We start from the raw sequence: 55,759 nt of genomic DNA, 5'->3' as shown, positions 1-55,759 counted from the left end.
CAAGCCGAAGGTCAGATCAATCGCCTCAAGTTACTGAAGCGAGCAATGTACGGTCGCGCCGGCCCGGAACTGATGAGGGCGAGAATGATGCCGCTGAATCACAGAAATTGAGGAAGAACCCTGTTAAATGGAAAATGACAGCACGGGCGATAACGGGTGCGGCACCTGTTCCCGTTCCACCCCCCATGCCCGCCGTCACGAAACACATATGGGTTCCGTCGAGGTGATACATGATCTCGTCAATGGACTCCTCGGCGGCCGCCTGTCCAATATCGGCCAGTGATCCGGCACCAAGTCCCTCCGTGACGGTCGGGCCAAGCTGGATAAGGCGTGGCGCTTTTGACATGGACAAAGCCTGGGCATCGGTGTTCGCAACGATAAACTCCGCGCCCTCGAGATCGTGCATGATCATGTTGTTGACAGCATTGCCGCCGCCACCGCCGACGCCGATGACGGCAATCCTTGGCTTCAGGAGCGTTATGCCGGGGGGTGAAACGACAGTCGTTGGTTGCATGGTGGGAGCATCCTGGTGGAGACTTTGTTCAAAGGGGATCACGCGGTGGGGTTAATCAGCTAATGACGTACGATTGCCTCTCCTCGGCCAGCGTCGAAACACTGCGCTGGCATTGACGCCGCCGAAGCCGAAGCCATTGGATATCGCATATTCAACATCGAGGGGTCGGGCATCGTTTGCGACAATGTCGATGCCATTGGCCTCAAGGTCCGGTGAACTGAGATTCAAGGTCGGGGGCGCGATCTGGTGCTGGAGCGCCAGGATCGTAAAAATAGCTTCAAGACCGCCGGCGGCTCCCAGCAGGTGTCCCGTCGCCGACTTTGTCCCGCTGACGGCGATCGACTTCTTTTGGCCGAACAGGCTCTTGATTGCTCTGAGTTCCCCGAGGTCCCCAACCGGCGTCGATGTCGCATGCGCGTTGAGATGGCCGATGTCGTGGGGCGCGATACCCGCCTGGGCGATGGCGATTTGCATTGCCCGGCGGGCGCCGCTTCCGTCTTCCGGTCCGGAGGTAATATGATGGGCGTCGGCCGTCGTTCCATATCCAACGAGTTCTGCTATCGGCATTGCACCGCGAGCAAGGGCGTGGCTTAACGCTTCAATGACGAGAATGCCCGCGCCTTCACCCATCACGAAGCCGTCGCGCGCGGTGTCGAAAGGACGTGACGCTTTGGCCGGCGTCTCGTTAAAGCCTGTCGATAGTGATCTTGCGGCTGCGAAACCACCAAGGCTGACAATGTTCATACAGGCCTCAGCGCCACCACAAACCGCGATGTCGGCTTCATTGGACCTGATCAGTCGTGCTGCATCGCCAATCGCCTGAACGCCGGCAGCGCATGCCGTCACCGGCGCTCCAAGCGCGCCTCTGAAGCCATGTCGGATAGAGACTTGCCCGGCGGCAAGATTGACAAGAAAGGATGGAATGGTGAAGGGCGAGAGGCGGCGGACGCCGCGTTGATCGACGGTACGCACCGCCTCCGTTATCGCGGGAAAGCCACCGATACCTGATGCGATGATTGTCGCCGTTCTCAGTTTTTCTTCTTCGGAAGCTGCCTTCCAGTTCGCCTGTGCCAGAGCCTCTTCCGCCGCTGCCAGCGCAAAGATGATGAAGCGGTCGACCTTACGTTGATCCTTCGGGGGCAGGGTCCTGTCAGGATCAAATCCTCCTTCAGGATCGTCAGCCAGGGAAGGGACCACGCCTCCGATTTTTGAAGGCAAATCCCCGACGATGTCGTCACCCAGTCGCCGGATCCCGCTTTTGCCAGCAAGGAGCCGGGACCAGGAGATATCGACATTCGCACCAAGGGGGCTGACGGCTCCCATTCCCGTGACAACGACACGACGCATTTGCATTCCACCTGTCTATGATCAAAAATTTGGCATGCCTTCGGCGTCCGACCGAATGACCGGTCGTGAACTTGGGACATGCGGTTCGCGCTATTCTCTTCTGATACGCGTGCGGCGCTAAGCTTTGCCAGCTATCGGCGACGAATATCCAAAAACTGTCTGTTAGTCGCTGCGATCGCGGCCAGCAATGCGCCGGACCTCGCTCGCTACCGCGTCGAGTACGCTCGTCGACAGCAGTTCATCCTCAATGATACGCGCCAGCGTCACCGCACCGACCATCATGGACAATATTGCCATGGCCTTTCCGCTTCGAGCTCTATCTTCACCCTCTCCGATGAGTTCTTCGAGCACCTCGAAATGCGCCCGGATGCCATCTTCAAACGGGCGCCGAACTTCGGCGGTTTGACGCGCCGCGTCGGAGCCGAGAGCAACAAGCGGGCATCCCTCTGCCTTCTCGCCGCTATGGTCTTTGGAGAGGTAGAAGCTGATGATCGATTCCAGGGGATCTGACGTGTCTGCTGCGGCATCAGACCACCTTCTCGTGGCGCTCTCGAGAGCACGCCGTGATGCGAGCGCCGCAAGATCGTCTTTCGATGCGAACTGCTTGTAGAATCCACCCTGGGTGAGGCCTGCACCCTTCATCAGGTCTTTAAGGCCGATCCCGTCGAAACCATGCTCTCGAAACAACCGGCTGGCGACGTTGATCACCCTCTCCCGGTTTTCCTCTGCCTGTACGCGGCTCACTCTCATGTGGACCTCCAATTAGATTTCATTTGACATCTATATATCTTTTAGAGTTAGAGTGCAATCTAATATTTTTGAACAGGCCGTCAAGAAGGGGCGATGAAATGAAACGGAAACTTGTTGTCACTGCAGCAGCAGTGCTGGCGCTGGCCGCAGGCGGCGCCGCCGCACTGCTGCTTCCGGCGCAGGCGCCTGAGGCAAAGGCTGCCGATCCCCGGACCTTGGCGCCACTGGTTAACCTGGCGACGGCCCGGCTCCCTGGCAATTCGAGCAGCAGCTTTACAGGAACCATTGGTGCCCGGGTCCAGAGCAATCTTGGCTTTCGCGTTCCCGGCAAGATCGTTGAACGTTTTGTCGATGTCGGGGAACAGGTAAGCGCTGGACAGCCATTGATGAGGCTTGACGAGACTGATCTTCGCCTCGCTTTGACCGCCAAGCGAAACGCTGTCATCGCAGCACAGGCGACGTTTGTCCAAGCGAATGCCGATGAGAAACGCTTTGCCGTTCTGGTGAAGACCTCTGCCGCCTCGACGCAGCAATATGAACGATCGAAGGCCCTGCTGGATACGGCGACGGCACAGTTGGCCGCTGCTCAGGCTGATGCAAATGTTGCCGAAAACGAAGCCAGATATGCGGTTCTCATTGCCGACGCGGATGGAACCATTATCGAGACGCTTGCTGAGCCGGGCCAGGTGGTAACCGCCGGGCAGCCGGTTGTCCGGCTCGCGAAGTCAGGTCCGCGCGAAGCGATTGTCTCGCTTCCCGAAACCATGCGTCCTGACATTGGAGCTCAGGCCTCCGCATCTGTTTATGGCAGAAACAATGCGGAAGGGGCCAAGCTGCGCCAGATCTCCGATTCTGCCGATCAGCAGACCCGCACCTATGAAACGCGCTGGGTGCTTGAAGGGGGGGCTGCAAATGCGCCTCTGGGGGCGACCGTCACCATCGAAATCGAGAACAGGGATGCGCAGAACCATGCCGAACTGCCGATAGGCGCGCTGTTGGACGACGGGACGCGGACAGGCGTCTGGGTGATCGATCAGCAATCTTCCGTCGTGAAGTTTCGTGATGTGAACGTTGAGCGCGTGAGCGAAGAGAATGTGGTCGTCACTAACGTCAAGCCGGGAGAGGAAGTCGTTGCGCTTGGCGCACATCTTCTGAAGGACGGAGCGCAAGTTCGCACCAACGTTGGGACAAAAGAGGCGGCAAACTGATGAACCTCAATCTGTCCGCCCTTGCGGTTCGCGAACGCGCCGTCACGCTGTTCTTTATCGTCCTTCTGTCGCTTGCCGGCGTCTACGCCTTCGTCAAACTGGGGCGCGCTGAAGACCCCTCCTTTACCATCAAGACATTGACGGTCACCACGGTCTGGCCGGGCGCAACCGCACGCGAGATGCAGAATCTCGTTGCCGAGCCGCTGGAGAAGCGCATTCAGGAATTGGCCTGGTACGACCGGGTTGAGACAACCACGCGCCCCGGTTTTGCCTATCTTACCGTCACGCTCAAGGACAATACGCCGCCAAGCGCCGTCGCCGAAGAATTTTATCAGGCGCGCAAGAAGCTTGGCGATGAAGCCAGAAACCTGCCGCAGGGTGTTCTGGGACCGTTCGTGAACGACGAATATTCCGACGTCAGCTTCGGCCTTTATGCTCTCAAGGCGCAGGGCATGCCGATGCGCGATCTCGTCCGGGAGGCCGAAAAGATCAGGCAGGACATGCTTCATGTTCCCGGCGTCAAGAAAATCAATATTCTCGGCGAACAACCGGAGCAGATATTCGTAGAGTTCTCCTATCAGAAACTCGCCACGCTCGGAATCTCTCCTCAGGATATCGCCGCAGCCCTTGAACGACGCAACACAGTGACATCCGCCGGGTCGATAGATACGCAGGGTCCGCAGGTGTTCATCCGATTCGACGGTGCCTATGACAGCATCCAGTCAATCGCTGACACTCCGATCGTTGCTTCCGGCCGGGTTCTCAAACTGTCGGACATTGCAAATGTTCGTCGCGGGTATCAAGAGCCGGCAGGCTACGTCATCAGGCATGACGGCGAGCCTGCCATCATGCTCGGCGTGGTGATGCAGCAGGGCTGGAATGGTCTGGACCTTGGCAAGGCTCTCGAAGCGCGCTCCAGCCAGATTGCACAAGCACTACCCCTTGGCATCACTCTGACGAAGGTCAGCGATCAGGCGGTTAATATCGATGCTGCCGTGGGTGAATTCATGGTGAAGTTCGCCATGGCCCTCGGCGTCGTGCTCTTTGTCAGTCTCATTGCGCTCGGCTGGCGGGTGGGCATCGTTGTGGCTCTGGCCGTTCCGCTGACGCTGGCTGTCGTCTTCATCATCATGCTCGAGACGGGGCGTTTCTTCGACCGCATCACACTCGGTGCGTTGATCCTGGCACTTGGCCTGCTTGTCGATGACGCAATCATCGCCATCGAGGTGATGGTCGTGAAAATGGAAGAGGGGATGGACCGCATCAAGGCGGCTGCTTATGCCTGGAGCCACACTGCGGCACCGATGCTGTCGGGCACGCTTGTGACCATTATCGGCCTGATGCCGGTGGGTTTCGCCGCCTCTGCGGCGGGTGAATATGCGCGCAATATCTTCTGGATCGTCGGTTTCGCACTGATTGTTTCCTGGTTCGTGGCGGTGATCTTTACGCCCTATCTCGGCGTAAAGCTGTTGCCCGATATCAAGCCAGTGGAAGGCGGCCACCATGCAATTTACGATACGCCGAACTACAGACGGCTGCGCGGTGCGATCGAATTCACCGTCAAGCACAAGTTCCTGACCTGTGCCATTGTCGGCGTCATCATGGCGCTCTCGGTCGTCGGGATGGGTGCGGTGAAGCAGCAGTTCTTCCCCACATCGGACCGCCCTGAGGTTCTTGTCGAAGTCCGCATGCCTGAAGGCACAAGCATCGAAACGACGACAGCCACGGTCAAGAAGCTCGAGGCCTGGTTGAAGCAGCAGCCAGAAGCCAAGATCGCGACCAGCTATATCGGCCAAGGTGCGCCCCGCTTCTTCTTCGCTATGTCACCTGAACTGCCTGATCCAGCTTTTGCAAAGATTGTTGTTTTGACAGCGGATGCACATAACCGCGAGGCGCTTAAACTTCGTCTGCGGGAAGCCGTTGCGCAAGGACTGACGCCTGAGGCATTCGTCCGTGTGACGCAACTCGTCTTTGGCCCCTACACGCCATTCCCAGTCGAGTTTCGGATCAAAGGACCGGACGCGGAAGAGCTGTACAAAATCTCCGAGCAAGCACTTGCTCTCATGAGCTCGGTACCTGACGTCAGAAATGCCAACCGCGATTGGGGTAACCGCACACCCGTCGTCCGTTTCGTTCCTGATCAGGATCGCCTGAACCTCATCGGCATGTCGTCCGCCGAGGCTGCCCAGCAGATACAGCTCCTGCTGAGTGGTGTCCCCGTGACGCAAGTTCGTGAGAACATCCGAAACGTTCCTGTCGTGGCGAGAAGTGGTGGTGAAATCCGGCTCGATCCTGCAAGGCTCGCCGACTTCTCCCTCGTAACAAGAGACGGTCGTGCGATCCCGCTCGATCAGATCGGCCACACGGAGGTGCGCTTCGAAGAGCCGATCCTCAAGCGTCGTGACAGAACGCCCGTGGTGACGGTCCGATCCGACATTAACGAAGCGACCCAACCGCCAGAGGTTTCGCAACAGGTGATGACCGCTCTTCAGCCGCTCATTGCATCTATGCCCGCTGGCTACACAATCGAGATGGGTGGCAATATCGAGGAATCACTCAAGGCGAATACGGCTCTGGTGAAGGTGTTCCCACTGATGATCGCAGCGACCCTGATCGTTATCATCCTTCAGGTCCGCAGTCTGTCAACGATGACGATGGTGATGCTGACAGCACCGCTGGGTCTTGCAGGCGTCGTGCCGACCCTGATCCTGTTCAACCAGCCTTTCGGGTTTAACGCGATCCTGGGTCTTATCGGCCTGGCGGGCATCCTCATGCGCAACACGTTGATCCTCACCGAGCAGATCAAGGAGAACAAGGCTGCGGGTCTGGACGACTATCATGCCGTGATTGAGGCTACGGTGCAGCGAACGAGACCCGTCATCCTGACAGCGCTTGCCGCGGTCCTCGCCTTCATTCCCCTGACGCATTCGGTGTTCTGGGGTTCGATGGCCTACACGCTTATCGGCGGTACGGCAGTGGGCACGCTTATCATCCTGCTCTTCCTGCCGGCACTCTACGCTGCATGGTTCCGCATCAAGCCGCCCAAGGCAGAAATATATTCGACGGAGCACGGAAACACGGAAAGAACTCAGCATTCGCTTGCTGCGGAATAGCCAACCCGTTCCTCCGCAGCAGATGATGCTGCGGAGGGATCATGCTGCTTGGCGAGATGTGGCGTGTGTTTTTGCGTGCCCGCAGGGCCCTTTCGGAAGCCATGTCTTCGTCCCGCTTCAATCCTGCCAATGAGGAGCCTTGACATGAACCCTGTCGTATCCATTTTCAAACATCCTCCGGACGGGGGTAGAGGATATCACCGGGATATGCGCGTCAGGTGGGCTCTCGAGGAAGTCGGCCAGCCTTACACTCTACGGCACCTGACTTTTTCCGAGATGCGCCGCCCCGAATATCTGGAAATGCAGCCGTTCGGCCAGATGCCGATCTACCAGGAGGGTGATCTCATTCTTTTCGAATCCGGTGCGATCGTGCTTCACATAGCACAGCGTTTCGCCGGCCTCCTTCCCGATGAAGTGAATGCGCGCTCGCGTTCCATCATGTGGATGTTCGCAGCGGTCAATACGATCGAACCCTGTATCGCCTCTGGCAGCGTTGGACATCTCAGTCAGCGGCTCCAGCAACTGGGCGATACGCTTGGAAGGAAAGAGTGGCTTGAGGGGGCTCAGTTCAGCGCCGGTGATCTCATGATGGTGAGCGTACTGCGGCCGCTCAAGCACTCTAATATTCTGCTGGATAGCCCAGGCTTGCAGGATTACGTCGAAAGAGGCGAGCAACGAACCGCGTTCCAGCGCGCGCTGGGCAATTCGACAGCGGACAGGCGGACGGCGTGACTTGATGGCATAAGCATCCGTCACACCTGTCACTCCTCAGGCAAGAACCGCCGCATTAATTCGACCGATGTTTCCTGCGTCGAGACGACTCACCCCAAGTGTCGTGTGGGCTGACTATCTGCCTCCTCAGTTTCTGCAAATACGTTTTATTTCGCTTGCAATCTAACGTAATTATAGATTACAAGCGAAATCTAAATTGATTTCTGAACCATCCACAATTGGAGAGCTTTAATGTCGTCAGGCAAGATTGTAGTAGTAACCGGTGCATCCTCCGGGATAGGGCAGGCGACCGTAAGGCTGCTATCGCAGAATGGGTTCAAGGTGTTTGCAGGATCGCGCAATCCGGACAAAAGTGGACCGGTTTCTGGTGTCGAGTACGGACGTCTCGATGTGGACAATGGCGAGTCGGTGAAGCAATTCGTCGATTGGGTTCTGTCCCGTTCAGGCCGGATTGATGTCTTGGTGAACAATGCTGGCGTCTCTCTTGTCGGGCCGGTCGAAAGCACATCGGACGATGAGGCTAAAGCCCTTTTCGAAACCAATCTCTTTGGCCCACTGCGTATGATACGAGCAGCATTGCCCGCGATGCGGCAGCAGAATTCAGGCCTGATCGTTAACGTCAGTTCGGTCCTTGGCTTCCTGCCCGCGCCCTATATGGGTCTTTATGCCAGCAGCAAGCATGCTCTGGAGGGGCTATCTGAAACGCTTGACCACGAAGTTCGGCAATTCAACATTCGCTCCATCTTGATCGAGCCAACGTTCACGAGGACAAGTCTTGATGTCAATGCGAAGCAGACGAAGACGCGCATTGACGACTACGCTCACCAATTAGCCAAATCCAATGAGGCCGTTCTTTCCGCCATTAGGACAGCAAGCAGTCCTCAGACTGTTGCAACCGAAATCATGGCAGCGATCATGGGACCGCACAAAATGCGAAGGCCGGTCGGAAAACAGGCTACGCTTCTGAGCCGCCTGAAACGGTTTGTTCCAGCCAAGGCATTGGATAGCGGCATCAGGAAGACGTTTGGGCTCTCCAAGCTGTAAGCATTCGCGGAGCTTGCGCGCCACAAGCAGAAAGTAGGGCGTCGGCATTCGGAAACTTCACGTCATTTATTATCATGACTGACGGAGGCCGAACTCGCGCCGACCGCGACGCTCACTGCAGCGGTCAATCGCACTGCCGACAACCTGTTTGCGCGCGCTCGGACCGGCGGCAGAAATGCATCCGGGCCGGTATGTTACAGTGGTCATCGCTTTAGTAAAGCCGGTAAAGCATTCATGGTGGTTTCGGCTTCCATCAGGAAATTGTCGAGAGTTATCATTCGCTCTGGTCCCGATGCCGAGGGCGAGCGGAAATAGGGGGCGCCCGTTAGCAGAATATTTTCAGGATAAGTGGTTACCCACTGATCGCTGCGTCTCGAATGAAGAACCGCAGCTTGTGGTACTGAGCAATAGACGGACTTGCAATACCTCATATATCGCGATAATTGTGAGTTATAGAGGGGGATTCTATAACTCATGAAATGGAACTGGCAAAACACGGATTGGCCAAACTTCAGGTACAACACCGCAAGCCTGGTCCCGTTGGAGCAAAGATTCTTGCAGTCCGCCGGCGAGGTTATCGGTGCTGTCCGGCATTTCAACGAGGACGACAGCAACCAACTTCGCATCGAGTTGCTGAGCGACGAAGCGGTCAAGACCTCAGAGATTGAGGGTGAATATCTCGACCGCGTGAGCGTCCAGTCGTCACTCCGCCGACAGTTCGGGCTAAGCACTGATGACAGACAGATCCGCCCCCAAGAGCGGGGGATCGCCGACATGATGGCGGATGTCTATCGAAGTTGGCATACGCCGCTGCGTCATGAAGGACTGTTCCACTGGCATTCAATGCTGATGGCCGGAAATCGATATATTGAAACGGTTGGTGCTTACCGTACGCATGAAGACGCCATGCAGATCGTGTCAGGTCGATTGGACAAGCCCACAATCCACTTTGAGGCCCCCCCTTCTCGCCAGGTTACCACTGAGATGGAGACCTTCATCGCATGGTTCAATCAATCCGGGCCGGATGGTCAAACGTCGCTTCAAGCTTTGACGCGCGCAGCAGTAGGCCATCTTTATTTTGAAAGCATACATCCATTTGAGGATGGCAATGGCCGGCTCGGGCGCGCGCTCGCTGAGAAATCCCTGGCACAAAACATAGGGCAGCCAAGCCTCATTTCTCTCGCCTTCACAATCGAGCAGCGCCGTAAGGCCTATTATTCTGAGCTTGAACGCCACCAGCGCACGCTTGATATCACCGACTGGATCATTTTCTTTTCGGAAACTATCCTGGATGCTCAACGGGCGACGCTGGAGCGCATCGATTTCTTCATTCAGAAAGCAAAGTTCTATGATCGTTTTCGTGGCCAGTTCAACGACCGGCAGGAAAAGGTAGTTGCGCGCATCTTCAAGGAAGGCACGGCAGGCTTCAAGGGGGGACTAAGCGCCGAAAACTACATTTCGATCACAGATACATCCCGCGCGACAGCAACACGCGACCTTCAGCAGCTCGTAGAGATCGGTGCACTGACGCGCACAGGCGAACGTCGGCATACACGGTACTCTCTGTCATTGCACAAATAAACTGCTGCTTGGCAAATGCACTAGGTGAACGGCTGTTCGATTCCGCTCAAGAGCAGTGGGATCTGATTTGCAGCACGAGGACAATGGTATTCGACCTTTGAGTTTTTGCCGGCCAAATAGCGATGAACAACAGCTAAAGGAAGTGATTGAAGAATCTCCAACCTGCCTGCCCAAAGTTCCGAGATGGTTCATTTGATTTCGTGAACATAACGGTGGTTCGCTGTCGTTGATCGATGCGTGGATGCCAAGACCGGGACCGCCGACTGATCATATGCAACTTCGTCGATCAAGAGGATCGGCGCGGGGAGTCGGAGCTCAAGCCATTTGGCATCGTCATCATCTGCAAGATCGGCGGAGATCTGTTCTCGAACAGCGGAGATCCTGATGCCATATCGGTCGAGAAGGTAGAGATAAAAGAGCGGCGGGATCTCATCTTTATCGTGGGTGAAGTCAGGCAAACTTGTTTCGGCGAGCACCAAAGTCTCGTGCATGACCGGCTTGCCATCCACGTCTCGGACACGATGGAATCGGATCACGGCATCATAGTCGTTAATTTGCAGCTTAGCTGCATCCTGCGTGCCTGCCGGCCCACGCTCTAACGACGTGACCCTGGTGACAGAATGCTGCAGCGATCCGTCCAAGCCATGAAGTCGAAAATACTGAAAAAAGAACCTAAGGCTATGGGCAGGTGTCCGGCCAGTGACCACAGTTCCGGTTTTTCGTCGCCGGCTGAGCAGCCCCTCATTCGTCAGATCGGTCAGCGCCCGGCGGATGGTGCCGACAGCCACGCCAAATTGCTGTGACAAGGCGATCTCGCTCGGCAAGACCATGCCGGCTTCCCACTGACCCAGCATGATCGCTTCGGTGAACTGGCGCTTGACGACCTCGTACAGTGGCACAGAGAGCTCGGACATTTTCGAGCCTGCTATAAAATTGGGCACTTCAGCCAATGATTTGCCTCTTCTTTGGAGTTGACACGTCACAGAGAGCTGCGCTCTATTACTATATAGTTTATATTAATTCGCAAGCCAAAGAGCTGCGCTGGAGGGTGTTGATGTCCGATCAGCAGGCGGGTCCGCCGCATACTGGTTTAGAGCTGGGCATGACAGCGGTCGAGCAGGATGTCGAGATCGCCGTGGCCGATCTTGCACGCATGATCGAGGTCGATACGTCCTTCCCTCCCGGAGAGAATTACGATGCGTTTGCGGACCTGATGCAGGATCTGCTCGCGCCATTGAACTTCGATTTTGCACGCGTGAGGGTGCCGGAGGAGCTTTGGAAGGTCGAGGTTGGTCCGGCTTTCGGTGCGCGCACCAATCTTGTCGCCTCGCGCGAAAGCGGAAAGCCGGTTCTTGGTCTCTATTACCATGTCGATACCGTTCCGGTCACACCTGGCTGGCAGCGCGATCCGCTGAAACTCACTATCGAAGACAGTAAGCTCTACGGGCTCGGCGCCGCCGACATGAAGGGGACTATTGCCGCGACGCTTTTGGCGCTCCGGTCTGCGGAAAAGGCCGGTGTTGATCTGGCCTTCGATCCAATGCTGCTTCTGTGTACTGACGAGGAGGGCGGGCTTTATCCAGGCATTCGCTATCTCGCCGAACAGGGCATGCTGAAGGGCCACATCCTCAATTTCAACGGCTCGGCCGCGCCGCGTGTTTGGGCTGGCTGTTTCGGCATTTTCAACCTGCAACTGACGATCCGCGGCCATTCCGTGCATGCCGGCGAGGGGAATCGCACCGGGGCGGGCATCAATGCGATAGAGGGCGCGCTGCCGGTCATGACCGCGCTGATGGGACTAAAGAATGTGGTTGCTGCCCGAGCCTCGGCACTTGCTCCGCCACCTCATTCAACAGGACCGCTGCGCCCGCAGCTGACTATCGCTGCCATCGAGGGCGGTACGGCCGGCGGCCAGGTCCCGGCCGAGGTCAAGGTTCTTATTAGCCGCCGTTATGCGCCGGAAGAAAACTATGATGAGGCACGCGCCGAGATTGAAGACGCCATCAACAAGGTTGCCGCCGAAATGCCGGACCTTGGCTTGGGCATTGATCTTGTCGGCCATTTGATCCCAACCTCTGACGCCGATGGGCCGCACTGGCCGCGCTGGCAAAGGGCGTTATCAGAGGGCTTCGGATACAAGCCTGAAGATTTTCAAAAGTGGGGCGCGGCAAGTTGCTCCGACTTCGGTTATGTCCAAAGGACCGGCTTTACGCGTGAGGTGCTGCTTGGCGGCCTTGGCCGCCCGGAAAGCTGTATCCACAGCCCGGACGAACACACAACGAAGCAGGACATCGTCGCGCTCGCCAAAAGCATCCTGGCTTACCTTGCAGCGGATTTTGCACCCGACCTCAATCCAGAAACGCGTCCATAACCTGAAGGGGACCACGCATGCTCGAAATGAAAAGACGTTTTTTTCTTGCTGGCACGGCTGCAATCTTTGCGGCTCCCGTCGTCGGTCCTGCTTTCGCTGCCGTGCCCCCGGCCAGGGGCGGCACGCTGAGGGTGTCGATCGACCAGGCGGCCAGTGTCATTCATCCCTTGCTGACGCGTGTAAACCCGGAATACCTCATCAGCGAACTGCTCTACAGCAACCTGACCCGTCTCAAGGTCGACATGTCGGTCGAGCCTGACCTTGCTGAAAGTTGGAGCGCCAATGCCGATCTAACCGAATGGACGTTCAAGCTTCGTTCCGGCGTGAAGTTTCATGACGGGTCCGCCTTCTCGTCCAATGACGTCGTGGCTACCATCAAGGCTATTCTCGACCCGGCCAATGCTTCGCCCGGGCGCAACAATATTGGCCCAATCGCTTCGGTCTCTGCCATCGATCCGCAGACCGTCAGCTTCAAGCTTTCCGGCCCCTATGCCGACCTTCCCGTCGCGCTGGCCTACACCAATGCCCGCATCATCCCGGCTACGATCGCCACCGGAGATTTCAAGAGCCTGTCAACCAAAGCCGTCGGCACCGGGCCGTTCATGCTGAAGTCCTATGAGCCCGATCGTCTGATCGTCGTCGAGCGCAACCCGGCCTATTACGATCCGGCGCGCCCCTATCTCGATCGTATCGAAGTTCTTGTCTTCCCGGATTTGTCGGCCGAGGGGTCCTCGCTCATCTCCGGCGATACCGACATTATGTCGACCGTGCAGCCGACCGAATTCCTGCGTCTGAAAGACAGCGACGGCGTCGACACGTTACGCGTGGCCTCGGGCCAGTTCTGCAATATCAACTTCGGCTGCGACACGGCACCGTTCAACGATCCACGCGTGCGACGCGCTATCGCACTGACGGTCGATCGACAGGCGATGGTCGATTTCGTTACTGAAGGATTTGGCACACCGGGCAACGATACGCCGCTCAACGCCTCTTACCAGTTCTTCAAGCCAGTTGCGACGCGCGAGCAGAATATTGCTGATGCCAAGAAGCTGCTGGCTGAGGCCGGTCATCCGAATGGCTTTGAGGCGACCCTCATCGCTTCCGACCGGCCATCGGTCCGCGGACAGCTGGCGATCGCCATTCGTGAAATGGCCAAGGAAGCCGGTATCACCATCAACGTGCAGACGATGCCTCATGCGACCTATCTCGATCAGGTCTGGAAGAAGGGTTCGTTCTACGTCGGTTTCTACAATATGCAAGCGACACCGGATGGCATTTTCAAGCTTCTCTACACGTCAGATGCTTCATGGAACGAGACACGCTGGAACAACAAGGCTTTTGACGCTCTCGTCGCCGAAGCTCGCGGCACGACCGACAAGGACAAGCGAACCGAGCTTTATACCAAGGCCCAAGCTTTGATGAATGAGGAGGTGCCGTCGATCATCCCGGCCTTCTTCGACGTGCTTGCTGCAAAACGTAGCTGGGTCCAAGGTTTTGAAGCCCATCCGCGTGCCTCAGTCTTCCGCCTCGACTACGTCTCCTTGACCGACAAGGCACCAAAACGCAGCTGAGAACGCAGTTCCGGGCGCGGCACCTCCGGGCCCGGTTCTCTCTTGAACCAAGGGAAAAGTCGTGTCCGCGAATTACCTGCTCAAACGATTGCTGATGATCGTCTACACACTGTTCGTGGTGTCGCTGATCGTCTTTGCAATCACGCAAGTGCTGCCGGCCGATGCAGCCGTGATGATGCTCGGCGAGCATGCCACGGCCGAAGCGCTCGATGCGCTCCGCCAAACGATGGGCCTCAATGCGCCTGTCTGGGTGCAATACGGCCACTGGCTCTGGGCTCTCCTGCACGGCGATTTCGGAACGTCGTTGCGCACCGGGCAGCCAATCGGGCCTGCCATGTTCAGCGCGCTCGGGCGTTCCCTACTGCTTGCTTTCCTGTCCATCGGCCTGATGCTGATCCTCGCGATCCCGCTCGGGATTATCGCCGCCGTCCGCCGCGGCAAGGTCGCGGATATGGTCGTTAGCCTCATCTCCTATCTTGGTGTTGCCCTACCGGAATTCGTCACCGCCACTGTCGCCGTCCTTGTTCTTGCAGATTGGCTAAAATGGTTGCCGCCGACCGGTTATGTGCCGATGACCGAGGACTTTTTCGGAGCGATCGCCCATCTCGTCCTGCCGGTCTGCGTCATTTCCGTCATCCTTATCGCCCATGTCTCTCGCATGGTGCGCTCGGAGTTGGTCGATGTGCTGCATACCGATTATGTCCGCGCCGCTCGGCTGAAGGGCATGTCGCGTGGAACGGTTCTGCGCCGCCATGCTCTGCGCAATGCGCTTCTGCCAACGATTACTATTGTCGCGCTCGATGTCGGTTATCTGCTCGGCGGCGTCATCGTCGTCGAAGAAATTTTTGCCATACCAGGGATCGGCCGCGAGCTGATTGTCGCCATCCAAGCCCGTGACCTGCCGGTCATCCAGGCTGGCGTGCTGATCATGGCCGGCACCTATTCCATCGTCAATTTCATCGCCGACATGCTCTACGCGGTGCTCGACAAGAGAATTCAGTATGATTGAGTTCATGAAACGTCTTGTGCGCACCCCGCAGGGTGCCGTCGGTCTCTTTGTTGTCGTGCTGGTTCTTTTGATCGTCATCTTCGGACCGATGCTCGCTCCCAACGATCCGGAAAAGATGGCTCCGCTTGCCCGCTACAAGGCGCCGAGCCTTACCTATCTGCTCGGCACTGACCAGTACGGTCGTGATATCTTCAGCCGCCTCCTGATCGGCGCTCGCGCTACTGTCGTCATGGCGGTGCTGGCGACCGTGATAGGAACGCTGGTTGGCGCGCTGATCGGCACGACCTCCGCCTTCCTTGGCGGCCGTGCCGATGAATTCATCATGCGCACCATTGATGCCGTCATGGCGATTCCGAGCCTTCTTTTCGCTCTGCTCGTCGTCAACCTGCTTGGTTCAAGCACTGTCAACGCCCTTGTGGCTGTCGCGATAGCCTTTGCGCCCGGGATGGCCCGTATTACGCGAAGCGTGGCGCTCTCCGTGCGCAAGCAGGACTATGTCAGCGCCGCCATGGCGCGCGGTGAAAGCTCGGCCTTCATCATCCGCCACGAAATGCTGCCCAATGTCATCGCGCCCATCATCGTCGAGATGACCATCCGTATCTCCTTCGCAATCATGTTGTTCGCCACGCTGTCCTTCCTGGGGCTCGGCGCTCAGCCGCCAGCCGCTGAATGGGGCCTGATGGTGTCCGAAGCGCGCCGCTACATGCACCTTTCCGCCGGCATCCTAATCTGGCCAAGCGCTGCAATCGCGCTCGCCTCGATCGGCTTCAACCTGCTCGGCGACGGGCTGCGCGATGCGCTTAACCCACGCACATGAGGTAGGCATAATGTCAAACAGCCCAGATATGCCTATTCTCGACATTAAGAACTACAGCCTCGACTACGAGACGGCGAAGGGTGCATTCCACGCGCTAAAGGAAGTCAACCTGTCGATCTCCCGCGGTGAGATCCTTGGTCTCGTCGGCGAGTCCGGTTCAGGGAAGACGTCACTCGCATGGTCGATCATGCGGTATCTGTCGAAGAACGCCCGTGAGGTGAGCGGAGAGATCTTGCTCGGTGCCAAGAACTTGCTTGCCATGTCGGATGCCGAAGTCGAGGCAATGCGCGGCCAGCGGATCAGTATGGTGTTTCAAGATCCAAGCACGTCGCTCAACCCCACCTTGTCACTCGGAACACAGCTATCCGAGGTCCTGGTACGTCATCGCGGCCTGACACGCAAACAGGCCTGGGCCGAGGGGGAGGCGATGCTGGCGCATGTCAGATTGAAAACACCGGCCGACATGATGCGGCGCATGCCGCATGAGGCATCCGGCGGCGAAAAACAGCGCGTCGTCATCGCGTCGGCCTTCGCCTGTAATCCCGAATGCATCATCTTCGACGAACCGACGACCGCCCTTGACGTGATCACCTCGCGGCAGATCCTCGACCTCTTTGTCGAACTGCAGGCCGCAACGGGTGTTGCTTCGCTCTATATATCCCACGATCTGGCGCTCGTATCGCGCACTGCAAGCCGCGTGGCCGTTATCCGGCGTGGTGAAATCGTGGAGCAGGGCCCCGTGCGCGAGATCTTTGCCAATCCGCGTGAAGCTTACACCCGCGAACTCTGTGCCGCAGTGCCCAATCCCTCAAGGCGGCTGGTCAGCGACAACGTTGGCGTTGCAAGAAGTGGAGGAGAACCGCTGGTCCGAGTTGAGAATGTCAGCGTATACTATGGTCGCAAGCCGCTCCTTGCCTCGCTGACCGGCAAGGCGTTCACGCGCGTAAAGGGCAACAACGCAGTCACCCTCAGTGTCAACGAGGGCGAAATTCTCGGGATTGTCGGTGAGTCCGGCTCTGGAAAATCGACGCTGGCCAAGGCGATGACCGGCCTCAATCCTTTTGAGGGAAAAATCTGGTTCGACGGAAAGCCGATCGGCGGCCTCTCGGACATGGATACGGGCTATCGCAAGGACGTGCAGATCATCTTTCAGCATCCGGACGCCTCTCTCAATCCACGTCACAGGATCGGCGAGATCCTCTCGCGGCCGCTGAAGCTTTATGGTGACGGGAGCAATATTACCCAGCAGGTTGGCGAGATGCTGGAAAAGGTACGTCTACCGCGAACGCATTCGGATCGTTATCCGCACCAGCTTTCCGGCGGTGAGAAGCAGCGCGTTGCGATCGCCCGCGCCTTTGCTTCCAAACCGAGGCTGGTGATCTGCGACGAGATCACCTCGGCGCTTGACGTGTCGGTCCAGGCCTCGATCGTCGAGCTTCTGCTTGATTTGCAGAAGGCCAGCAACGCGGCCTATCTGTTCATCACCCACGATCTGAACCTGATCCGCCAGATCGCTCACCGGATTGCCGTGATGTATCGCGGCGACCTGGTCGAGATCGCGCCGGCCACAGCGATCGATAGTCCGGAGCGCGCCGACTATACCCGCCGCCTTATTGCAGCGGTGCCTCTACCGGCAGGCTCGAAAACGTAATGTCTGAACAAAGGAGCGTGACAATGGACCCGAAGTCCCTGGTGGAACGGATCGATGAAAAGGCCTGCCTCGACTTCCTGTCGAAGATGGTCCAGCACAAGAGCCATTCGGAAACAGAAGGTGAGAAGGATCTTGCCCGCTGGATGGCCCAGGAGCTTGAAAAGATCGGCGTCAAAGCCGAGCTTCAGGCTTTCGACGAAGGTCGCCGCTTCAATACGATCGGTCGCCTGAAGGGCCAGGGCGGCGGCAAGAGCCTGCTGTTCAACGGCCATCTTGATACCAACCCGGTCACCGAGGGCTGGACCGTCGACCCTTATGCCGGTCTGGTTGATGACCATTTTATCTACGGAATCGGCGTTTCCAACATGAAGGCTGGCGATGCAGCCTATTTCTGTGCCGTGAAGACGCTGCTTGAGGCCGGCGTAAAGCTCAAGGGTGACGTCATCCTCACATTCGTCGTTGGCGAATTGCAAGGCGGTGTCGGCACGCTTGCCGCAATTCACAGCGGCGTAAAGGCCGACTATTTCATTAACAGTGAGCCAAGCGATCTTGTTGCCGTCACCATGCATGCGGCAGCGCTCAGCTATGTCATAGAACTGACCGGAGACACCCGCCACCTCTCCAAACGCGAAGAATCCGTCGATGCCATCGCAGCCGCCTGCGATATTATTCCGCGGATCAATGCTATGACATTCAGCGGCGCGAGAAGTGAAGTGCACCGCTCGATCAATCGTGGCCATGTCGGCGTCGTGCACGGCGCGCTCGGCCGTGATCTCGAAGAGTGGCGCCCGCCCCAGGTGGCCGATTTCGTTCGCCTTAAGGGGTCGTGCCGCTATGCACCGGGACAGACGCAGGAAGGCGTGCTTGCCGATCTCGACAAGGAGTTGCGTGCGCTGGAAGGCCGCTTCCCAGGCCTGAAGGCCAAACTCGTTCCGGAAATGATCGAAGGTCGCCCCTTGATGCCGCCGTTCGAAGTTTCGCCTCAGTCGCGTATCGTCAAGTCGATCAATGCTGCCTATGAGGCTGTCCGCGGCAAAAAGCAGCCGACCGGCGCCATTACGCCGACACGCTTTTACGGGACGGATGCCGGCCATCTTTATCATGAGCTGGGTATGGAAGGCATCGTCTGCGGTCCGGGCGGGCGTTACAACACCATGCCGGACGAGCGCGTCGACATTGTCGACTTCCTCGACATGATTCGCATCTACATGCTGACCATTCTCGACATCTGCGAACCGGCCTGATCATGTTTACGGAGGCGGAATACCAGCGACGGAAGGCTTTGGCGCGGGCGGCGATGGATAAAGTCGCCGTCGATCTCCTGCTGATCGACAGCGGCGAGCTGCTCGCTTGGGCGACCGGTTATACCGTATCGGAAACCATGTACCGTGCGGCTTTTTTGCCGCGCGAGGGCGAGGGCTGGTTCACGCTACGCGCCCTAGACGCGGCGCCCTGCCGAGAGCAGAGCTGGATTTCTGACCTCGTTGCGTTTGGGGATGACGAGGATGGCGTGGCAGCTGTTGCGGCGAGCATCATCGCGCACGGTTTTGCAAGCGCGCGGATCGGTCTCGATACCCGTTCCTATAGTATGAATGCCGAAACATTCATGCGCCTAACGGCGCTTTTACCAGATGCGTATCTTGTGCCGATGCCGGGGGTGAGCGAGAGCCTCCGCTGGATAAAATCCGAAGCCGAGGTCGCCTTGTTGCGGAAGGCTTCTCAGATCGCAGACAAGGCGATGCTGGCGATCGCGCACCAGGCCAAACCCGGCATGGCGACGCGAGCTGCGGCGGCGATCGCTTCGGCTATCTTTCTGCAAGAAGGGGCTGATACCGGCGAGGTCGGTCCTGTGGTTAAGGCGTCCGGTAGCCATGAATTCCTGCACGGCGCTTTCAAGACGGAAACGATCGGCGAGGGGGACATCCTGCATATTGAATTGATCCCGCGTTTTGGAAACTACGGCGCGCGGATGATGCGCCCTGTCATGGTCGGCACGCCGCCGGCGGAACTTTCTGCGACCGCCGAAGCACTGGTGGCGTTGCAGGATAAGCAGATCGCTGCGATGAGACCCGGCGTTCTGGCTCGTGACGTGGATGCAATTATGCGACAAGGCGCGCTCGATGCGGATCTGCGGCCGCATTACAACAATGTCACTGCCTATACGCTTGGCATTTATACCCGCACGCCGCGCACCAGTGACTTCTCAAGAGTATTCCTGCCGACGTGCGATTGGGTGCTCGAGGAGGGAATGGTCTTTCATCTCTATGCCACCGCTCGAGGGCTTGGGTTCAGCGAGACTGTCGTCGTGACAAAGGACCGTGGGCTCCGCCTGACCACATGCCCAAGGCAGATCCTACGGCATTCGATCTTGTAAACTTGCTCCACCGTCAAGATCTGGTTCGGCTGCTGCCATCTCCACTGTGATCTTCGTTGTCGGCACCATGCCTGCCCATGTCTTACATGCAGGATGCGGGGCGTTCGAGCGTGATAGCGCTGCCAAGTAATCTTCGTCATTAAGATCCCTCCGGCAGAGAAGGGTTTATCGCATCCGCCTTCAAAGCCATCCAAGTGCTTTGGCAGCTCGAAGTGCCTCTGAACGACGGTTGCAGCCAAGTTTTCGGAAAAGGTTTCCGATGTGGAATTTCACAGTGACCTCTGAAATATTCACGGTGTGGGCGATCTTTTTGTTTGGCATGCCGGCAGCAATAAGATGCAGCATTTGTGTTTCGCGCTGTGACAACCCCCCATGCAATGCACGCGCTTGCGGCGTATTGATCGAGGCTGCAAAAATCACTAGCGCACTACGCACGTCTGACGAGGTCTCGATAAACGCGCGTATGCGCCGGTCATTGAGAAGCGGTGACAGGAAGAGCCTTTCTTCAGAAAGTACGCCGTGGCAGCCGAGGCGGGCTGCCGATTGAAGCGCCGACAGGAGCAGTGGACGAGCTGCAGCATTGTCGCGACGCTGATGAGCCATATACGCTTGCCATAGTTGTAAGGCCACTTTCTCGCGATTGGTCACTTTCGGATTGGCGATCAGCGCATCGAGCTGCCGCGGCAGATAAGGGCGCGGCGTCGAGACATGTACCGCATCTCTCAGCCACGCCATCGCGTAGGCGATGTCATCGCGGCGCGACAGTCGCGTTAGCTCTTCGACGGCGCTATCCACCCAATTGCGGCCAATCGGCATACGGATGGCGCTGAGCGTTGCCTGCGCATCCACCCAGCGGTTAGCATTCTGGTAGGCAATCGCTGTTCTGATCTCCATCATTGCATGGAATTGCAGGCCTTCCGACAGATGTATCCAAAGCCCGTCAAGAAAGCCCGGCCTTATCGTCATCGAGAAATGGTCGGAGAGAACCTGTGAGGCATAGCCCAAGGCGAACTGCATCAGCGTTGGCCAGATCTCGGCGGCGGCAAAGGCCTCAAACTCGTCGTGCACGAAGTCGATGAGGTCGCGATGGCGGCCGGCCTCATACGAGAGGCAGGCTTCCGCCAGCCTTAGCATGCGGAACTCCTGTTCCGTTTGGTGCGGCACCGCCTCTAACCTGCTGCGGGCGTCTTTTGCAGCTCGCCGGGCCAGAAATACGTCGCCGCCCATCAGTCGCAGAACGGTCTGGTGTAGATGGATGAAGAATTCTAGAAGCGGTTGGCCACCCATTTGACGCAGATAGATCAAAGCGCGGGCGGCAGCGGCCTCCGCCTCACGAAAATTGCGCCGTCTGATCTCAAATTCTAAAATCGCATTGTAGTAAGCTGCCCACTTGCCATAGTCGCCAAGCGGGTAATCGGCCATGAACTCGCCAAGCCGGGTAATCATCGCGTCGGTCGGCGTCAGATCCTCGGCCATCATAAGGTTGAGGCGGAACGTCCGCGCGGCAAAGGAAAAGCGCGAGGTGCGCGTCAGCACCTTCAACGGATCAAGATAATCGTAGCCAAGGTGGCGAGCGACCAGATGGCGCACGCGCGGCAGCTCACCATGTTTCAGAAGTGCCCTACAGACGGCAAAAAGCACGATTTCGTTGGCTGCGATCATCTCCGGTGAGAAACGCATGACGATCGCATGGAAGGCAGTGACGTTGTTGCGATAAAGCAGTTCCAGACCCTGTGCGCGTTGCAGGATCTGCGCCGCATGCGCTTCGTAACCGTGGTCCAGAAGCAATTCCATCGCCTCAAGCGAACGATCGGCCATCTCCAGAGCCGAGGCGATTTCGACTGTTGCGCCAGCAGCCTTCAGCGTGGCTAAGCGTTCATCTACGGCAATTTTTAAAAGCCGAAGAAGATGACCATGTCTGTCCGGCGTTCGCAACAGGGCAGGAGGAATAAAGCCGGTCCATCCATCCAGCGCTGATGAGATTGATCTTGGGCTATCGAGCCAGAGGGAGATTTCAAGGGTCTGGCCGGGGGTGAGACCCGATAGCAGAGCCTCGCGCAGATAATCGACACAGCCCGCATCGTCAGCACGCGACAGAAGCGGCAGGAAACTTGGCCATCCGGCATAATCCGCCATCAGACGTGAACAGTCGGTGGAGGGAAGGGCGGCCAACTCCTCCTCTACAAAACTTAGATCGGCATTGCCGAACGTGACCAATCCCCAGTGGAGGATACGCCGTGCCAGCCCGCTGATACGTTGTTCAGGCCGGCAGGCAATCAGGATCGTTTTCGCGGCTTCAATGACAGGTGGCGAAAGACGGGCGGAGCGGGCAGCCGCCGGTACGTCCCAGACCAGCCAGCCGCCTTCGACATCGCTAACGCGCGGCCGCGGCCCGCTATAGACGCGTGCCCCGACTTGAGCGGCGACACGCCGAAGTAGAACAGACTTTCCGGCACCGGCAGACGCACGCAGGAAGACAGTAGCCGCGCGCTCTTCGATGATACGACGCTCAATCAAGGTACGCGGTAGAAGCGAGACCTTGTTGCGTGGGGGCATAGGTGAGGAAGGATCGAGCATTGCGGCGGTATAGCATAAGTCACGACCTATACCATGGCGCTAAAAATCTATACCTTCTACCAATTGTCGGCTGCGATCCGTTCATGAATGCTGAAGGCCAAGTCAGCGATGCACGAGGACCTGCCACTGATGCAGCAACACCCGTTCGTCGCGATTCTCACCCGGCTCGGCACCTTCGTGCTGGTGATGATCGCGCTCTCGATCATGATCTTCGTTTTGGCGCGTGTTGTGCCTGGAGACCCGGCGCGAATGGCGCTTGGCCCGGCGGCGACGCCGGAACAGGTGAATGTGCTTAGAAGTCAGATGGGCCTCGATCAGCCGCTGGCCATGCAGTATCTCGACTATGTCGACAAAGCATTGCGCGGCGATCTGGGCATGTCTCTGGTCTCTCAGCGCCCCGTTACCACCGATCTAGCCCAGACGGTGCCGGCGACGCTGGAACTGGTATTGGTATCGGTCATCTTCATGTTTGCCGTGGCAATCCCACTGGGTGTGCTAATTGCTCATTATCGTGATCGCGCGGTCGATCACATTGGCAGGCTCCTCTCGCTCACCGGCGTGACGATCCCAAGCTTTCTCTTTGCTATCACGCTTCAGCTTCTAGCCGCGCGCTATCTGACCAACTGGCCGATCATCGGCCGGCTCGACCATGGCCTCAACTGGTCCGGCGGTCCCACCGGTCTGCTTCTCATCGACGGCCTCCTAACGGGGCGGCCGGATGTTTCGCTCAATGCGCTGCAGCACCTCATTCTACCGGCCTTTGCGCTCTCCATGGCCGGCATCGGCCAGATCACCCGTATCACTCGTTCGGCAATGATCGAGAACCAGCGCAAGGACCATGTTCTGACATTGAAGAGCTTCGGCGTACCCGAGCGGGTCATCATCTTCAGCTACCTCCTGAAATTATCATCAATTGCACCGCTCACCATCATGGGGCTCGAATTTGCCTCGCTGATCGGCAACGCCTTTGTCATCGAGATGATCTTCGCCTGGGGCGGCTTTGCATCCTACGGCCTCAACGCCGTGCTGCAGAAGGATCTCAACGCCGTGACTGCCGTCGTCCTCGTTGCAGGCCTCTTCTTCATCGTCGCCAACCTGATCGTCGATGTCTTGGTCACGATCATAGACCCGCGCCTACGCCGGAAGGAGGCTCGCTGATGGCTGATCTGAAAATGCTCGACGCCTCCGACCGCGAGCTCTCCTCGCCATACATGATGTGGTATCGCTTCAGCCGCAATTCCTCCGCAGTAATCGGCACGCTGATACTCCTTTCGGTCGTCATTTTCGCGGTCTTCGCGCCCTACCTGACGCCTTTCCCAAAGCATGTTGGTGCGGTGGTGGATTTCCGCGCCCGACATATGGCACCTGATTGGATACACTGGTTCGGCACCGACAAGGCCGGTCGCGACATCTTTTCGCGGACTGTCTTCGGCCTGCGCATATCACTTCTACTTGTCATCGGTGTGCTTGGCATTTCCGTGCCAGTCGGCACCGTGCTTGGCCTGATCGCCGGTTATTTCGGCGGCTGGAGCGAGAGGCTGATCAGCGGCCTTACCAATGTGATGTTGGCCATGCCGCCGCTCGTCATGGCGCTCGCTGTTTCCAACCTGCTCGAGCCGAACCTGATGAACGCAATGATCGCCATCACGCTCCTCTGGTGGACCTGGCACGCTCGCCTCATCTACGCGGTGTCGAAGTCGATTGCCTCGGAGGACTATATCGAAGCCGCGCGCCTCGCCGGTGCCGGCCCCATCCACATCCTCTTCCGCGAAATCCTGCCGAACTGTATTCCGGTTCTATCGGTCAAGACGACGCTCGATGCTGCCTTCGTCATTCTCTTCGGCGCAACGCTCAGTTTCCTCGGCTTTGGCGTGAAGCCGCCAATTCCGGATCTTGGCTCAATGGTGGCCGATGGCCGGCAATTCATCCCTGATTACTGGTGGGAGGTGCTCTGCCCTGGCGCCGCTCTTCTTTACACCACGCTCGGCTTCAACCTTCTGGGCGACGGCCTGCGCGACATGTTCGACGTGGAGAGCTGATCGATGACGCAAACGCTTCTGAAGCTTGAAGGAATCGACGTCTCCTTCACCACCTATGGCCGCACGCGATCAGTGCTGAACAATGTCAGTTTTTCGGTTGCGGCCGGCGAGCGCGTCGCGCTGATTGGCGAAACCGGATCGGGCAAATCCGTCACGGCTAAGGCGATCATCGGCACGCTGCCTAAGAATGCTGCGATCACCTCCGGCTCGATTACCCTTTCCGGCCGCCAAGTCCTGGAAATGTCGCGCGGCGAGCGCGAGGCCATGAAGGGCAGCGCCTTTTCGCTGATCATGCAGGACCCGCTGTCGTCCTTCAATCCTGTCTTTAAAATCGGCACTCATCTCGATGACGTCATGCGCTTTGCTGACAAACGCGAAGGGAAAAGCTTTTCCAAGGCAGAGCGCCGCCAGCGCATCGCTGCCGTTCTGCGCCGCGTACAGCTTGCAGATGCCGACCGTGTGATGAACGCCTACCCGTCTGAGCTTTCGGGCGGCATGCGCCAGCGCGTGCTGATCGGGCTTGCGCTGTTGCATCAGCCGAAACTACTGATAGCAGACGAGCCAGGCACTGCCCTCGACGTCACGACACAGGATGAGATCCTTAACCTCATCAATCAGTTGGTGATCGAGGAAAACATGGCGCTGCTGATGATTACCCATAATCTGGGTGTCGTTCGCAAGGTCGCTGACCGTGTCGTCGTGATGCACCATGGCGATATCGTTGAGGCAGGCCTCTGTTCCGAAATCTTGAGGAATCCGAAGCAGGCGTATACCCGCTCGCTTCTCGATGCCGTCCCGCCTCTCTATGGCCCGAAGGTTCTCGACCTTCGACCGAGCGACGGGAAGCCGATCATCACCATCGAGGGCCTCAACAAGATCTATGGTCGCCGCAAAGGCTATCACGCGGTTCGTAACGTGACTCTGACGCTGAGGGAGGGCGAAATTTTCGGTCTCGCGGGCGAGTCCGGCTCCGGCAAGACCTCCGTTGCCCGTATCATCATGGGTCTCTCAAAGCCAACATCCGGCACAGTTTCCATGGGTTCGCTGGCATCGAGCAACGGGCGCCGGCTGACACAAATTGTCTACCAGAACCCCGGCACCTCCTTGAACCCCAAGCGCACGGTCAAGCAGACGCTGAGCCTGCCGCTAACGGCGATCGGCCTCGATGGTGTGGCGCGCCAGGCACGCCTGAGAGAGCTGATGGATCTCGTACGCCTACCGCAATCCTATCTCGGAAAATATCCGCACGAGCTTTCCGGCGGCCAGAAGCAGCGCGTCGCCATTGCCCGCGCGCTTGCCGCCGAGCCAAAGGTCCTCATCCTCGATGAGCCGACGGCGGCACTGGACGTCTCCGTCCAAAAAACCGTGATTGAGCTTTTGCTGCAATTGCGAAAGGAGCTTGGCCTCACCTACCTGATGATCAGCCACGACCTTTCGCTCATGCGCAATTTCTGCTCGCGCATCGCAATCATGCTGCGCGGCGAGATCGTTGAGAACGGTGCCACGACGGAAGTTTTTGCCAACCCCACCCATCCCTACACGCGAGCGCTGATTGCTGCGATTCCCGTCGTCACTGAAGAGGAAGAGCGAATGAAGCCGAGTGTGAGCGAGGAAGAGCGGATGCGCTTCCTCCTTAAGACCACAGATTAACGAGGAGGCTAACGTGTATCGCGTTGGAATTGATGTCGGCGGCACCAATACGGACGCTGCGGTTCTGAGAGACAAGACGGTCCTTGCTGGGGTTAAGGCCTCGACCACCGAAGACGTAACCTCCGGCGTTATCGAAGCGTTGGAAAAGGTGATCGAAGCATCGTGCATCGACCGTGCGCGCATCGGCGCGGTAATGATTGGTACTACGCATTTCACCAATGCCGTCATTGAACGCCGTCATATGGACGAGGTTGCAGCGATCCGGCTCGGCCTGCCTTCGGGTGCCGGCCTGCCGCCGATGGTCGACTGGCCGGATGATTTGCGCGAGATCGTGGGCAATCATGGCTACCAGGTAAAGGGTGGCTACGAGTTCGACGGGCGTGAACTTTCCGCTCTCGACGAAGATGAGATTGTTCGCATTGCAGGCGAGATCCGCGGGAGGAGCCTTAAGGCTGCCGCTGTTACGTGCGTTTTCTCCGGAATCAACGACCATATGGAGCTGCGCACCAGGGAAATCCTTCGGGCGCAGTGCCCTGGCCTGCCGGTCGTCATGTCAAAGGACATCGGCCGCCACGGCCTTTTGGCGCGCGAAAGCGCTGCCATTATGAATGCCAGCCTCTTATCGCTTGCCGACCGCACAGTGGCAGCCTTCAGCAAGGCCCTTGCTGCAGCTGGTATCACGTGCCCCTTCTACATCACTCAGAACGATGGCACGCTGATGGCGGCTGACGTTGTACGCGCCTTCCCGGTCCTGACCTTCGCATCCGGCCCGACGAATTCGATGCGTGGCGCAGCGTTCTTAACCGGTATCAAGGAAGCCGTCGTGGTCGACGTTGGCGGCACCACGTCCGACGTCGGCTCACTGTCGCACGGTTTTCCGCGTCAGGCTTCGACCACCGTCGATATTGGCGGCGTCCGAACCAATTTCCGCATGCCCGACGTCTTCTCGATCGGTCTTGGCGGCGGCTCTCTCGTTGTCGAAAAGGAACACGGTGTGGTCATAGGTCCTAAATCANTCACTGTCGCACGGTTTTCCGCGTCAGGCTTCGACCACCGTCGATATTGGCGGCGTCCGAACCAATTTCCGCATGCCCGACGTCTTCTCGATCGGTCTTGGCGGCGGCTCTCTCGTTGTCGAAAAGGAACACGGTGTGGTCATAGGTCCTAAATCAGTCGGCTACCGGGTTCGCCAGGAGGCGCTCTGCTTCGGCGGCAATACGCTGACGACCACGGACATTGCCGTTGCATCCGGTAAAGCCAACATCGGTAACAAGGCTCTGGTTGCTGGTCTCGACAAGCACCTTGTCGCGGCAGCAGCTGCCAAGATCGAGACCATGTTGGAAGCCTGCGTCGAGCGCAGCCGTATTTCCTCAACCCCAGTTCCGGTGATTGCGGTCGGCGGCGGCTCGATCCTGATGCCGGAAAAAATCGGCGACTTGACGGTCGTCCGCCCGGAAAACTTTGCCGTCGCCAACGCCGTGGGCGCTGCCATCGCTCAGATCAGCGGCGAGACGGATCGCGTCTTTTCGTTGGTTGATGGCCGCACGCGCGAAAGCGCTCTGGCCGAGGCAGAGGCTGAAGCCCGCGACAAGGCGATCGCCGCCGGAGCGCTTGCCGAAACTCTCGAAGTGATTGAGCGCGAGGATATGCCGCTTGCCTATCTGCCCGGCAATGCCACCCGCATTCACGTGAAAGTCGTCGGCGAAATGGGAGGCCACGATGCCTGATATGCGTAAACGCAAATATGATGAATCCGCACTTCGCACCGTGACGGCAGAAGATCTCGATGCGCTTGAAATCGGTGCCGGCATTCTCAGCACCGGCGGCGGCGGTAACCCATATATGGGTAAGCTCCTGGCGCTCGAAGCCCTGAAGGCCGGCTACAAGATGCAGATCCTGGCGACCGACGCGATCGAAAGCGATGCGCTTTGCATGTCGATCGGCGGCATCGGCGCCCCAGTTGTCGGCGTCGAGCGTTTGCGCGAAGGCCGGGAAGGCCTGCGCTGCCTTCGGGCAATGGAAGACCTGATCCGTACCCCGATCGACGCTATTGTTTGCGAGGAAATCGGCGGTGCCAACTCGATGAACCCGCTCGTCACGGGTGCGCTCGGGGATTTACCCGTTCTCGATTGTGATGGCATGGGCCGCGCTTTTCCGGAAATGCAGATGACGACCTTCTCCATCTATGGGCATTCATCCACGCCGTCCGTCATGTGCGACCTTCACGGCAATACCGTGATTTTCAGCCATGCGGTTTCGGAGGTCGGGCACGAACGGATGGCGCGCGCCTGCGTGGTTGCGCAAGGCGGTGCCGCAATGCTTGCGACTGCGCCGATGCAGGCCCATTACGTGCAACAGTATGGTATCCCAAAAAGCTATACGAAGGCGATTGCGCTTGGCGAAGCTGTCATCAAGGCCCGCAAGGCACAGGAAGATCCGATCACCGCGGTTTGCGATTTGGAAGGCGGCCGGCGGATCTTCAACGGCAAGATCACCGATCTTAAGCGCCACCTGCGGGGCGGTTTTGCCGTGGGCGATCTGGAGCTCTCCGGTTTCGACGATTGCGCCACCCAGATGGCCAGCGTCGCCATCCAGAACGAATTCCTAATCTTCAAACGCAATGGCAAGGTTGAGGTGACAGTCCCGGACTTGATCGTGCTTCTGGATGTCGATACCGGCTATCCGATCACCACCGAAATGCTGCGCTATGGCCAGCGGGTTGCCGTCGTGGCCATCCCTTGTCCCGATCTGTTGCGCTCCAGCCGGGCATTGGCCGTCGTCGGCCCTGAAGCCTTCGGCTATTCGGACATCCCGTTTTCGCCATTGCCAAGTGTAAGCCGAGCTTCTTGATCCACGCATAATTAACATAACGGAGCCCCTGGCCCGAAGAGGAGAACTGCGCATGAAAATAAATTCCCTGAAGTCTCATCTTGCAATGCTTGCCCTTGGCAGTGCGCTTGCCCTGACGGGCACCGCTACCATCTCACACGCCGACGACAAGGTGTCGATTGCCGTCAACACGATGCAGATTTTTTCTTCGCTCGACCCTGCGAAGGTGACGGATTACACGGGCTACATGGCAATCGTGAACATGTATGACGGCCTCACCACTGTAAGCCCAGATGGTCAAATCATCCCGCATGTCGCCAAGTCTTGGGATATTTCGGCCGACAGCCTTACCTACACGTTCCACCTGCGCGACGACGTGAAATTCCAGGACGGCACGCAGGTCAAGGCTTCAGACTATATCTGGTCAATCCAGCGCTTAATCGGAATCAACAAGGGCCCGTCGAACCTTATTGTCGGACTTATCAAGCCAGAAAACATCACGGCTGCCGACGATAAGACGGTTACGATCAAGCTTGAGCGCCCATTCGCGCCCTTCATGTCCGTGACACCGCTTCTCATGGCCCTTAACAAAGCCCTGATCGAAAAGAACGCAAAGCCGGAAGACAAGTGGGGCGAAAGCTATGTCGGGGAGAATTCTGCCGGCTCTGGTCCATACAAGCTCGTCAGCTATAACCGTTCGGCCGATATGGTGATTGACCGTAACCCCGATTACTTCCTCGGTTGGACCAAGGGCAAGCCTATAGACGAAGTGCGTTTCGTCCAGACAAGCGACGATGCAACCGTCAAGGCCCTGGCAGAAAAAGGCGAACTCGGCCTTTCGTCGCACGGTCTCGGCAACGACACCTATGAAACACTCGGCAAGATGAAGGGCTACAAGCTCATCCAGACTCGCACTGCCGGCGGTTTCGTCATCAAGCTTAACACCAAGGTCTACCCAACGGACGATATCCACGTACGCCGTGCAATCGCCTATGCAACCGACTACAAGACCATCCACGAAGTGATCTACCCAGGCGACGACATGTTGGGCCCACTCTCGACCGCCTTCAAGGATGCCCACAACGACGATATTAAGCCGGGCGTCTTTGATTTGGAAAAGGCAAAGGAAGAGCTTGCCAAGTCGAAATATGCCGGCCAGAAGATCACGCTCGTCAACAGCTACGTCGCTTCGCTGGCCTTTGAAGCTGAAGTTGCTCTGATGATGCAGGCCAATCTGGAGCAAATCGGCATCACGCTCGACATCAAGCCGGAGCCGTGGAACCGCATTGTTGAACTGTCGTCCAAACCGGAAACAACGCCTGCTTCGACGCAGGTCAACGTTTCGCCTAGCTACCCCTCACCAGACTCGATGTTCTACAATCAATATCACACGAAGGCTTCGGGCACTTGGTGGTCGATGGAATGGCTGCAGAACGCCGAAGTCGATGCGCTGATCGACGAGTCTCGTGCCACGACGGACGTCAAGGCACAGAACGAGATCTACAAGGAAATCCAGACGAAGATCACAGATCTGCAGCCGGATATCTTTGCGGTTTCGCCGACCCGTCGCTATGCCGCAAACACGTGCCTGCAGGGTTACCAGTTTATCCCAATGCAGAGCTGGGATCTGAACTTCTCCAACTTTTACTGGGACTGCAAGGCGAACTAAGCTTCTCGGCCTCCCATATCGATCCGCCTCAAGGCGGGTCGATCCTTGCCATTCATGCCGCCGAGCAAGGCTATGGGCCCCTCGGCTGCATTTCCTCGCAAAAGACCAGATGAAGCGCAGCCCGCAAAAAAAAGCAGGCGGCCTGCCGCGTTTCCCACGCCCGAGGTTATACTGATGCTTCAGGACTTTCCGGAAGAAAATATCGAGCCACTCGCAACTGGGGCATGGATCCTCGGCACCGGCGGCGGCGGCAATCCTTATATCTCGACGCTTAATCTGCGCCGCCTCTACGCCGAAGGCCGCCGCGTTCAGGTGATTGACCCGATGGCCCTTGAAGACGATGACATGGTTGCCGTCGTGTCCAAAATGGGCGCACCGCTCGTTGGCCAGGAGCGCCTGAGCGATCCGGTGCATCTGGCTCGCGCCGTTGAAGTTATGGAGGATTATCTTGGCAAGCCTTTCCGCGCCGTCATGAGTGTCGAAATCGGCGGCTCGAACGCGCTTTCTTCCTTTCTCGCAGCTGCGATGCTTGATCGGCCAGTCGTTAATGCCGATGCGATGGGTCGCGCTTATCCGGAAGCTCAGATGACGTCGTTTGCAATTGGCAACCTGCCCATGTTCCCCCTGTCGCTGGTCGACATCCGCGATAACGAGGTGATTGTCACCCGTGCCGCTTCATGGAAGTGGATGGAGCGCATCTCGCGTAAGGTATGCACCGAGGTCGGCTCAACGGCTGCCACCTGCAAAGCCCCTCGCACCGGCCGCGAAGTGAAGGACTGGGGCATCCATTACACCGTGACGAAGGCGACAGACCTCGGTCGTCTCGTCATTGAGGCCCGCGCCCGCCACGACGATCCAGTAAAGGCCATTCTCGATCATGAAGGTGGCCAACAGCTATTCCGGGGCAAGGTAATCGACGTTGCTCGCGAAACGACCGGCGGCTTCCTGCGCGGCAAGACAGTCATAGAAGGTATTGATGGCGATCGCGGCTCTCGCATGGAGCTTGCCTTCCAAAACGAATGGGCTGTCGCCTTTCGCGATGGCGAGCCGGTCGCCATGACGCCGGATCTGATCTGCCTTTTAGATACTGTCTCCGGTGGCGCGATCGGCACCGAGTCCGTTCGCTATGGCCAACGTGTGACTGTCATCGCACTTCCCGCCCCGGTGCTTCTGACGACGCCAGCAGGTGTCGAGGCAGTCGGCCCCCGGGCCTTTGGTTACAACATAGACTTCAAATCGGTATTCGCATGAAACGCATTGGTATTGACGTTGGCGGCACCAACACGGATGCCGTTCTGATTGACGGGAACACGATCCTCTCGTCCGTCAAGGTTCCCACCTCACAGGACGTGATGTCGGGGGTAAAGGCAGCACTTGCGCATGTTAGAGGGGCGATCCGTCCAGGCGATAAGCAGATCGACGCCGTCATGATCGGCACCACGCATTTCACCAATGCCGTCGTCGAACGTGCGCGTCTTGAACGGGTGGCGGCCATCCGAATCGCGCTGCCGAGCGGCTCCTCGCTGCCGCCGATGTGCGACTGGCCGAACGATCTGCGCGAGGCAGTTGATCCGCTAGTTTTTATGGTGCATGGCGGCCACGAGTATGACGGCAGCCCCCTTGTTCCGATGGTTCCTGACGAGATCCGCGATGCCGCAATGAAAATCCGCGACGCCGGCATTATGTCGATTGCCATTTCCGCGACCTTCTCGCCGCTAACAATGGAGTGCGAAGTCACAGCTGCCGAGATCGTCCGCTCAGTTATTCCCGAAGCCCGTATCACTCTCTCGCATACGCTCGGCCGAATTGGTCTGCTGGAACGCGAGAATGTTGCACTCCTCAATGCCGCCCTGCAATCGCTTGGCAAGACGACTGTCGAAGCCTTTGCCATTGCGCTGAGGCAGGCAGGTATCACTGCGCCATTCTTCCTGACGCAGAACGATGGCACCGTGGCGTTGGCCGATGTCGCCGCTGCCAATCCCGTGCACAGTTTTGCCTCCGGCCCGACGAATTCGATGCGTGGCGCTGCCTTTCTTTCCGCCCTTAACGACGCAATGGTCGTCGATGTCGGCGGCACGACATCGGATATCGGCTGCCTCGTTGGCGGCTTTCCGCGCGAGGCAAACAATATTGTCCATGTCGGCGGCGTGCGCACGTTATTTCGAATGCCCGATCTGCTCCCAATCGCGCTTGGCGGGGGAACTATAATTGATCCCCAAACGGGAAAGATCGGGCCGCGCTCGGTTGGATACCGCATCCTAAATGAAGCCCGCGTTTTCGGCGGCGAGACGTTGACAACGTCCGACGTTGCAGTGGCTGCGGGTCTGATTGATATGGGTGACCGCGATAGGGTGAAGGATCTCGATCCAGCCCTCGTCACCGCAAGTCTTGCTCGCATCCGTGAGATGGTGACCGACAGCTTCGATCAGATGAAGACCTCGGCTGAGGACGTACCGCTGATTGCAGTCGGCGGCGGTGCTTTTCTCATCCCCGACAGGATCGCTGGCGCTTCGGAAGTGCTCCGTGTTGAGAAGGCCGGGGTCGCTAATGCGCTTGGCGCTGCCATGGCACAGGTATCGGGAGAGGTTGATAGGGTGTTTTCAGGCGTCAGCCGCGACGAAGCCATGGCCGCCGCGGAGAAAGAGGCGCAGAATGCAGCCATTGCATCGGGTGCCGGCCGCAGCAGCCTCCAGACCCTGGAAGTGGAAGACATTCCGATCGCATATTTGCCCGGAGACGCTCGGCGGGTCCGCGTGCGGGTGATCGGCGATATAGCCTTCCATTGACATTACTCCGGTTCATAGGGATCGGGGGTTAGACCGGCCCTTTGAAAAGTGCTTTGAAGATCGGGCTCGCAGTTTACGTTTGCGAGAGGCGGTCCTGTAAAGGTCGGCACCCGTCGCAGCCGGTGTTTTGAAGAGCTTGATCTTGCATTGGCCGGCAGTGCCGATCTGGCCTCAAATCAGGACTATGGATACATCCAAAAAGAGCGTCGGTTGAAAGGAGGCTGGTGAAAGACGCACGATGGTGTGCGTCGCAATGAACCGGCACCAAAGAGCGTCGGAATAGAAGGTCTTTAAGCCGTCGATGCTAACATGGCGGAACTGGCGCTGACGAAGTTTCTGGGTCAGTCAAAGACGGCCAATTTGTTGATGATGACCCCTCGCAACCGCTGCGATTATCCACAAAGGTCAAACTCAGCAGGATACGTCAATTCAGTCGCACACTGCTTCCGCCTCAATTTCCACCTCGTAGTTTCCAATCAGGTTTCCGGCCTCGATGAGCGTATTGGCAGGCAGAGTGGTTGAAAAGGCGCGGCCGTGGGCGCGGGAGACTGGTTCCCATTGGTTTGCATCGCGAAGATAGATACGGGTGCGGACCACGTCGTCCATGCTGCCGCCAAGGGCGGAAATGGACGCTGCGATCTTGTCGAGAATATAAGTGGCCTGCGCACCGGCATCGCCGGGTGCAACGCAGCGGTCCGCGCCATGGGTCGCAGTGGTGCCGGAGACGAGGATGCGGTCGCCGACCCGCACTGCGCGGCTGTAGCCGGCAATCGGCTCCCAGATACTGCCCGACGATACGCGCGAACGACCCGGCCTGCCGGGCACTGGAACGGCGGTGTAGATCGATGGGATAGCGTCCAGATGGTGGCTGAGGTCGCCCGATGCCGTCAAGAACGGCGGCTTGCGGTACTCGTCGCCGCAGTCGCCGGGTATGGGTTGCGTTGCCGCAAAGGCCAAATTGAGAACTGCATGGTCTTCTTTGTCCAGCGCGAAGGAGAAAACCTTAAGATTGTCATCGCGATGCTCGTTTTCCCCGATCCTCGCCCCGACAATGGTGGCCGCGACCGCCGGGTGTTCGAGAACCCATCGGCTGGCAATATTCGAGATAGATACTTTATGCTTGGCAGCAATGCCGGAGGCTGCGCGCAAAATCCCCTGAAACGCATCCCAGCCGCCGGCGGTATCGATGAAGCGTTTGTACTTCGAGCGGCTCCAGTCCGGAATGCTCATGGGCTCGGGCTGGTCAAGCCATTTCTCGGAGAGGAACCCGCCGCAAAGCGTGCCATAGGCCAACAGCTTGACACCGTTTTTGGCGCAAAGATCCGACAAAGTTCCCGCCGCCCGGCGATCGACCAATGAGAATGAAACTTGATTGGTGGCGATCTCGATGCCATCGGCGAGCGCCAGCGCCAAGTGCCCGGCATCAAAATTGGTAAGCCCTATCGCTCCGATGAGGCCCTCGTCTCTCAAACGCTGCATTTCGTGCAGAGCGTCCAGCCAGGCCGGATGTTCGAAGCTCCACCAATGGAACTGAAGCAGATCGACTTTCTCGACGCCGAGCCGGACCAGACGTTCCTCGACCCCGCGACGCACCACATCCGCGGTCATTGGACCCGGTTCAGGACACCACTTGGTAAAGGCAACCGGTCTGGCGCTGCCATCATACCGCGCCAGAAGGCGGCCGGTGATCAGCTCAGCCGATCCGTAATGGTCCGCCATGTCGAAGGTGTCGAACCCGTTGCGCGCGTAAGCATCAAGCGCATCGGCGCCTTGATCGGGGTCAATGATCGTGCCGTTTTTCTCTATGTCAGCCACCTGCCAGAGCCCGCAGACGAGGCGACTGATGGAGAGGTCCTTGGTCAGGGCAATACGATCGGGGCGTTGCGGCATGGTTTTATTCCTTGGGTGGTTCCGGGTACTTGCGCCTTTGCGATGTCAGCGCATTTGAGGCGCCAAGAATACCGCGAGGGCGCAGAAGGAGGATGAGGCAAAGCCCGAGCCCGATCATAACGATTTGGAGGGATGCGGCACGCGCCTGCTGCTCCGGCGGAATGAAGCTGGAAACGGCGGCGGCCGATAGCGCCCACAGACCCCAGACAAGCACTGCACCGAGAATTGCCCCGCGATTGTTGCCTGAGCCGCCAACGATCAGCATCGCCCAGACCTGGAAGGTCAGGATCGGAAGGTAATTGTCCGGGGCAATGAAGCCGATGAAGTGGGCTTGTGCAGCGCCAGCCAGCCCCATAATGCCGCCGCCTATAGTGAAGGCTTGGAGCCGGAAGCGGATCGGCCGCTTGCCGAGTGCCTGTGCCGCCGCTTCATCCTCGCGGATTGCTCGCAACACCCGACCCCAGGGACTTTTCGCCAGATGCTGGAGGGCGAGATACAGCGCCAAGACGACAGCGGCCATGAGCGCGAGATTGGAAAGGCCGAAAGCGAGCGGATCGCCTGCCAGATTGCCGAATGGACGCGGAATGAAACCGATACCGAAGGCGCCGCCGGTGAGCGGCTGCAGGTTGAGCACGCAAAGCTGCACGGTGACGGCGACGCCGAAGGTGGCGATAGCAAGGTAATCAGACCTAAGCCTGATCGTCAGCGCCCCGACCAGCCATGCGGCAAGGCCAGCGACGAGAGCACCTCCCATCCAGCCGATGGCGATTGGAAGATCGAAGCCGCCGACGCGATCGGCCGCGTCCGGTGTTGTCAGCAAGGCAGATACATAAGCGCCAATTGCCACAAAGGCTGCAATGCCGACGTTGAACAAGCCGGTCTGGCCCCATTGCACATTGAGGCCGAGACACATGATGGCATAGGTCAGTGCCATTGTCAGAAAGAAGGCGGCGTAGGCGATCAGGTCTAGGCTCATGCTGACCTCCCAAACAGGCCGCGTGGACGAACGAGAAGAACTGCAACGAGAATGATGAAGGAGACGGCTGCACGCCACTCTGCACCGACAAGCTGCACGGCGGCCGCTTCCGATACACCGACGATCAAGCCAGCAATCATCGCACCCGGCACGCTGCCGATGCCGCCGAGGATCGCCGCGGCAAACAGAGGCAGGAGCAAGTCGTGTCCAAGATATGGGCGGATCTGAACCAGCAAGCCGGTCATGATGCCGGCGATACAGGCAAGCGCTGCACCCACGAACCAGACCACGCGGATCACCCGGCGCACATCAACGCCGGCAATCCCCGCAAGAGCCGGGTTTTCGCTGACGGCCCGCATTGATCGGCCGATGTCGGTGCGGGTCATGAGAAGGTGAATAGCGATGACGGCAACGAGCGAGACGCCAAGCGACAGAAGCTGATCCGGCGTGGCCCTTAATCCGCCACCGATGCGCACGGCGATCTGCAGTGCCTTGGTGTAGTAGGCGGGTTTCGAGGTAAAGATGAACTCAAGTAAACTGCGCAGGGCGAGCGATGCCCCAAAACTTGCCATCACGAGAATGATGACGGGGCTGCCGCGCGTCCTCAGGCGACCGAACAGGACAGCATCGACCGCAAGGGCAAGGACGCCGGTGAGGATAATGGCGAGGATGGCTGATATCGGTAAGGACCAGCCAAAGGAGAACGGCCCGAGCGGCTTCGTCAGCGTGGTGGAGAAAAGGCCGAGACCGCTGCTGATTGCCAGCGCCAGATATGCCCCCCAGGATAGCAGCTCGCCGTGGGCGAAATTGGCAAAACGCAGGATCGCATAGGTAAGGGTCACACCAATGGCACCGAGGCCGATCAACGCGCCAGCAAAGAGGCCATCTAACAGGAATTGAGGATTCATAGCTGTGGAACCTCATGCGGCTGCGATGTTCCGAGATAGAGCTTGGCGATCAGTGGATCGCCGAGCAGGGAAGACGCTTCGCCCTCATGGCCGATCTTGCCTTCGACCAGAATGACGGCGCGGCTGGCGATGGCAAGTGCCGCCTTGACGTTCTGCTCCACCAAAATAACCGTGACGCCGCTGGCATTTATCTCCTGCAGCATCGCAAAGATCTCCGCCACGATCTTCGGTGAAAGGCCTGCAGAAGGTTCATCGAGAATGAGCACGGGGGGATCGACAATCAAGGCTCGCGCGACCGCCAGCATCTGGCGCTGTCCGCCGGAAAGCGCGCCCGCCAGCCGCCAGGGCTTCGTCGCGAGATCGGGAAAGCGGCGATAGAGAGCGGCGATCTTTTCCGCTCGTAGGTGTTTCGGCAAAACGGCCGCTGCAAGCTGCAAATTTTCGTGAATGGAAAGCGTCGCAAAGATGTTTTCCGTCTGCGGCACGAAGGCAAGGCCCTCACTGATCTTGCGATGGGTCGCAACGCGCGTGATGTCGCGCTCCGCCAGGAAGATGCCGCCGGAATGCACGGGCACGACACCAGCGATTGCCTTGACGAATGTCGACTTGCCAGCACCGTTGGGACCAAGGAGCACCAGCAACTCACCGCTCGCTACGGAAAGGTCAACGCCGCGCACAATCGGCAGATCGGGTTCATATCCCGCGACCAGCGCCTCTGTTCGAAGGGCAGGAAGCATCATGCCGCGGCCCCAAGGTAGGCCTCGATCACAGCGGCATTGGCGGCAACATCGGCCGGCGTGCCTTCAGCGAGCGGCTTGCCCAGCGCCATGGCGACGACGCGAGAGCAGAGCCTGGAAACCATGTCCATGTTGTGCTCGATCAGCAGAATGGACTTGCCCTGCCTGTTGAGGTCAATGACACGTTCCATGATGGTTTCGAGCAATGCGGGGTTGACGCCAGCTGCCGGCTCATCGAGCAGGATGGCGCGAGGGTCGGCCATCAGGATACGAGCCAGTTCCAAGAGCTTGCGCTGGCCGCCGGAGAGCACCTTTGCAGGTTGGGTCTCAAGGCCCGAAAGGGTAACAAACTCCAGCAGCGCCCGCGCCTTGTCGATCGCCTGTTTTTCCTGTCGCCGGACGTGGCCGACACGCAAGAAGTTCGCGAAAAGCTTCTCGCCATCCTGCTGCTGTGCGCCTGTCAGCACATTTTCCAGAACAGTCATTTCGAGGAATGGTTTCGGAATCTGGAAAGTCCGACCCACGCCGCGACCGATGCGCCGCTCGGGGCTCTCTTGTGACACGTCGAGCCCTGCAATCCATATTTCGCCCGATGTCGGCTTGAGGCTGCCGGCGATCAGGTTGAACAGTGTCGTCTTGCCCGCTCCATTCGGTCCGATAAGCCCCAGCATCTCGCCCGCTGCAAGTTTCAGCGACATGCCCGCGACAGCCGAAACACCGTCGAATTTTTTAACAAGATCGCGTGCATCGATCACGGCTCCGGTGTCGAGCGCGTGGTTTATTGATGCAGCTGACGCGGAGGGAGGCATGAAAGAAAGAAGTCTCTTGATTTGATTGATGATGTTTGATCAAACTTTACTGCATGGAGAAAAGCAACCGAAAAGTGACCGCACATGGGTTGGATGGGATGGCCGTCCTGTTATGAGGAAAGTGTCTGATAGTTCTGCCGGCTTTGATCGTGACGATGCGCTATCGCCCGTCGGTCGCGAGACCCTTCAGGATCGCGTCTATGCGCAACTGCGCAATTCGCTGATCAATGGCATGTTCGATGCCGGCGACGTCCTGCGTATTGTCGATCTTGCGGCTCGGCTGCAGACCAGCACGATGCCGGTGCGCGAGGCGCTTGGACGCTTGGTATCCGAGCAGGCGCTCGAGTCCTTGCCCAACCGGTCGGTGCGCGTACCGCTCATCACCCGTGAGCGTCTCGACGATCTTGCCCGCGCCCGTATTCTGATTGAGGGAGAAATGGTGGCTTTGGCTTTGCCAAACCTGACCACGCACGACTTTGCTATCCTCAAGCAAACCAACGTCGATTGCGACCTGGCCTTCGAGCAGCATGGCAAGGATATCGGCCATGTCACTTCGGCGCTCAATCAGCGCTTTCACTTCCACATTTATCGGGCCGCACGTTCACCGGTTCTCATTCCAATCATCGAAAGCCTTTGGCTGCAATCGGGCGCGATCATTCGCAAGGCGGCGCATATTCATGATGAACAGGGTGGCCTGGCGGCGACAAATCATCATTGGGCGCTGATCGATGCACTGGAAGCGCGCGATATGCAACGCGCGGTTCAGTCGCTATCCAATGATATCGGCCGATCTTTCGATCTCATCCGCGGTCGGCTGAATGGAGAACGTGACGATGCAGCAAAGGCAATAGCCCATGGTTGATCCGGTGGACGACGGCTTCGACCTTTTCGATTTGCGCGTGGATGTGATCATTCCTGAGGGCGGCGCGGTCTATTGCGGTGCAAAGCCCGGCGATCATTTCTTGCTGCAAGGTGAGATGCTGTATCTGCCGCCCGGACAGGGCATCTCCATATACTCGCTGTCTTCAGTTCTGCCGCTTTTGGCTGCCAAGCAGCGCCCGATTCACCGAAACGACTGGATGACGACAGATGCCGACATCGCCTGCCCAGATCCGAATTGTTCGACCCGGCTGAGGATTACCCGGATGGATCTGCGCCGTTTTAGCCATGCCGCGACAACAGCGGTTCCCTTGATTGATGAATAGGCCAGCAGACATGCAACGTATCGCAATCACCCCCGGTTACGAAATATCCCGCGTCATTCGTGGTGGCTGGCAGCTGGCAGGGGGCCATGGTGCAATCGACGCCGAGAGCGCGATAGAGGATATGATCGCCTTTGCCGATGCCGGCATCACCACGTTCGATTGCGCCGACATTTACACCGGGGTGGAAGAACTGATCGGTCGCTTCCGTCTCACCTATGCGAACCTCCGCGGTAAAGAGGCCCTATCGGCCATCCGCGTGCACACTAAGTTCGTTCCTGATCTCGCAGTTCTGCCGACGATCAGCAAAGCCTATGTCGAAGGCGTCATCGATACCTCGCGCAAACGGCTCAATCTCGATTGTCTCGATCTCGTGCAGTTCCACTGGTGGGCCTACGACATACCGGGCTGGTTGGAGACGGCTGGCTGGTTGAAGGAGCTGCAACAGGCCGGCAAGATCGGCAAGATCAGCGGCACCAATTTTGACACTGATCATATCGAGGCGATCATTGCGTCGGGTGTGCCGTTTACCTCGCTGCAGCTGCAATATTCGCTGCTCGACCGGCGCCCGGAAAAGCAGATGGTACGGCTTGCCACCGAGAAGAATTTCGCGCTGTTCTGCTACGGAACTGTAGCCGGCGGCTTCCTCGGAGATCGCTGGCTGGGGCAGCCAGAGCCGGAGCATCCGCTCGAAAACCGCTCGCTCACCAAATACAAGCTGATCATCGACGATTTTGGAGGCTGGGATCTTTTCCAGGCGCTGCTTTCGACGCTGCGGGCGATTGCCGACCGGCATCAGGTGGATATTGCAACCGTCGCCAGTGCGGCGATGCTGACCAGGCCCGGCGTCGCCGCGGTCATTGTCGGCGCCCGCAACCGCAATCACCTTCAATCCAATCTCGCCATCGCGAACATCAAGCTGACCAAAGCGGATCTGGCGGAGATCGAAGCAATCTTAAGCCAAGGCAATCCGCTTGAGGGGGACGTTTATACGCTGGAACGAGACCGCGAGGGTCGCCACGGCAGCATCATGAAATACAATCTCAACAAAGGGGAATAACATGGGAACGAAGTTTTTGCTGTCTGCTGCCTTTGCGGCACTTGCGGCGTCCACAGCGCCGGCTTTCGCAGCCGACTGCAACATCACCGTTGGCCTTGTCATGGAGTTGACGGGACCAGCCGGCGAGTACGGCAAGGCGGGTGCAAAATCCGTGGAGATGGCTTTCCGAGACTTCAACGACGCCGGTGGCGTCAATGGCTGCAAAGTCGTGACCGATACACGCGACAGCCAAAGCCAAGGCAATGTCGCTGTCGATCAGGCGACACAGCTCGTCAACATCAAGAAGGTCCCGGTTATCATCGGGGGCATTATTTCGTCGGTTTCTATCCCGATCCTCACCTCGGTCACCGCACCGGCCGGCGTCGTGCAGGTCTCGCCAGCATCGTCCTCGCCGACGCTGACCGAGCTCGGTCGCCAAGGCAAGACCAACGGCGTGTTCTTCCGCACAATCACGTCGGACGCGCTGCAAGGAACGGCCGCTGCCAAATATGCGATGGATCAGGGCCTGAAGAAGATTGCGATCATTAATGTCAACAATGACTTCGGCGTCAATCTGGTGAAGGAATTCACCGCTGCCTACACGAAGCTTGGCGGCACGATCACCTCAACCACGCCTTATAACGAAAAGCAGTCGAGCTATGCATCGGAAGCCAGTGCCGCCATGGCGGGCGAGCCCGACGCGCTTTATCTTGTCAGTACGCCAGTTGACGGTGCAACGATCGCGCGCGCCTGGATTTCCGGCGGCGGCAAGCAGACGTTCCTTTTGAACGACGGCATGAATTCCAAGGACTTTATCGAAAGCGTCGGCGCGCAATATCTGGAAAACGCCTTCGGCACCTCGTCCGGTACCAGCCCGACACCATCGACCGAATATTTCAATGCCAACTTCGAAGCTTTTTCGGGCGGCATTTCGCCATCGGCTCCGGCCGCCGACCGCTCGTATGATGCCGGTGCGATCGTTGCGCTTGCCATTGCTAAGGCGGGCAAGGCGGACGCCGCCGCCATCAAGGCGGCGATACCGGAAGTGGTGGCAGAAGGCGGAACGCCGATCCATGCCGGTAAAGAAGAGTTTGCCAAGGCTTTGCAACTCATCAAGGACGGCAAGCCTGTGAAGTACGAAGGTGTCATCGGCCCTGTCAGCTTTGATCAATACGGCGATATCACCGGCCCATTTCGCTTATGGAAAATCACCAATGGCGAGGTAACAACGGTCGGCGAATTGAGCGCAGAAAAGGTCAACGAGATTAAGACTGCGAAGTAAGCGAAAAGGCTCCGGAATCTGCCTGGGGCCTATTCACCTGCGTTAACCGCCGTCGCCGGCTGGCGGCTGTCACGCGTGGTGAGATCGACAAACGGTCCCTTACTATTCTTCTAGGGGCATTCGGCGCTTGACAAATCCCCTCTGCCTCTCTTTTATGCAAGCCTGAAGATTAGGCATTCTGTCTGCCGCTCATCAAATGACTTCGTTTGTCGAAGGGCAATATCGCCCCACAACGCCCCGGTCAGCCGGGAACCGCGTTGTGGGATTTTTTGTGTTTGGACGCTGATGCAAGACGTAACGAAAATTGGGATCCTCTATTCGACAACCGGACCTTACGGCGCCATGGGGCGTGATGGATGGGCGGGGGCCGAATTCGCTTTGCATGACTGGGTTGCTGCTGGAGGAACAGGCATCGAGCTGGAATTTGTCGACGCACATGCGAATCTAAGTGATTATTTGGTGGGCGCACGAAGCCTGATCCGCGATCGTGGTTGCCGCAACATTGTTGGCACGATCACGTCATCTGCACGCAAAGAGGTTATTCCGCTCGTCGAAAAGCATGATGGCCTTCTCTGGTATATGTGCCCCTACGAAGGGTTCGAAGCCAACGAGAATGTCATTTATCTCGGCGGATGCCCGAACCAGCATTTGATCCCTCTGCTCGATCATCTCGTGCCGCGGCATGGAAACCGGCCCTATCTGCTGGGTGCCAATTACGTTTGGGGCTGGGAAATGAACCGGCTCGCCCGAGAGCTGATCACCAAGGCTGGCGGCCAGATCCTCGGTGAGCGGTACCTTCCGCTGGAAGAGACGGCCGTGGAGCGCATTATCGCCGACATCGCAGAAAAGCGTCCGAGCTTCATTCTCAACAATCTCATCGGCCCATCCAGTTATGCCTTTCTCGCAGCCCTGCGTCGCCTCGGCGAACGGGATCCTGCTTTTCTGCCGGAGAACTGCCCGGTCGCGAGCTGCGACCTGACGGAATGCGAACTTTTGGATATCGAACCAGGCGCCGCCGTCGGCCAGCTTTGCGCACTTCCTTACTTTGATAGTCTTGATCACCCTGGCAACAGAGCTTTCAAGGCGCGCATTCAGGCATGGCGGCCGGAGTTCACTCACATTTCCAGTATCTTCGCCGGCGCCTATGCTGCGGTGACCCTATGCATGAATGCCATTGCGGTCTGTGGCAGCGACGACCCAATCTTGCTGCGCCGAACGCTGGTCTCGCGTGCCTGGCCATCCGTTCTTGGTGATATTGTCATCGATAAGGCGACTCATCATTCTTCACTGCCGTTTCATCTGGGGCGGATCACTGCAGATGCAGGCTTTGATGTCATAGCCTCGCGTCCGGCTATTGCCGCAGACCCCTATCTCACTGGAGATCGTTCGCGTCAGGCGCCGTTCTTGCGGGTGGTATCATGATCAACACGCCAAATTTCGCCGGCTGGCGCGCGATCATTCTAGCCGAAGAGGACAGCAATATCGATCGGCTGCGACGCCAACTTATGCTTCTCGGCGTTACGGCAACGCTGCAATGGTTGCCTCTGTCGATAGATGATTTGCCGGATCTTGTGGTCGTGGATGCTGACCGGGGGTGGGATGAATTGCTTCCCTGGCCGGATGGCAAGCCTGCCCGCCCTGTCGTTGCTCTGCTCGGATCAGAAGCGCCTGGCCGCATCGCATGGGCGATCGGTTGCGGAGCCAGTGCGCTGATCCCCAAACCAGTTTCGGTTTCGACCATCTATCCCGCGCTGGTATTGGCGGTCGCCTCTCATCTGCAGCGCTCGGAAGCCGATGCGCGTGTAGCAAGGCTCGAAGAGCGCCTCCGACTGCGACCCGTGGTTTTTGCGGCCATCAACCGGCTGAAGAGCGAACGTCAGATCGACGACGAGGAGGCTTATCGTTTGTTACGTGAGCGCGCGATGGACAGGCGCATGCCCCTGGAACAGCTCGCCGCTTTGTTTGTCGGCGGCTCGAATGCTCTGAAGGATGTCGGTTGATGCGTGTTCTCAAGGAAATCTGTCGGCAGCCACTGGCGCTCTTCGGTCTTGTCATCGTCGTCGCTGTCATCGTCCTGGCGCTGGCAGCCCCGCTTATTGCACCTTTCAATCCGGACGAGCAGATGTTCGATGGCTTGACCCTTGAAGGCGCGCCGATGCCGCCCGGTCATCAATTTCTGCTCGGAACAGATACGCTCGGCCGCGATCTCCTGTCGCGCATGTTGTTCGGTGCGCGCACGTCGCTCATCGTCGGCCTCGTCGCCAATGGCATTGCCGTTGGCATCGGTCTGTTCGTCGGCACCATCGCCGGCTATCTGCGAGGCTGGGCGGGTAATCTCCTGATGCGCTTTACGGACCTGATGATGGCGTTTCCCGCGCTTTTGCTAGCCATCGTCCTTGCTGCACTCCTGAAGCCCAGCCTGTGGATCGTCGCGATGGTCATTGCCCTCGTCAATTGGGTTCAGGTTGCACGCATCGTCTATACCGAGACGTGCGGACTTGTGGAACGCGACTTCATCCTTGCAGAGCGATCGCTCGGCGCTGGCCACGGGCGTATCCTTCTGCTGCACATCCTACCCCATCTGATGCCAACGGCGATCGTCTGGGGCACTCTCGGCATCGCAACGACGGTTCTCTTGGAAGCCACACTGTCATTCCTGGGTATCGGTGTGCAACCACCGGATCCTTCTTGGGGCAACATCATCTTTGAAAGTCAGAGCTATTTTCAGGCTGCGCCTTGGCTCGTATTCTTTCCAGGCGCCCTGATCCTTCTGACTGCGCTTGCCTTCAATCTTGTCGGCGATGCTCTTCGTGACATTCTCGATCCGACGCAGCGCGGGAGGGGGTGATGATCGCCATTCTTGCCAAACGGCTATGCCAGTCCGCTCTTATCTTGCTTGGTGTCGCCGCAATCACCTTCGTGTTGCTCTATGCCCTGCCTGCCGATCCTGCGCGCATGATTGCCGGCCGCAGTGCAACGGCGCAAACCGTTGCGAATATCCGCCACGAACTCGGTCTCGACCAGCCGCTTCTTGTTCAGTTCATTCACTATATTGGCGATCTCTTGAGAGGTGACCTTGGCCGCTCGTACGCGCAGAAAACGCAAGTTACGACGCTGATCGCAGCGCGGCTTCCGGCTACTTTGACCCTCATGGCGGCAGGTATTTTTGTCGAAGTCCTCATCGGCGTTACCCTCGGAACATTGGCAGCGCTCAATCGCGGCGCATTTGTTGATCGCGCCGTTATGACAACCGCTTTTGTCGGTGTCTCCGCACCGCAATTCGTCGTTGCCTTGCTGCTGCTTTATGTTTTCGCCGCCACCCTCGGCTGGTTTCCGATGTCCGGCTACGGCACACCCTTTCATGTCGTCCTCCCGGCGGCCACACTCGGCCTGCTCGGGGCGGGCTGGTACGCACGTATGGTTCGCTCAGCGGTCGTCGATGTCCTCAATCAGGACTATGTCCGGACCGCGCGTGCCAAGGGCCTGTCTCAACGCCGCATCATTTTGCGCCATGTTCTTCCCAATGCAGTTCTTCCCATCATCGCGATGATCGGCATTGATATCGGCCAGTTCATGGGCGGTGTTGTGGTGGTGGAAGCCGTCTATGGCTGGCCAGGGATCGGACAGCTCGCCTGGCAGGCCATTCAGCAAGTCGATATCCCGATCATCATGGGCGTTACACTCACCTCCGCCCTTGCCATCATCATCGGCAATCTGCTCGCCGATCTTCTGGCGCCGGTCATCGACCCGCGCATTCGTTCGAACTGAAGCTTACCGATCAATAAAGGGGAACAAACATGATCAGACGCATGCTTCTCAGCACAACTGCAGCAGCGTTTATTGCGCTAATGCCGCTTGCGGCCGGCGCCCAATCGGCGCCCGCCCAGGGAGGCGATATCGTCGTCACGTACAAGGACGATATTACAACTCTTGATCCGGCGATCGGCTATGACTGGGTGAACTGGTCGATGATCAAGAGCCTATTTTCTCGCCTCGTCGATTACGAACCGGGTACGGCGAAGATTATCCCTTCGCTTGCTGAGAGCTTCACGGTTTCGCCCGACGGGCTTACTTACGAATTTAAGCTACGCAAAGGCGTCAAATTCTCGAACGGGCGTACTGTGGTCGCATCGGATGTCAAATATTCGATCGAACGCGCCGTCAATCCGAAGACGCAAGGCCCAGGCGCCGGATTCTTCGGCGCAATTGCAGGTTTTGCCGACATGACCGCCGGCAAGGCCGAGACGCTTTCCGGCATTGAAACCCCCGATGACGGCACGGTCGTTTTCAAGCTGTCGCGCCCGGATGCTACATTCCTGCATGTCCTGGCGATTAACTTTGCCTCCATCGTGCCGAAAGAGGCCGTTGAAGCTGCAGGTGGAGATTTCGGCAAAAAGCCGGTGGGTTCCGGTACCTTTATCCTGAAGGACTGGACGATCGGTCAGCAGCTGGTTTTCGAGCGCAACAAGGATTACTTCATCAAGGACATGCCGCACGTCGACAGCTTCAAGGTTCAGGTCGGCCAAGATCCGCTGGTTGCCTTGCTGCGCCTTCAGAAAGGCGAGGTGGATATTGCGGGTGACGGTATTCCACCGGCCAAGTTCCTGGAAATCAAGAACTCCCCTGAAGGCTCTCAGATGATCGTCGATGGTGCGCAACTGCACACCGGCTACGTGACGCTGAACACCAAGATCAAGCCCTTTGACAACGTCAAGGTTCGGCAGGCCATCAACATGGCCGTCAACAAGGAACGTATCACGCGGATCCTGAATGGCCGAGCAACGCCAGCGAACCAGCCGCTTCCGCCGCTGATGCCAGGCTACGACAAGCAGTTCAAAGGTTATCCTTACGATGTTGCGAAGGCCAAGGCATTGCTTGCAGAGGCTGGATATGCGGATGGCTTTGAGACGGTGCTTTATTCCACCAATACCGACCCGCAGCCGCGCATTGCGCAAGCCATTCAGCAGGATTTGGCCGCAATCGGCGTCAAGGCCGAGGTCCGTGCGCTTGCCCAGGGGAATGTGATTGCCGCTGGCGGCACAGAGGGCGAAGCACCGATGATTTGGTCTGGAGGCATGGCCTGGATTGCCGATTTTCCCGATCCATCCAACTTCTACGGTCCCATTCTCGGTTGCGCCGGCGCTGTCCAAGGCGGCTGGAACTGGTCGTGGTACTGCAATCCAGCGCTGGACAAGCGGGCGGTCGAAGCCGACTCCATGTCTGATCCATCCAAGGTCGAAGAGCGCCAGGCAACCTGGGAAAAAATCTTCACCGATATCATGGCTGACGCTCCGTGGGTGCCGGTAATCAATGAACGTCGCGTAGTGGCAAAATCAGTGCGCATGGGCGGACCGGACAACATCTATATCGATCCAACCCGCGTGATCAATTACGACGCTATCTTCGTAAAGCCGTAAGAATGCCTGTCGTGCCTCCCCCGTATCAGGATGCGGGGGAGGGTGTCCATGAAGAGAATATCCAAACCGCCGAGGCATTGCCATGTGTGTCGCTTGCAATCATACCATTCATAGCGTCCAGCATAATTTTGGCTGGAACCGCGATTTCCCGCCAGCTCTCGTGGCTAAGCCCGGAGAGACGATATTATTCGAGTGCCTGGATTCTTCGGGCGGTCAGCTCGGTTCAGACGCCACACTCGATACCCTAGCCAATCTTGACTTCGGCAAGATCAATCCCGTCTCCGGTCCCGTTTATGTAGAAGGCGCTCAACCGGGCGATGCGCTAAAAGTCACGCTCCGGAAGTTTCACCCTTGTGGTTATGGATGGACGGCTAATATCCCGGGTTTCGGTCTGCTTGCCGACCAATTCAAGGAACCCGCTCTGCATGTTTGGAGCTATGACACCGCTTCGATGGCGCCATCGGCGTTTGGGCCGGGCGGGCGAGTACCCCTGAAACCATTTACCGGCACGATCGGCGTCGCTCCGGCGGAACCCGGTCTGCATTCCGTGGTGCCGCCTCGCCGCGTCGGTGGCAACATGGATATAAGGGATCTGACAGCCGGGGTGACGCTTTATCTTCCCGTTGAGGTCGAAGGAGCCTTGTTTTCTGTCGGCGATACGCACGCCGCCCAAGGCGATGGCGAAGTCTGCGGCACGGCGATCGAAAGCCAGATGAATGTTGAGCTGACACTGGATTTGATTAAAGGCGCCAATCTCAAGAGCCCCCGGTTTACGACGCATGAACCCGTGACACGCCATCTAGACGGTGCGGGTTATGAAGTGACGACCGGGATTGGTCCGGACCTGATGACGGGTGCGCGGGAGGCCGTCATGCGCATGATCGACCTTTTGGTCAGCGATCACGGCATGAGCCCCGTCGATGCCTATATGCTTTGCTCGGTTTGCGGCGACCTTCGTATCAGCGAAATCGTCGATATGCCGAATTGGGTGGTGTCTTTTTACTTCCCGAGAATTGTCTTTTCATGACAAACGCGTTGCCAAATCCCGCTAGCGTCCTATCGGTTCGCGATCTGTCGATTGATGCCCGCACGCCGAGTGGCCTGAAGCGTATTCTTGAAGGAATAAGTTTTGATCTGAATGCGGAGGAAACCCTCTGCCTGGCGGGTGAGTCCGGTTCTGGAAAGTCGGTTACCTCCCTTGCGATCATGGGTCTCTTGCCGAAGGGTTCGCTAAGGGTTGCCTCTGGCGAGATCAGGCTCGCAGATCGAGATCTGCTGCGTCTTCCCGAAAAGGCGATGCGGCAGATCCGCGGTGCGGATGTCGCCATGATCTTCCAGGAGCCAATGACGTCGCTCAATCCGGTCATCAGTATCGGTGCCCAGCTTATCGAAGCAATCCGGGAGCACCAGGAAGCGGATAACGCGGAAGCGGTGGCGAAACGCATGCTGGACGCCGTTCATATCAGCGATCCTGTCAAGCGAATGACGCAATATCCCCACGAACTATCTGGCGGGATGCGCCAACGCGTTATGATTGCCATGGCCCTTTCGTGCCAGCCAAAGGTGCTGATCGCCGACGAGCCGACCACCGCTCTCGATGTGACGGTTCAAGCGCAGATCCTCACACTCATGCGCGAGTTGAAAAAAGAGTTTGGGACCTCGATTGTCATGATCACCCATGACATGGGGGTCGTCGCTGAGATGGCCGATCGCGTTGTCATCATGCAGAACGGCCGAATGGTTGAGGAAGGTGCGGTGCTCGATATCTTTCACCGCCCGAAAGCCGCTTACACACGAGATTTGCTGGCGGCAGCCCCGCGTCTTGGCGCATACGCCGGCACCGATGCGCCGCCACGCGTGTCGGCGGCCCCACTGAGGCCACTGGCGCCCAGCCCCGTGCTGGAGGTTTCAGATCTGACCGTAACGTATGCCGGGAAAACTGCTTGGTTCGGGCGGGCGGGCGAAGTCGTGCCGACGATCCAGAACATCAGTTTCCGTCTCGAGGCCGGTCAGACGCTGGGCCTTGTTGGAGAAAGCGGCTCGGGAAAATCGACGACGGGCAAAGCGGTTCTTGGGCTTATACCCTTCAAAGGCAGCGTACGGATAGACGGGCGGGAGATTTCGGGTCTGTCTTCTCGGGCTATGCAGCCCATTCGCCGCGCCGCTCAGATGATCTTCCAAGACCCCTATGCCTCGCTTGATCCGCGTATGAGCATCGGTGCCGCTATCGCCGAACCCTTGGTGATCCATCACATCGGCAATGCGGGGGAACGTCGCGACAGGGTGGAGGCTCTTCTAAAACGGGTCGGTCTGACGCCAGATGCAGCCGAACGATATCCGCATGAGTTCTCCGGCGGCCAACGACAGCGCATCTGCATCGCGCGAGCGCTCGCGCTCGAACCAAAGCTGATCGTGGCGGATGAGAGTGTTGCTGCATTGGATGTTTCGGTGCGCGCCCGCGTTCTCGACCTCATGCTCGAGTTGCAAGAACAGATGGGCCTTGCCTATCTATTTATATCCCATGACATGGCCGTGATCGAAAAAATGGCTCACAACGTTGCAGTGATGCGCGGCGGCCAATTCGTGGAAACGGGCACTCGCCGCCAAGTCTTTGAGGAGCAGCGCGACGACTACACACGCAAACTGATCAGCGCCGTCCCCATTCCTGATCCGCAAGTCTACCGGCAGGGTTGATCCATCCGGACTGTCCGCCCGTCGTCAAGATTGCCGTGTATTGATGCGGCACCTCAGACACTTTGACGGAGCGATGTGTTGCCGCCCGCTAGATCTATTATGCAATTCTCGCTCCCGGCAGACAGCACTGTCGGGCCGATACCGCCGACGGCCATCGAAAGTCATCGGTTTGGGCGAAGGAGAAACTTCCCCGCCGTCGCCGATGCAGCGAAGCGCTCGATTGTCCCAGGCTGTAGCATCTCCGTCAGGTCGATTTCAGCGATGTAGTCGGTTTTAAATGTCGTCCTCAGCTCTGACACGACACGATTTCGCAGCACATCCGTCGCATCGGTTCCGATCTTCGCAAGATGCCAGCTCATCAACCAGCCTCCGACGCCCCATGCTGTCCCAATGTCCGCCCGTATTATTCGGTCACCTGGATTAAGCAGGCCATAAACGTAGACCTGTTTGTGGACCGGCGAACCATAGCGGCTGAAATCTGTCGCCTTTTTAACCTGAGCTAATTCCATGGCGCGAAGAATATCGGAGGCCATGGTCCCTCCGCCAATTGCATCAAAGGCGAGTGTTGCCCCCGTTAATTCGACGGCCTCAAGCAGTCGCGCGTCGAAATCCTCGCTTGACGAATCCACCACGTAGGTTGCCCCTTGGTCCTTCAGAATTCGGACTTGGGCTTGGCTCCGGACAATATTGACGAGGGGAATGCCGTCCTTCAGGCAAAACGCGGTTCAACATCTGGCCAACGCTCGACGCCGCTGCCGTGTGCACAAGAGCTCTATGATGCTCACGAACCATCGTGTCGATCATTGAAAGAACCGTGATCGGATTGATGCAGGCGGATGCTCCATCTAAGGGTGTCATGCCGTCCGGTAACAACAGGCAGTCCGAGGCTTTTGCGACCCGGTACTGAGAAAACATGCGGTCACGGAGGGCAACAGCTCGACCGATGAGATGCCTCGCACCGGGTCCAGCATCGATCACCGTTCCGGCTCCCTCGTTTCCGAGCGGAAGCGCTTGATCAAGTCTCGACGCAATAGCAAGCAACCGATCTGGCGACACTTTCCCCGTAACAAGCGGAAGGCCGCTTCTTTCTCCGCTCGAGAGTGAGCTTCGATCTGCCGGACCTAACAGCACCAGAACGTCGGCGGGATTGATCGGGGCGGCCTCAACGCGGATCAAGATTTCTCCTGGTCCAGGCGGCAGGATCTCTTGCCGTGTAAGGATGAGTTCCAACACCCCTGTCGACGTTATCGTTGACTGCAATTCGAGTCCTGACAAGGGCGAAATCATCTGTTTGTATCCAATCAATCAACCGGGTGATAGGGGCTGAGGTCGTCATAAAATGACCAGACGGTGACGTTGGCAATAGAGCCGACGACCTCGGCCAGTCAAAGTATCATGGTGGTAGGCGGCATGCCGAGCAGGACGCGACCGTGCAGTTCGGCGGCAGCATCCATGTCAAAGGCGACATGGCTGCTCATGACGCTGATATCGCGCAGAAGGCGCTGGAAGGGGTTGTCGTTGCGATAGATGCTCGATCCCGAACCGTCGGCGATCAGCCGCGCTGCGTCACGGCACAGCTGCGCCGCATAGGCGAACTCCATGCGCAGCCGCGCGCGTATCGGCATTTGCTCTCCGTTCGCCAGCGAGCTTGCCGCAAGGGCGCGCCGTGCCGCCGCGCGGATCAGTTGCTCCGCCGTGTCGATCATGACGTCGGCGCGCGCCAGCCGGACTTGGGCGGCGGCGTTTTCACCAAGCTGTCCCTGACGGCCCTTGACGATTCGGCTCGGTAGCGCCTCGCGGTAGAGATCAAGGAGGCCCATCGCCGCACCAAGAATGGGAACGACAGCGATGAAGGAGCTGAAGGGAATAGCAGGAAACCCGAAGATCGGCTCCTCATGGAAGCGGGAATACTCGTTGTGACCGGTAAACAGGGTGAGGTCGGTGAGGACCCGATGGTCAGGCACGAAGACGTCGTCGGCGATCACGTCGTTGCTGCCCGACGAAGCCAGGCCGGCGACATGCCAGGTATCGCGTGACGTTACCTCGCTCGCCCGAATGAGAGCAAGGCCCATCGGCGGCGGGGCCTCGGGGGTCGGCGGACCGAGCATCACGACGGCCACGACGTAATCGGCGTCCATGATTCCGCTGCCCCAGCTCCAAGACCCGCTGATCCTGTATCCGCATTCAACGCGTTTCGCCATACCCGGCGGCATGCTGACTTGCGGCGCGATGACGTAGCCTGATGTGCCCCAAACCTCTTGCTGTGCAGCTTCCGGAAAATGCGCAATGACCTGGTTATGACCGGCAACGAAACAGGCTGACCAAGCCGTGCCGGGATCGGCCTTGGCAAGTGGCAGCGCGGCATCGATGAAGGTATCGGGATCGGCACCCAGACCACCGAACGCGCGGGGCACAAAGAGGTAGAAGAAGCCGGAACGCCGGATCGCGCTCCAAACCTCGGGATCAGGCCGGCGCAGCCGCTCTGCATTGGCAGCGCGCTCACGCAGCAATGGCGCGATGGCCTCGGTGCGGGCTCTTAGCGTTGACGCATCAAGCGTAGCAACCTCGGCAGGGTCAAGGAAATCATCGCCTGCGGGAATACGAACTTTAAAATCGTGCTCGGTCACGGGCAGCTCCTGTTGATCAGATTTTGGTTGGTATCGGGTTTAAATTGGAGGCGTTGGGCACATCAACTCCCTATGGTCCGGATGTTACAGTCGTAGCCTTTTAGTGTGAGGGACCGGACAAAATTGGGGAGGGATCGCCATGGGCGCGTAACGCCTTAGAAAGGCTCGATCGTCGCCAAGAGCCAGAGACCATTTCGATATCATGCATGAAAATCGCCAAGCACGATCTTGCCGAACACTCCACCGGCTTCCATTCGGCGATGGGCATCGGAAGCAGCAGACAGAGGGTAATGCGCTCCAATGATGGGGTGAAGTTCTTTGCCCACTTGCGGTAGAATCTGATCTTGGAAGCGTTGAACCATGGCTCTTTTGTCACTGCGCGGTCTTGATTTCATCACCGTGCCCATCAATTGCAGGTGGTTATGAAGAACGGTGCCAAGAGGAATGATGGCATTGTCGTCTCGTCCTAACAGGCCGACCTGAACAAGCCGGCCGCCGGGCGCAAGGCTCCTGATGTTGCGGGCAAGATAGGATCCACCGATAAAGTCAACGATAAGATCGGCACCACGCGACGCTGTAAACTCGATGACCTCTGCCTCGAAGTCGACTTGCCTGTAGTCAACGACGGCGTGCGCACGGAGCGACAGCACGTTTTCGATGTTGTCAGCGGAGGCAGTGGCCAGTACTGTTGCGCCATGGGCCTTTGCAAGCTGAACGGCAGCCGATCCGATACCGCCTGCAGCGGCATGGATGAGAACAGTGTCGCCCCTTGAAATCCTTCCGAGATGGGAGAGCGCCTCCCACGCCGTTACGAAGCTTTCCATCACGGCAGCTGCTTCGGTGAATGACATACCGTGCGGAATGATCGTCGCCATCCCGCTGTCAAGCCGCGCATATTGGGCATAGGCGCCGCCGCCGACAATTCCCATGACCTGGTCACCAACGGCAAAGCCACTGACTGCGTTTCCAACAGCGATAACTTCCCCTGCGACCTCAAGGCCGAGGATACTGCTATCTCCGTAAGTCTGAGAGCCATAGACGCCCTCACGTTGAAGAAGATCGGCGCGGTTGACGCCTGCTGCCATCACCTTCACCAGGAGGTCGTCGGAGCGCAATTCTGGCATCGAAACATCGGCAAGCCGCAGCACATCCGCACTTCCGAAGTCATCAAAGACGATCGCCTTCATCGCACTCATCCTTGCTTCGAAAGCGCGCGCCGGGCGATGCTGGCGGCAAAGAGTGGCGTTTCGCGTCTGTTGTGGTCGCCGCCTGCGGCTTGACGGGCTGCGGCGGCGTCTTCGTAAGTGACTCCGTGGTCTGCTATAAAGGTCATGAACGCATCGGTCGGATGCGCTGTAACCTTGTTGGTGTAGCGCGTCCTGCTGTCGTCGATCTTCTCCAAGGAGAGTTCCCAGATGACGTTGACCTGCGTTCTGCCACTGGCGGTGAAGACGTCCGAAATTGAGTTCATTCTGCAGTAACTTGGTTCGGCGACCTCAGCGACGTAGTGCTGCACCACAAGGCCTGAACCGATCTGCTCGACATTGATCGACATTCGGCGACCATCGTCCGTCCAGGTCACGCCCGCTGCAATGTGATCGGGAGGGCAGCAGCGAAGATATTCCGCTTCCGGCAAGTTGAAGAGCCAATCGGCGATGTCGATCTTTTCAAGTGGAACGTCGATCTCAGCAGAAAAGGCCGATTGGGAGAGAATTGTTTCGAGGACCTTGATCATGGTTGCATTCCTTCTGTTTGGTGAGCAAAAGTGCCGGTTGACGAGAAGGAATGTGCGCCTGATGAGTTTGGATGATAACCAACTGATTGGTCGGAACGGTTTTGCGTTGTAGGCAAAGATGAAAGATCCACGCTTTGCCGAACATCTGGCTGTTTACGTCGATGTCGTCCGCGCGGGCAGCTTCTCGGCTGCATCTCGGCGCCGGGCTGTCACCCCCTCAGCTATCGTGCGCCAAATCGATGCGCTCGAGCAGGATCTGGGAGTGCCACTCCTTGTTCGCTCGACACGGTCGCTTGCGTTAACCGATGCCGGCCGGCACCTTTTTGAGCGTGCCCAGCGGCTACTTAATGAATTGGCCGATACACATGCCGAGGTGGCAGCCTTCGATACCGAAGTCAGCGGCACCTTGAGGATTGCCTGCTTCCCGACGTTCGGAAAGCGCTACGTCATCCCGGTTCTTGCAGCGCTTGCACAACAATATCCAGGCTTGACCGTCGAGCTCGACTTGACCGAGCGGCTGGCTGATCCGGTCGCGGAGCGGCTGGATCTGGTCGTGAGAATGGGTCAGCTTTCAGACAGCACACTGATCGCCACCAAGCTGGCACCGCTTGATCGCATGCTGGTCGCGAGTCCCATTTATCTCGATCAGCACGGTCTGCCGGAAACCGAAGAGGCTCTTCGCAATCATCGACTCCTCGACAAGCTCCATGGCAACGATCTCCTTGGTTGGTCCGACATTGTCGGCGCGCCGACAACCGAAGTTTGTGAGCACGTCGCATTCCGGTCGGACGACTTTGAAGCCCTGAACGGT

The 55,759-nt window shown here is 58.2% G+C and carries 44 protein-coding genes and 3 pseudogenes (1 of these 47 running past the window's edge); 33 read left to right on the top strand and 14 right to left on the bottom strand.

Annotation, left to right across the window (positions count from 1 at the left end):
- Nucleotides 1–139: 139 nt before the first annotated feature.
- The 3 genes and pseudogenes from VQ830_RS18185 to VQ830_RS18175 form a co-directional block, all read right to left on the bottom strand.
- A pseudogene (locus VQ830_RS18185) lies at nucleotides 140–514 on the bottom strand (cell division protein FtsZ); the annotation flags it as partial.
- A 51-nt stretch (nucleotides 515–565) separates the two neighbouring features.
- Nucleotides 566–1,861: a beta-ketoacyl-ACP synthase II gene (gene fabF, locus VQ830_RS18180; RefSeq protein ID WP_337269564.1), complete on the bottom strand. Its 1,296-nt coding sequence runs from the start codon at nucleotides 1,859–1,861 to the stop codon at nucleotides 566–568.
- A gap of 162 nt (nucleotides 1,862–2,023) precedes the next feature.
- Nucleotides 2,024–2,611 (bottom strand): TetR/AcrR family transcriptional regulator, encoded by a 588-nt coding sequence (locus tag VQ830_RS18175; RefSeq protein WP_337269563.1) that lies wholly within the window; start codon nucleotides 2,609–2,611, stop codon nucleotides 2,024–2,026.
- Between the two features lie 98 nt (nucleotides 2,612–2,709).
- Between VQ830_RS18175 and VQ830_RS18170 the strand changes: the two genes are divergently transcribed.
- The 5 genes from VQ830_RS18170 to VQ830_RS18150 all read left to right on the top strand — a co-directional run bounded on the left by VQ830_RS18170 (nucleotide 2,710) and on the right by VQ830_RS18150 (nucleotide 10,289).
- Nucleotides 2,710–3,819 (top strand): efflux RND transporter periplasmic adaptor subunit, encoded by a 1,110-nt coding sequence (locus VQ830_RS18170; protein WP_337269562.1) that lies wholly within the window; start codon nucleotides 2,710–2,712, stop codon nucleotides 3,817–3,819.
- Complete coding sequence (locus VQ830_RS18165) at nucleotides 3,819–6,932, top strand: efflux RND transporter permease subunit (RefSeq protein ID WP_337269561.1); 3,114 nt, start codon at nucleotides 3,819–3,821, stop codon at nucleotides 6,930–6,932. Before VQ830_RS18170 ends, VQ830_RS18165 begins: the two co-directional genes overlap by 1 nt.
- A gap of 144 nt (nucleotides 6,933–7,076) precedes the next feature.
- A complete protein-coding gene (locus VQ830_RS18160; RefSeq protein ID WP_337269560.1) occupies nucleotides 7,077–7,664 on the top strand; it encodes a glutathione S-transferase family protein in 588 nt (195 codons plus the stop codon).
- A gap of 231 nt (nucleotides 7,665–7,895) precedes the next feature.
- Nucleotides 7,896–8,708, top strand: coding sequence for an oxidoreductase (locus VQ830_RS18155; protein ID WP_337269559.1), 813 nt, complete (start codon nucleotides 7,896–7,898; stop codon nucleotides 8,706–8,708).
- 474 nt (nucleotides 8,709–9,182) lie between these two features.
- Nucleotides 9,183–10,289 carry a Fic family protein gene (locus VQ830_RS18150; protein WP_337269558.1) on the top strand — a complete coding sequence of 369 codons (1,107 nt, stop codon included), beginning with the start codon at nucleotides 9,183–9,185 and terminating at the stop codon, nucleotides 10,287–10,289.
- 188 nt (nucleotides 10,290–10,477) lie between these two features.
- Here the strand turns inward: VQ830_RS18150 and VQ830_RS18145 are convergent, their stop codons facing one another.
- Complete coding sequence (locus VQ830_RS18145) at nucleotides 10,478–11,203, bottom strand: GntR family transcriptional regulator (RefSeq protein WP_337269557.1); 726 nt, start codon at nucleotides 11,201–11,203, stop codon at nucleotides 10,478–10,480.
- A gap of 140 nt (nucleotides 11,204–11,343) precedes the next feature.
- Here VQ830_RS18145 and VQ830_RS18140 point away from each other — a divergent pair, with 140 nt between their 5' ends.
- The 7 genes from VQ830_RS18140 to VQ830_RS18110 all read left to right on the top strand — a co-directional run bounded on the left by VQ830_RS18140 (nucleotide 11,344) and on the right by VQ830_RS18110 (nucleotide 20,082).
- Nucleotides 11,344–12,660 carry a M20 family metallopeptidase gene (locus VQ830_RS18140; RefSeq protein ID WP_337269556.1) on the top strand — a complete coding sequence of 439 codons (1,317 nt, stop codon included), beginning with the start codon at nucleotides 11,344–11,346 and terminating at the stop codon, nucleotides 12,658–12,660.
- 17 nt (nucleotides 12,661–12,677) lie between these two features.
- Nucleotides 12,678–14,231 carry an ABC transporter substrate-binding protein gene (locus tag VQ830_RS18135; protein WP_337269555.1) on the top strand — a complete coding sequence of 518 codons (1,554 nt, stop codon included), beginning with the start codon at nucleotides 12,678–12,680 and terminating at the stop codon, nucleotides 14,229–14,231.
- Nucleotides 14,232–14,292: 61 nt separating this feature from the next.
- The gene (locus tag VQ830_RS18130) at nucleotides 14,293–15,240 is read left to right on the top strand and encodes an ABC transporter permease (protein ID WP_337269554.1); all 948 of its coding nucleotides are present in this window, start codon (nucleotides 14,293–14,295) and stop codon (nucleotides 15,238–15,240) included.
- A complete protein-coding gene (locus VQ830_RS18125; RefSeq protein WP_337269553.1) occupies nucleotides 15,233–16,057 on the top strand; it encodes an ABC transporter permease in 825 nt (274 codons plus the stop codon). Before VQ830_RS18130 ends, VQ830_RS18125 begins: the two co-directional genes overlap by 8 nt.
- Before the next feature lie 10 nt (nucleotides 16,058–16,067).
- Nucleotides 16,068–17,708: a nickel ABC transporter ATP-binding protein NikE gene (nikE, locus tag VQ830_RS18120; protein WP_337269552.1), complete on the top strand. Its 1,641-nt coding sequence runs from the start codon at nucleotides 16,068–16,070 to the stop codon at nucleotides 17,706–17,708.
- 23 nt (nucleotides 17,709–17,731) lie between these two features.
- Nucleotides 17,732–18,952: a M20 family metallopeptidase gene (locus tag VQ830_RS18115; RefSeq protein WP_337269551.1), complete on the top strand. Its 1,221-nt coding sequence runs from the start codon at nucleotides 17,732–17,734 to the stop codon at nucleotides 18,950–18,952.
- A 2-nt stretch (nucleotides 18,953–18,954) separates the two neighbouring features.
- The gene (locus tag VQ830_RS18110) at nucleotides 18,955–20,082 is read left to right on the top strand and encodes a M24 family metallopeptidase (RefSeq protein ID WP_337269550.1); all 1,128 of its coding nucleotides are present in this window, start codon (nucleotides 18,955–18,957) and stop codon (nucleotides 20,080–20,082) included.
- A gap of 180 nt (nucleotides 20,083–20,262) precedes the next feature.
- Here the strand turns inward: VQ830_RS18110 and VQ830_RS18105 are convergent, their stop codons facing one another.
- Nucleotides 20,263–22,638 carry a helix-turn-helix transcriptional regulator gene (locus VQ830_RS18105; protein ID WP_337269549.1) on the bottom strand — a complete coding sequence of 792 codons (2,376 nt, stop codon included), beginning with the start codon at nucleotides 22,636–22,638 and terminating at the stop codon, nucleotides 20,263–20,265.
- A 150-nt stretch (nucleotides 22,639–22,788) separates the two neighbouring features.
- Here VQ830_RS18105 and VQ830_RS18100 point away from each other — a divergent pair, with 150 nt between their 5' ends.
- The 9 genes and pseudogenes from VQ830_RS18100 to VQ830_RS18060 all read left to right on the top strand — a co-directional run bounded on the left by VQ830_RS18100 (nucleotide 22,789) and on the right by VQ830_RS18060 (nucleotide 33,632).
- Complete coding sequence (locus VQ830_RS18100; RefSeq protein ID WP_337269548.1) at nucleotides 22,789–23,817, top strand: ABC transporter permease; 1,029 nt, start codon at nucleotides 22,789–22,791, stop codon at nucleotides 23,815–23,817.
- Complete coding sequence (locus VQ830_RS18095) at nucleotides 23,817–24,698, top strand: ABC transporter permease (protein ID WP_337269547.1); 882 nt, start codon at nucleotides 23,817–23,819, stop codon at nucleotides 24,696–24,698. The genes VQ830_RS18100 and VQ830_RS18095 overlap by 1 nt, the downstream gene beginning before the upstream one ends.
- 3 nt (nucleotides 24,699–24,701) lie before the next feature.
- The gene (nikE, locus tag VQ830_RS18090; RefSeq protein ID WP_337269546.1) at nucleotides 24,702–26,348 is read left to right on the top strand and encodes a nickel ABC transporter ATP-binding protein NikE; all 1,647 of its coding nucleotides are present in this window, start codon (nucleotides 24,702–24,704) and stop codon (nucleotides 26,346–26,348) included.
- A gap of 13 nt (nucleotides 26,349–26,361) precedes the next feature.
- Nucleotides 26,362–27,327 (top strand): annotated as a pseudogene (locus tag VQ830_RS18085) (hydantoinase/oxoprolinase N-terminal domain-containing protein); the annotation flags it as partial.
- A gap of 37 nt (nucleotides 27,328–27,364) precedes the next feature.
- Nucleotides 27,365–28,075 (top strand): annotated as a pseudogene (locus tag VQ830_RS18080) (hydantoinase/oxoprolinase family protein); the annotation flags it as partial.
- The gene (locus VQ830_RS18075) at nucleotides 28,068–29,198 is read left to right on the top strand and encodes an S-methyl thiohydantoin desulfurase family protein (RefSeq protein ID WP_337269545.1); all 1,131 of its coding nucleotides are present in this window, start codon (nucleotides 28,068–28,070) and stop codon (nucleotides 29,196–29,198) included. The pseudogene VQ830_RS18080 and the gene VQ830_RS18075, both read left to right, overlap by 8 nt.
- Before the next feature lie 52 nt (nucleotides 29,199–29,250).
- On the top strand, nucleotides 29,251–30,846 hold the full coding sequence (locus VQ830_RS18070; RefSeq protein WP_337269544.1) for an ABC transporter substrate-binding protein: 1,596 nt from the start codon (nucleotides 29,251–29,253) through the stop codon (nucleotides 30,844–30,846).
- 174 nt (nucleotides 30,847–31,020) lie between these two features.
- A complete protein-coding gene (locus VQ830_RS18065) occupies nucleotides 31,021–32,097 on the top strand; it encodes an S-methyl thiohydantoin desulfurase family protein (RefSeq protein ID WP_337269543.1) in 1,077 nt (358 codons plus the stop codon).
- Nucleotides 32,094–33,632 (top strand): hydantoinase/oxoprolinase N-terminal domain-containing protein, encoded by a 1,539-nt coding sequence (locus tag VQ830_RS18060; protein ID WP_337269542.1) that lies wholly within the window; start codon nucleotides 32,094–32,096, stop codon nucleotides 33,630–33,632. Before VQ830_RS18065 ends, VQ830_RS18060 begins: the two co-directional genes overlap by 4 nt.
- Nucleotides 33,633–34,061: 429 nt before the next feature.
- On the opposite strand, the gene VQ830_RS18055 is transcribed toward VQ830_RS18060, so the two are convergent.
- The 5 genes from VQ830_RS18055 to VQ830_RS18035 are packed head-to-tail and all read right to left on the bottom strand — an operon-like array spanning nucleotide 34,062 to nucleotide 38,952.
- Entirely contained in the window at nucleotides 34,062–35,522 is a 1,461-nt protein-coding gene (locus VQ830_RS18055; RefSeq protein WP_337269541.1) for an aldo/keto reductase, read from the bottom strand.
- A 4-nt stretch (nucleotides 35,523–35,526) separates the two neighbouring features.
- Complete coding sequence (locus VQ830_RS18050; RefSeq protein WP_337269540.1) at nucleotides 35,527–36,498, bottom strand: branched-chain amino acid ABC transporter permease; 972 nt, start codon at nucleotides 36,496–36,498, stop codon at nucleotides 35,527–35,529.
- Entirely contained in the window at nucleotides 36,495–37,406 is a 912-nt protein-coding gene (locus tag VQ830_RS18045) for a branched-chain amino acid ABC transporter permease (RefSeq protein WP_337269539.1), read from the bottom strand. Before VQ830_RS18045 ends, VQ830_RS18050 begins: the two co-directional genes overlap by 4 nt.
- Complete coding sequence (locus tag VQ830_RS18040) at nucleotides 37,403–38,146, bottom strand: ABC transporter ATP-binding protein (RefSeq protein WP_337269538.1); 744 nt, start codon at nucleotides 38,144–38,146, stop codon at nucleotides 37,403–37,405. Before VQ830_RS18040 ends, VQ830_RS18045 begins: the two co-directional genes overlap by 4 nt.
- Entirely contained in the window at nucleotides 38,143–38,952 is an 810-nt protein-coding gene (locus VQ830_RS18035; protein ID WP_337269537.1) for an ABC transporter ATP-binding protein, read from the bottom strand. The genes VQ830_RS18040 and VQ830_RS18035 overlap by 4 nt, the downstream gene beginning before the upstream one ends.
- A gap of 112 nt (nucleotides 38,953–39,064) precedes the next feature.
- Here VQ830_RS18035 and VQ830_RS18030 point away from each other — a divergent pair, with 112 nt between their 5' ends.
- The 11 genes from VQ830_RS18030 (at nucleotide 39,065) to VQ830_RS17980 (ending at nucleotide 50,586) form a co-directional block, all read left to right on the top strand.
- The gene (locus VQ830_RS18030; RefSeq protein ID WP_337269536.1) at nucleotides 39,065–39,814 is read left to right on the top strand and encodes a GntR family transcriptional regulator; all 750 of its coding nucleotides are present in this window, start codon (nucleotides 39,065–39,067) and stop codon (nucleotides 39,812–39,814) included.
- Nucleotides 39,807–40,157 (top strand): TIGR04076 family protein, encoded by a 351-nt coding sequence (locus VQ830_RS18025; protein ID WP_337269535.1) that lies wholly within the window; start codon nucleotides 39,807–39,809, stop codon nucleotides 40,155–40,157. Before VQ830_RS18030 ends, VQ830_RS18025 begins: the two co-directional genes overlap by 8 nt.
- A 10-nt stretch (nucleotides 40,158–40,167) precedes the next feature.
- Entirely contained in the window at nucleotides 40,168–41,214 is a 1,047-nt protein-coding gene (locus tag VQ830_RS18020) for an aldo/keto reductase (RefSeq protein WP_337269534.1), read from the top strand.
- Between the two features lies 1 nt (nucleotide 41,215).
- Nucleotides 41,216–42,475, top strand: a complete 1,260-nt coding sequence (locus VQ830_RS18015; RefSeq protein ID WP_337269533.1) for an ABC transporter substrate-binding protein — start codon at nucleotides 41,216–41,218, stop codon at nucleotides 42,473–42,475.
- Between the two features lie 285 nt (nucleotides 42,476–42,760).
- Nucleotides 42,761–43,897 (top strand): transporter substrate-binding protein, encoded by a 1,137-nt coding sequence (locus tag VQ830_RS18010; protein ID WP_337269532.1) that lies wholly within the window; start codon nucleotides 42,761–42,763, stop codon nucleotides 43,895–43,897.
- Complete coding sequence (locus VQ830_RS18005; protein ID WP_337269531.1) at nucleotides 43,894–44,475, top strand: ANTAR domain-containing response regulator; 582 nt, start codon at nucleotides 43,894–43,896, stop codon at nucleotides 44,473–44,475. The genes VQ830_RS18010 and VQ830_RS18005 overlap by 4 nt, the downstream gene beginning before the upstream one ends.
- Nucleotides 44,475–45,323 carry an ABC transporter permease gene (locus VQ830_RS18000; protein WP_337269530.1) on the top strand — a complete coding sequence of 283 codons (849 nt, stop codon included), beginning with the start codon at nucleotides 44,475–44,477 and terminating at the stop codon, nucleotides 45,321–45,323. The genes VQ830_RS18005 and VQ830_RS18000 overlap by 1 nt, the downstream gene beginning before the upstream one ends.
- The gene (locus VQ830_RS17995) at nucleotides 45,323–46,243 is read left to right on the top strand and encodes an ABC transporter permease (RefSeq protein ID WP_337269529.1); all 921 of its coding nucleotides are present in this window, start codon (nucleotides 45,323–45,325) and stop codon (nucleotides 46,241–46,243) included. Before VQ830_RS18000 ends, VQ830_RS17995 begins: the two co-directional genes overlap by 1 nt.
- Nucleotides 46,244–46,272: 29 nt before the next feature.
- Nucleotides 46,273–47,892, top strand: coding sequence for an ABC transporter substrate-binding protein (locus VQ830_RS17990; protein ID WP_337269528.1), 1,620 nt, complete (start codon nucleotides 46,273–46,275; stop codon nucleotides 47,890–47,892).
- Nucleotides 47,893–47,974: 82 nt separating this feature from the next.
- The gene (locus VQ830_RS17985) at nucleotides 47,975–48,919 is read left to right on the top strand and encodes an acetamidase/formamidase family protein (protein WP_337269527.1); all 945 of its coding nucleotides are present in this window, start codon (nucleotides 47,975–47,977) and stop codon (nucleotides 48,917–48,919) included.
- Complete coding sequence (locus tag VQ830_RS17980) at nucleotides 48,916–50,586, top strand: ABC transporter ATP-binding protein (protein ID WP_337269526.1); 1,671 nt, start codon at nucleotides 48,916–48,918, stop codon at nucleotides 50,584–50,586. Before VQ830_RS17985 ends, VQ830_RS17980 begins: the two co-directional genes overlap by 4 nt.
- 161 nt (nucleotides 50,587–50,747) lie before the next feature.
- Here the strand turns inward: VQ830_RS17980 and VQ830_RS17975 are convergent, their stop codons facing one another.
- The 4 genes from VQ830_RS17975 to VQ830_RS17960 all read right to left on the bottom strand — a co-directional run bounded on the left by VQ830_RS17975 (nucleotide 50,748) and on the right by VQ830_RS17960 (nucleotide 54,948).
- Complete coding sequence (locus VQ830_RS17975; RefSeq protein WP_337269525.1) at nucleotides 50,748–51,218, bottom strand: MDR/zinc-dependent alcohol dehydrogenase-like family protein; 471 nt, start codon at nucleotides 51,216–51,218, stop codon at nucleotides 50,748–50,750.
- 753 nt (nucleotides 51,219–51,971) lie between these two features.
- Nucleotides 51,972–53,213: an acyl-CoA dehydrogenase family protein gene (locus tag VQ830_RS17970; RefSeq protein ID WP_337269524.1), complete on the bottom strand. Its 1,242-nt coding sequence runs from the start codon at nucleotides 53,211–53,213 to the stop codon at nucleotides 51,972–51,974.
- 200 nt (nucleotides 53,214–53,413) lie between these two features.
- Nucleotides 53,414–54,400, bottom strand: a complete 987-nt coding sequence (locus tag VQ830_RS17965; RefSeq protein ID WP_337269523.1) for an NAD(P)H-quinone oxidoreductase — start codon at nucleotides 54,398–54,400, stop codon at nucleotides 53,414–53,416.
- 5 nt (nucleotides 54,401–54,405) lie between these two features.
- Nucleotides 54,406–54,948, bottom strand: coding sequence for a hypothetical protein (locus VQ830_RS17960; RefSeq protein WP_337269522.1), 543 nt, complete (start codon nucleotides 54,946–54,948; stop codon nucleotides 54,406–54,408).
- Nucleotides 54,949–55,066: 118 nt separating this feature from the next.
- Here VQ830_RS17960 and VQ830_RS17955 point away from each other — a divergent pair, with 118 nt between their 5' ends.
- Nucleotides 55,067–55,759: the 5' portion of a LysR family transcriptional regulator gene (locus VQ830_RS17955; RefSeq protein ID WP_337269521.1), read on the top strand. 222 nt of this gene lie beyond the right edge of the window; the window shows 693 of its 915 coding nt (coding positions 1–693); it begins with the start codon at nucleotides 55,067–55,069; its stop codon lies beyond the right edge, outside the window.

This window comes from Oryzifoliimicrobium ureilyticum, assembly GCF_037199735.1.
GTDB classification, from domain to species: domain Bacteria; phylum Pseudomonadota; class Alphaproteobacteria; order Rhizobiales; family Rhizobiaceae; genus Rhizobium; species Rhizobium ureilyticus.
This window is presented reverse-complemented; position numbering and strand designations above follow the sequence as displayed.

What these genes read in the sequence shown, in the direction of transcription:
- fabF (WP_337269564.1), bottom strand. Translation starts at nt 1,861, where the DNA reads ATGCGTCGTGTCGTTGTCACGGGAATGGGAGCCGTCAGCCCCCTTGGT.
- VQ830_RS18175 (WP_337269563.1), bottom strand. Translation starts at nt 2,611, where the DNA reads ATGAGAGTGAGCCGCGTACAGGCAGAGGAAAACCGGGAGAGGGTGATC.
- VQ830_RS18170 (WP_337269562.1), top strand. Translation starts at nt 2,710, where the DNA reads ATGAAACGGAAACTTGTTGTCACTGCAGCAGCAGTGCTGGCGCTGGCC.
- VQ830_RS18165 (WP_337269561.1), top strand. Translation starts at nt 3,819, where the DNA reads ATGAACCTCAATCTGTCCGCCCTTGCGGTTCGCGAACGCGCCGTCACG.
- VQ830_RS18160 (WP_337269560.1), top strand. Translation starts at nt 7,077, where the DNA reads ATGAACCCTGTCGTATCCATTTTCAAACATCCTCCGGACGGGGGTAGA.
- VQ830_RS18155 (WP_337269559.1), top strand. Translation starts at nt 7,896, where the DNA reads ATGTCGTCAGGCAAGATTGTAGTAGTAACCGGTGCATCCTCCGGGATA.
- VQ830_RS18150 (WP_337269558.1), top strand. Translation starts at nt 9,183, where the DNA reads ATGAAATGGAACTGGCAAAACACGGATTGGCCAAACTTCAGGTACAAC.
- VQ830_RS18145 (WP_337269557.1), bottom strand. Translation starts at nt 11,203, where the DNA reads ATGTCCGAGCTCTCTGTGCCACTGTACGAGGTCGTCAAGCGCCAGTTC.
- VQ830_RS18140 (WP_337269556.1), top strand. Translation starts at nt 11,344, where the DNA reads ATGTCCGATCAGCAGGCGGGTCCGCCGCATACTGGTTTAGAGCTGGGC.
- VQ830_RS18135 (WP_337269555.1), top strand. Translation starts at nt 12,678, where the DNA reads ATGCTCGAAATGAAAAGACGTTTTTTTCTTGCTGGCACGGCTGCAATC.
- VQ830_RS18125 (WP_337269553.1), top strand. Translation starts at nt 15,233, where the DNA reads ATGATTGAGTTCATGAAACGTCTTGTGCGCACCCCGCAGGGTGCCGTC.
- nikE (WP_337269552.1), top strand. Translation starts at nt 16,068, where the DNA reads ATGTCAAACAGCCCAGATATGCCTATTCTCGACATTAAGAACTACAGC.
- VQ830_RS18115 (WP_337269551.1), top strand. Translation starts at nt 17,732, where the DNA reads ATGGACCCGAAGTCCCTGGTGGAACGGATCGATGAAAAGGCCTGCCTC.
- VQ830_RS18110 (WP_337269550.1), top strand. Translation starts at nt 18,955, where the DNA reads ATGTTTACGGAGGCGGAATACCAGCGACGGAAGGCTTTGGCGCGGGCG.
- VQ830_RS18105 (WP_337269549.1), bottom strand. Translation starts at nt 22,638, where the DNA reads ATGCCCCCACGCAACAAGGTCTCGCTTCTACCGCGTACCTTGATTGAG.
- VQ830_RS18100 (WP_337269548.1), top strand. Translation starts at nt 22,789, where the DNA reads ATGCAGCAACACCCGTTCGTCGCGATTCTCACCCGGCTCGGCACCTTC.
- VQ830_RS18095 (WP_337269547.1), top strand. Translation starts at nt 23,817, where the DNA reads ATGGCTGATCTGAAAATGCTCGACGCCTCCGACCGCGAGCTCTCCTCG.
- nikE (WP_337269546.1), top strand. Translation starts at nt 24,702, where the DNA reads ATGACGCAAACGCTTCTGAAGCTTGAAGGAATCGACGTCTCCTTCACC.
- VQ830_RS18075 (WP_337269545.1), top strand. Translation starts at nt 28,068, where the DNA reads ATGCCTGATATGCGTAAACGCAAATATGATGAATCCGCACTTCGCACC.
- VQ830_RS18070 (WP_337269544.1), top strand. Translation starts at nt 29,251, where the DNA reads ATGAAAATAAATTCCCTGAAGTCTCATCTTGCAATGCTTGCCCTTGGC.
- VQ830_RS18065 (WP_337269543.1), top strand. Translation starts at nt 31,021, where the DNA reads ATGCTTCAGGACTTTCCGGAAGAAAATATCGAGCCACTCGCAACTGGG.
- VQ830_RS18060 (WP_337269542.1), top strand. Translation starts at nt 32,094, where the DNA reads ATGAAACGCATTGGTATTGACGTTGGCGGCACCAACACGGATGCCGTT.
- VQ830_RS18055 (WP_337269541.1), bottom strand. Translation starts at nt 35,522, where the DNA reads ATGCCGCAACGCCCCGATCGTATTGCCCTGACCAAGGACCTCTCCATC.
- VQ830_RS18050 (WP_337269540.1), bottom strand. Translation starts at nt 36,498, where the DNA reads ATGAGCCTAGACCTGATCGCCTACGCCGCCTTCTTTCTGACAATGGCA.
- VQ830_RS18045 (WP_337269539.1), bottom strand. Translation starts at nt 37,406, where the DNA reads ATGAATCCTCAATTCCTGTTAGATGGCCTCTTTGCTGGCGCGTTGATC.
- VQ830_RS18040 (WP_337269538.1), bottom strand. Translation starts at nt 38,146, where the DNA reads ATGATGCTTCCTGCCCTTCGAACAGAGGCGCTGGTCGCGGGATATGAA.
- VQ830_RS18035 (WP_337269537.1), bottom strand. Translation starts at nt 38,952, where the DNA reads ATGCCTCCCTCCGCGTCAGCTGCATCAATAAACCACGCGCTCGACACC.
- VQ830_RS18030 (WP_337269536.1), top strand. Translation starts at nt 39,065, where the DNA reads ATGAGGAAAGTGTCTGATAGTTCTGCCGGCTTTGATCGTGACGATGCG.
- VQ830_RS18025 (WP_337269535.1), top strand. Translation starts at nt 39,807, where the DNA reads ATGGTTGATCCGGTGGACGACGGCTTCGACCTTTTCGATTTGCGCGTG.
- VQ830_RS18020 (WP_337269534.1), top strand. Translation starts at nt 40,168, where the DNA reads ATGCAACGTATCGCAATCACCCCCGGTTACGAAATATCCCGCGTCATT.
- VQ830_RS18015 (WP_337269533.1), top strand. Translation starts at nt 41,216, where the DNA reads ATGGGAACGAAGTTTTTGCTGTCTGCTGCCTTTGCGGCACTTGCGGCG.
- VQ830_RS18010 (WP_337269532.1), top strand. Translation starts at nt 42,761, where the DNA reads ATGCAAGACGTAACGAAAATTGGGATCCTCTATTCGACAACCGGACCT.
- VQ830_RS18005 (WP_337269531.1), top strand. Translation starts at nt 43,894, where the DNA reads ATGATCAACACGCCAAATTTCGCCGGCTGGCGCGCGATCATTCTAGCC.
- VQ830_RS18000 (WP_337269530.1), top strand. Translation starts at nt 44,475, where the DNA reads ATGCGTGTTCTCAAGGAAATCTGTCGGCAGCCACTGGCGCTCTTCGGT.
- VQ830_RS17995 (WP_337269529.1), top strand. Translation starts at nt 45,323, where the DNA reads ATGATCGCCATTCTTGCCAAACGGCTATGCCAGTCCGCTCTTATCTTG.
- VQ830_RS17990 (WP_337269528.1), top strand. Translation starts at nt 46,273, where the DNA reads ATGATCAGACGCATGCTTCTCAGCACAACTGCAGCAGCGTTTATTGCG.
- VQ830_RS17985 (WP_337269527.1), top strand. Translation starts at nt 47,975, where the DNA reads ATGTGTGTCGCTTGCAATCATACCATTCATAGCGTCCAGCATAATTTT.
- VQ830_RS17980 (WP_337269526.1), top strand. Translation starts at nt 48,916, where the DNA reads ATGACAAACGCGTTGCCAAATCCCGCTAGCGTCCTATCGGTTCGCGAT.
- VQ830_RS17965 (WP_337269523.1), bottom strand. Translation starts at nt 54,400, where the DNA reads ATGAAGGCGATCGTCTTTGATGACTTCGGAAGTGCGGATGTGCTGCGG.
- VQ830_RS17960 (WP_337269522.1), bottom strand. Translation starts at nt 54,948, where the DNA reads ATGATCAAGGTCCTCGAAACAATTCTCTCCCAATCGGCCTTTTCTGCT.